General features: G+C 38.8%; 47 protein-coding genes, 2 pseudogenes and 1 riboswitch (2 of these 50 only partly in view). Of the genes and pseudogenes, 13 read left to right on the top strand and 36 right to left on the bottom strand.

What is annotated here, in order from left to right; genetic code table 11:
* A protein-coding gene (locus IGJ95_RS03645) for a ribonuclease J (RefSeq protein ID WP_010736115.1) crosses the window boundary here: on the bottom strand, positions 1 to 895 show its 5' portion. It extends 785 nt beyond the left edge of the window; 895 of the gene's 1680 nt are visible here — the first part of the coding sequence; it begins with the start codon at positions 893 to 895; its stop codon lies beyond the left edge, outside the window.
* A 473-nt stretch (positions 896 to 1368) separates the two neighbouring features.
* Between IGJ95_RS03645 and IGJ95_RS03640 the strand changes: the two genes are divergently transcribed.
* Positions 1369 to 2877: an ABC transporter permease gene (locus tag IGJ95_RS03640; protein ID WP_438761466.1), complete on the top strand. Its 1509-nt coding sequence runs from the start codon at positions 1369 to 1371 to the stop codon at positions 2875 to 2877.
* A gap of 12 nt (positions 2878 to 2889) precedes the next feature.
* Complete coding sequence (locus IGJ95_RS03635; RefSeq protein WP_010736117.1) at positions 2890 to 3555, top strand: ABC transporter ATP-binding protein; 666 nt, start codon at positions 2890 to 2892, stop codon at positions 3553 to 3555.
* Between the two features lie 62 nt (positions 3556 to 3617).
* On the opposite strand, the gene IGJ95_RS03630 is transcribed toward IGJ95_RS03635, so the two are convergent.
* The 8 genes from IGJ95_RS03630 to IGJ95_RS03595 form a co-directional block, all read right to left on the bottom strand.
* Positions 3618 to 3839, bottom strand: a complete 222-nt coding sequence (locus tag IGJ95_RS03630; protein ID WP_010736118.1) for a CsbD family protein — start codon at positions 3837 to 3839, stop codon at positions 3618 to 3620.
* 90 nt (positions 3840 to 3929) lie between these two features.
* On the bottom strand, positions 3930 to 5120 hold the full coding sequence (iadA, locus tag IGJ95_RS03625) for a beta-aspartyl-peptidase (RefSeq protein WP_153830496.1): 1191 nt from the start codon (positions 5118 to 5120) through the stop codon (positions 3930 to 3932).
* 203 nt (positions 5121 to 5323) lie between these two features.
* A complete protein-coding gene (gene yfcC / locus IGJ95_RS03620; RefSeq protein ID WP_153830495.1) occupies positions 5324 to 7063 on the bottom strand; it encodes a putative basic amino acid antiporter YfcC in 1740 nt (579 codons plus the stop codon).
* A 521-nt stretch (positions 7064 to 7584) separates the two neighbouring features.
* Positions 7585 to 8190, bottom strand: coding sequence for an SIS domain-containing protein (locus IGJ95_RS03615; RefSeq protein WP_010736121.1), 606 nt, complete (start codon positions 8188 to 8190; stop codon positions 7585 to 7587).
* Positions 8191 to 8699: 509 nt separating this feature from the next.
* Positions 8700 to 9074, bottom strand: coding sequence for a hypothetical protein (locus IGJ95_RS03610; RefSeq protein ID WP_010736122.1), 375 nt, complete (start codon positions 9072 to 9074; stop codon positions 8700 to 8702).
* 63 nt (positions 9075 to 9137) lie between these two features.
* Positions 9138 to 10019 (bottom strand): UTP--glucose-1-phosphate uridylyltransferase GalU, encoded by an 882-nt coding sequence (gene galU / locus IGJ95_RS03605; RefSeq protein ID WP_010736123.1) that lies wholly within the window; start codon positions 10017 to 10019, stop codon positions 9138 to 9140.
* Between the two features lie 30 nt (positions 10020 to 10049).
* Complete coding sequence (locus IGJ95_RS03600) at positions 10050 to 11063, bottom strand: NAD(P)H-dependent glycerol-3-phosphate dehydrogenase (protein ID WP_010736124.1); 1014 nt, start codon at positions 11061 to 11063, stop codon at positions 10050 to 10052.
* Between the two features lie 766 nt (positions 11064 to 11829).
* Positions 11830 to 13566 carry a fibronectin type III domain-containing protein gene (locus tag IGJ95_RS03595; protein WP_153830493.1) on the bottom strand — a complete coding sequence of 579 codons (1737 nt, stop codon included), beginning with the start codon at positions 13564 to 13566 and terminating at the stop codon, positions 11830 to 11832.
* A gap of 213 nt (positions 13567 to 13779) precedes the next feature.
* On the opposite strand from IGJ95_RS03595, the gene IGJ95_RS03590 reads away from it, so the two are divergent.
* The 4 genes from IGJ95_RS03590 (at position 13780) to IGJ95_RS03575 (ending at position 19874) form a co-directional block, all read left to right on the top strand.
* A complete protein-coding gene (locus IGJ95_RS03590; RefSeq protein ID WP_062805586.1) occupies positions 13780 to 14721 on the top strand; it encodes a helix-turn-helix domain-containing protein in 942 nt (313 codons plus the stop codon).
* 612 nt (positions 14722 to 15333) lie between these two features.
* Entirely contained in the window at positions 15334 to 15975 is a 642-nt protein-coding gene (locus IGJ95_RS03585) for a lytic polysaccharide monooxygenase auxiliary activity family 9 protein (RefSeq protein WP_023519228.1), read from the top strand.
* A gap of 406 nt (positions 15976 to 16381) precedes the next feature.
* Positions 16382 to 18097, top strand: a complete 1716-nt coding sequence (locus IGJ95_RS03580; RefSeq protein ID WP_153830491.1) for an ABC transporter ATP-binding protein — start codon at positions 16382 to 16384, stop codon at positions 18095 to 18097.
* A 1-nt stretch (position 18098) separates the two neighbouring features.
* The gene (locus tag IGJ95_RS03575) at positions 18099 to 19874 is read left to right on the top strand and encodes an ABC transporter ATP-binding protein (protein WP_153830490.1); all 1776 of its coding nucleotides are present in this window, start codon (positions 18099 to 18101) and stop codon (positions 19872 to 19874) included.
* A gap of 77 nt (positions 19875 to 19951) precedes the next feature.
* Here the strand turns inward: IGJ95_RS03575 and IGJ95_RS03570 are convergent, their stop codons facing one another.
* From IGJ95_RS03570 to IGJ95_RS03555, 4 genes are all read right to left on the bottom strand, one after another.
* Complete coding sequence (locus IGJ95_RS03570; RefSeq protein ID WP_010736130.1) at positions 19952 to 20485, bottom strand: folate family ECF transporter S component; 534 nt, start codon at positions 20483 to 20485, stop codon at positions 19952 to 19954.
* Positions 20486 to 20521: 36 nt separating this feature from the next.
* Positions 20522 to 20619, bottom strand: a riboswitch (THF riboswitch).
* A gap of 154 nt (positions 20620 to 20773) precedes the next feature.
* Positions 20774 to 21205: a methylglyoxal synthase gene (gene mgsA / locus IGJ95_RS03565; RefSeq protein ID WP_023519225.1), complete on the bottom strand. Its 432-nt coding sequence runs from the start codon at positions 21203 to 21205 to the stop codon at positions 20774 to 20776.
* A gap of 63 nt (positions 21206 to 21268) precedes the next feature.
* Positions 21269 to 21595, bottom strand: coding sequence for a type II toxin-antitoxin system PemK/MazF family toxin (locus IGJ95_RS03560; RefSeq protein ID WP_010736132.1), 327 nt, complete (start codon positions 21593 to 21595; stop codon positions 21269 to 21271).
* Positions 21596 to 21829: an AbrB/MazE/SpoVT family DNA-binding domain-containing protein gene (locus IGJ95_RS03555; protein ID WP_010736133.1), complete on the bottom strand. Its 234-nt coding sequence runs from the start codon at positions 21827 to 21829 to the stop codon at positions 21596 to 21598. It lies immediately after the preceding gene.
* A gap of 413 nt (positions 21830 to 22242) precedes the next feature.
* On the opposite strand from IGJ95_RS03555, the gene IGJ95_RS03550 reads away from it, so the two are divergent.
* Positions 22243 to 23352 carry an ABC transporter ATP-binding protein gene (locus IGJ95_RS03550; protein ID WP_010736134.1) on the top strand — a complete coding sequence of 370 codons (1110 nt, stop codon included), beginning with the start codon at positions 22243 to 22245 and terminating at the stop codon, positions 23350 to 23352.
* A 93-nt stretch (positions 23353 to 23445) separates the two neighbouring features.
* On the opposite strand, the gene IGJ95_RS03545 is transcribed toward IGJ95_RS03550, so the two are convergent.
* From IGJ95_RS03545 to IGJ95_RS03525, 5 genes are all read right to left on the bottom strand, one after another.
* The gene (locus tag IGJ95_RS03545; RefSeq protein WP_019722490.1) at positions 23446 to 24072 is read right to left on the bottom strand and encodes a hypothetical protein; all 627 of its coding nucleotides are present in this window, start codon (positions 24070 to 24072) and stop codon (positions 23446 to 23448) included.
* Positions 24073 to 24323: 251 nt separating this feature from the next.
* Positions 24324 to 25208 carry a 16S rRNA (adenine(1518)-N(6)/adenine(1519)-N(6))-dimethyltransferase RsmA gene (rsmA, locus tag IGJ95_RS03540; RefSeq protein ID WP_153830489.1) on the bottom strand — a complete coding sequence of 295 codons (885 nt, stop codon included), beginning with the start codon at positions 25206 to 25208 and terminating at the stop codon, positions 24324 to 24326.
* Positions 25201 to 25770 carry a ribonuclease M5 gene (gene rnmV, locus IGJ95_RS03535; protein ID WP_010736137.1) on the bottom strand — a complete coding sequence of 190 codons (570 nt, stop codon included), beginning with the start codon at positions 25768 to 25770 and terminating at the stop codon, positions 25201 to 25203. Before rnmV ends, rsmA begins: the two co-directional genes overlap by 8 nt.
* Positions 25763 to 26539, bottom strand: a complete 777-nt coding sequence (locus tag IGJ95_RS03530) for a TatD family hydrolase (protein WP_023519222.1) — start codon at positions 26537 to 26539, stop codon at positions 25763 to 25765. The genes rnmV and IGJ95_RS03530 overlap by 8 nt, the downstream gene beginning before the upstream one ends.
* A 136-nt stretch (positions 26540 to 26675) precedes the next feature.
* Positions 26676 to 27998 carry an APC family permease gene (locus IGJ95_RS03525; RefSeq protein WP_153830488.1) on the bottom strand — a complete coding sequence of 441 codons (1323 nt, stop codon included), beginning with the start codon at positions 27996 to 27998 and terminating at the stop codon, positions 26676 to 26678.
* Between the two features lie 168 nt (positions 27999 to 28166).
* Here IGJ95_RS03525 and IGJ95_RS03520 point away from each other — a divergent pair, with 168 nt between their 5' ends.
* Positions 28167 to 28760 (top strand): hypothetical protein, encoded by a 594-nt coding sequence (locus IGJ95_RS03520; RefSeq protein ID WP_153830487.1) that lies wholly within the window; start codon positions 28167 to 28169, stop codon positions 28758 to 28760.
* Between the two features lie 41 nt (positions 28761 to 28801).
* On the opposite strand, the gene IGJ95_RS03515 is transcribed toward IGJ95_RS03520, so the two are convergent.
* Complete coding sequence (locus IGJ95_RS03515) at positions 28802 to 29563, bottom strand: Fic family protein (RefSeq protein WP_153830486.1); 762 nt, start codon at positions 29561 to 29563, stop codon at positions 28802 to 28804.
* A 340-nt stretch (positions 29564 to 29903) separates the two neighbouring features.
* The gene (gene metG, locus IGJ95_RS03510; protein ID WP_153830485.1) at positions 29904 to 31913 is read right to left on the bottom strand and encodes a methionine--tRNA ligase; all 2010 of its coding nucleotides are present in this window, start codon (positions 31911 to 31913) and stop codon (positions 29904 to 29906) included.
* A 277-nt stretch (positions 31914 to 32190) separates the two neighbouring features.
* Between metG and IGJ95_RS03505 the strand changes: the two genes are divergently transcribed.
* Together IGJ95_RS03505 and IGJ95_RS03500 are read left to right on the top strand one after the other, a co-directional pair.
* The gene (locus IGJ95_RS03505; protein ID WP_010736143.1) at positions 32191 to 32469 is read left to right on the top strand and encodes a hypothetical protein; all 279 of its coding nucleotides are present in this window, start codon (positions 32191 to 32193) and stop codon (positions 32467 to 32469) included.
* Positions 32470 to 32560: 91 nt separating this feature from the next.
* Positions 32561 to 33382, top strand: a complete 822-nt coding sequence (locus IGJ95_RS03500) for an NUDIX domain-containing protein (RefSeq protein ID WP_010736144.1) — start codon at positions 32561 to 32563, stop codon at positions 33380 to 33382.
* A 124-nt stretch (positions 33383 to 33506) separates the two neighbouring features.
* Here the strand turns inward: IGJ95_RS03500 and tnpA are convergent.
* From tnpA to IGJ95_RS03480, 4 genes and pseudogenes are all read right to left on the bottom strand, one after another.
* Positions 33507 to 33959 (bottom strand): annotated as a pseudogene (gene tnpA, locus IGJ95_RS03495) (IS200/IS605 family transposase).
* A 548-nt stretch (positions 33960 to 34507) separates the two neighbouring features.
* Entirely contained in the window at positions 34508 to 34870 is a 363-nt protein-coding gene (locus IGJ95_RS03490; protein ID WP_438761461.1) for a hypothetical protein, read from the bottom strand.
* Positions 34871 to 39226 (bottom strand): coiled-coil domain-containing protein, encoded by a 4356-nt coding sequence (locus IGJ95_RS03485; protein WP_438761459.1) that lies wholly within the window; start codon positions 39224 to 39226, stop codon positions 34871 to 34873.
* Positions 39227 to 39340: 114 nt separating this feature from the next.
* On the bottom strand, positions 39341 to 40990 hold the full coding sequence (locus IGJ95_RS03480) for a hypothetical protein (RefSeq protein WP_438761457.1): 1650 nt from the start codon (positions 40988 to 40990) through the stop codon (positions 39341 to 39343).
* Positions 40991 to 41358: 368 nt separating this feature from the next.
* On the opposite strand from IGJ95_RS03480, the pseudogene IGJ95_RS03475 reads away from it, so the two are divergent.
* Positions 41359 to 41862: pseudogene (locus tag IGJ95_RS03475) on the top strand (transposase); the annotation flags it as partial.
* Between the two features lie 307 nt (positions 41863 to 42169).
* On the opposite strand, the gene IGJ95_RS03470 reads toward IGJ95_RS03475, so the two are convergent.
* Genes IGJ95_RS03470 through opp3b form a run of 5 tightly spaced genes read right to left on the bottom strand, consistent with a single transcriptional unit; the run spans position 42170 to position 47191 of the window.
* Positions 42170 to 43177, bottom strand: coding sequence for an RNA-guided endonuclease TnpB family protein (locus tag IGJ95_RS03470; RefSeq protein ID WP_153830483.1), 1008 nt, complete (start codon positions 43175 to 43177; stop codon positions 42170 to 42172).
* Between the two features lie 12 nt (positions 43178 to 43189).
* The gene (locus IGJ95_RS03465; RefSeq protein ID WP_438761455.1) at positions 43190 to 44143 is read right to left on the bottom strand and encodes an ABC transporter ATP-binding protein; all 954 of its coding nucleotides are present in this window, start codon (positions 44141 to 44143) and stop codon (positions 43190 to 43192) included.
* Positions 44118 to 45200: an ABC transporter ATP-binding protein gene (locus IGJ95_RS03460; protein WP_019722498.1), complete on the bottom strand. Its 1083-nt coding sequence runs from the start codon at positions 45198 to 45200 to the stop codon at positions 44118 to 44120. Before IGJ95_RS03460 ends, IGJ95_RS03465 begins: the two co-directional genes overlap by 26 nt.
* Before the next feature lie 5 nt (positions 45201 to 45205).
* Positions 45206 to 46249, bottom strand: coding sequence for an ABC transporter permease (locus tag IGJ95_RS03455; RefSeq protein WP_019722499.1), 1044 nt, complete (start codon positions 46247 to 46249; stop codon positions 45206 to 45208).
* On the bottom strand, positions 46250 to 47191 hold the full coding sequence (opp3b, locus tag IGJ95_RS03450; RefSeq protein WP_019722500.1) for an oligopeptide ABC transporter permease: 942 nt from the start codon (positions 47189 to 47191) through the stop codon (positions 46250 to 46252).
* Positions 47192 to 47271: 80 nt separating this feature from the next.
* On the opposite strand from opp3b, the gene IGJ95_RS03445 reads away from it, so the two are divergent.
* The gene (locus IGJ95_RS03445) at positions 47272 to 47616 is read left to right on the top strand and encodes a DUF3899 domain-containing protein (RefSeq protein ID WP_010736155.1); all 345 of its coding nucleotides are present in this window, start codon (positions 47272 to 47274) and stop codon (positions 47614 to 47616) included.
* Positions 47617 to 47708: 92 nt separating this feature from the next.
* On the opposite strand, the gene IGJ95_RS03440 is transcribed toward IGJ95_RS03445, so the two are convergent.
* From IGJ95_RS03440 to IGJ95_RS03415, 6 genes are all read right to left on the bottom strand, one after another.
* Positions 47709 to 49376 carry a peptide ABC transporter substrate-binding protein gene (locus IGJ95_RS03440; protein WP_010736156.1) on the bottom strand — a complete coding sequence of 556 codons (1668 nt, stop codon included), beginning with the start codon at positions 49374 to 49376 and terminating at the stop codon, positions 47709 to 47711.
* 332 nt (positions 49377 to 49708) lie between these two features.
* On the bottom strand, positions 49709 to 50251 hold the full coding sequence (gene aac(6'), locus IGJ95_RS03435) for an aminoglycoside N-acetyltransferase AAC(6')-Ii (protein WP_153830481.1): 543 nt from the start codon (positions 50249 to 50251) through the stop codon (positions 49709 to 49711).
* 85 nt (positions 50252 to 50336) lie between these two features.
* A complete protein-coding gene (rlmN, locus tag IGJ95_RS03430; RefSeq protein ID WP_010736158.1) occupies positions 50337 to 51410 on the bottom strand; it encodes a 23S rRNA (adenine(2503)-C(2))-methyltransferase RlmN in 1074 nt (357 codons plus the stop codon).
* Between the two features lie 120 nt (positions 51411 to 51530).
* Complete coding sequence (locus IGJ95_RS03425) at positions 51531 to 51944, bottom strand: hypothetical protein (protein ID WP_010736159.1); 414 nt, start codon at positions 51942 to 51944, stop codon at positions 51531 to 51533.
* A gap of 15 nt (positions 51945 to 51959) precedes the next feature.
* Positions 51960 to 52370, bottom strand: coding sequence for a hypothetical protein (locus IGJ95_RS03420; RefSeq protein ID WP_051377631.1), 411 nt, complete (start codon positions 52368 to 52370; stop codon positions 51960 to 51962).
* Positions 52371 to 52849: 479 nt separating this feature from the next.
* Complete coding sequence (locus IGJ95_RS03415) at positions 52850 to 55288, bottom strand: DNA translocase FtsK (protein ID WP_153830480.1); 2439 nt, start codon at positions 55286 to 55288, stop codon at positions 52850 to 52852.
* Positions 55289 to 55800: 512 nt separating this feature from the next.
* Here IGJ95_RS03415 and IGJ95_RS03410 point away from each other — a divergent pair.
* Entirely contained in the window at positions 55801 to 57255 is a 1455-nt protein-coding gene (locus tag IGJ95_RS03410; RefSeq protein ID WP_226076707.1) for a metallophosphoesterase, read from the top strand.
* A gap of 136 nt (positions 57256 to 57391) precedes the next feature.
* Here IGJ95_RS03410 and IGJ95_RS03405 read toward each other — a convergent pair whose 3' ends face one another.
* A protein-coding gene (locus tag IGJ95_RS03405) for a glycoside hydrolase family 1 protein (RefSeq protein WP_153830479.1) crosses the window boundary here: on the bottom strand, positions 57392 to 57671 show its end. The gene runs 1166 nt beyond the window's last position; only the last 280 of its 1446 coding nucleotides appear in the window; its start codon lies beyond the right edge, outside the window; its stop codon occupies positions 57392 to 57394.

Raw genomic sequence — 57671 nt, 5'->3', positions numbered from 1 at the left:
TCCGGCCTGTTTCCAAAATGATCAGTTCTTCAGGCTCATAGTTTTTCATATCTTTTAATGTGACCAATAGGTCTTCACTTGGTAATTGAAGTTTTTCTAAGCGCATAGCTGTTCGGATGATCCGTTCAAAGTCTTGCCCAGTCAACACAACCTTACGTCCTGCTTTAGCAGCGGCGTCTAAGATTTGTTGGACGCGTTGAAGATTACTTGCAACACAAGCAACGATGATCCGTCCTTCCCAATATTTGATCGTATCAAATACTTCATCAGCAATTTGGAACTCAGAAGCAACAGGGGTCGCGTTTTCTGCATTTGCTGACTCACTTAGTAAAGCTAACACGCCTTCTTTCCCAATCTCTGCTAAACGAGCGTAATCCGTTTGGTACATTGGGATCGCCATTTGGTCAAATTTGAAATCACCCGTATAAACGATATTTCCTTCTTGGGTTTTTAAATTGATCCCAACTGAATCTGGAATCGTATGGGTGGTGCGGAAGAAGCTAACGATCGTTTCACCGAAATCGATCTCTGTATGCTCATCTACCACATGAAAATCTTTGAATCCTTTTGCAGCATCATTGCGATTGACATTCAATTTTGCCAATTCGATCGTCAATTCGGTTCCGAACACAGGTACAGAAATCTTTGACAATAAATAAGGCAACGCCCCAATCGCATCTGCGTGACCATGTGTCAGAAAGACACCTGCTACACGATCGACATTATCTTCTAAATACGTAAAATCAGGAATCACAACGTCAATCCCTAATAATTCGTTTTCAGGATATTTCAGACCACAGTCTAAAACAAAAATAGCTTCCCCTACTTCTGCAATGTACAAATTTTTTCCGTTTTCGCGTACACCGCCTAAAGGGATAATCTTAATGGTACTCACAAATTTCACCTCTTCTTATGACATCTTCATTTTGACGATGTCGATTCTCTATTTTATTTAAAACGATCCAATTTCTGAGTGCCTCGTTTTCGGATGATTTCATTAGATAATCAAATCTATCTTAATCTTACAGGCGTTTAGGATCTTTTTTTGACACAAAAAAATCGGGATTGCTTCAGTTGCTCGATCAACTGCTCCACATCATTATACAACAAATCAAACAAATCGCTAGCATGTACGATTGTTTCTGTCTTCATGTTTTTCCCAGACCATTTTTTCTTCTTTTGTTTTAGAAGATACTTCGTCTATTTTAACATAAATTACTCAATAACTATAGAATGTTTTTCATTTCCTGCTCCATTTGATCTGTTTTTAGCTTTCAACTGTTTGTATTCGTGGCCGCTTTTTAAGGTAGTCTTAAGCTACTCCCTTTATTCTATTTTTTGTACTCATTTCGAAAGGAGATCGAACCAATGAATTTTTTCAAACGAGCATTAAAAAGTACAAAAGTAAAATGGGGGCGTTCTTTACTATTATTAGCAGTTTTTACAGCAATCCTTGTCTTCGTTCTTGCTGGACTAACCATACGTAGTGCGGCACAAGAAGCAGCAGAGCAAGCTCAAAAAGATGTCGGTGCGACGGTCACTTTAAGTGCAAATCGTGAAGCGGCTTTTCAAAAACAAACAGAGGCAACTGATACTGAATCCGGTGGACGACCAGATCCTGGAAGTTTCTCCCTCACACCTATTTCAGTCAGCGATGCAGAAAATATCGCAGCACTAGATAATGTAGCAAGTTTTTCCTTCGAAAGCTCTGCATCAGCTTTAGCCAATAGCGGGATCACTGCCATTTCAAGCTCTGATACCTCAGAAACATCCGAAGAAACTGATACTGCAACTGATGCTGCACCAAACGGTGAAAACATGGGTGGAGCTATGGGAGGTGGCAAACCCCAAATGATCCAAGCAGATTTTCAAATCAGCGGGGTATCCAATACAGCCCAAACCAGTGGCTTTACAGATGGCACAGCTAAAATCATCGAAGGAGAAGGAATCACTGATAGCGACAAAGATACGAACAATGTTGTGATCGACTCTACTTTAGCTAGTGCGAATGACTTATCCGTAGGAGATACTTTCATAATTACTAGCACGGAAGACGAAGAAACAACTTATGAAATGACGATCAAAGGAATCTATGAGTCAAGTGAAACAAGTAGTAGCATGGGAATGAATTTCAATTTCATGAATCCAGCGAACACTTTGTATACTTATTATACGTTTGCCAATACATTGAATGGCTCGACAGAAGATGACACAATCGATTCTGCGGTTTATACGCTGACCGATCCTAATAAAATGACAGACTTTATCAATGAAGCAGAAAACCTGATCGATACTTCAACGTTCAGTCTTCAATCAAACGATACCATGTTCCAAGCAATGCTTGAACCACTTAACAACGTGGCCAGTTTTTCACAAAATGTCGTTTTACTCGTTGCGGTTGCTGGAATCATTATTTTGACTTTGATCATCATGATCACGATTCGTGAGCGTCGCCATGAACTAGGGGTATTGCTTTCATTAGGTGAATCCAGAAGCAAAATCGTCCTTCAATTGTTTGCAGAAGTGGCCATATGTATGATCGTCGCGTTAGGTGTGGCTTCATTCAGTGGAAATGTCGTTGCAAATGCTGTCGGTCAACAGTTGCTTGATCAACAAACTGAAACGTCAACCGACTCACCTGCCGAGCAACAAGGAGAGCAGATGCCTGGTGGTGGCAATCGTGGACCTGGCGGACAACCAGGTGGAACTAGTAATCCATTTACCGTTTCGGAGCAAGTAAGCGACCTTGAAATCACTGTTCAACCAGCTCAACTTGGCCTACTAGCAGCTGTTGCATTTGGGATCAGCTTACTCTCAGTTTTTCTAGCCTCCATCGGCATACTACGATTAAATCCACGAAAAATTTTATTAAACTAAAGGAGGAATTGGATGTTACGTACAGAAAACTTGGGCTTCTGGTATCAGAATCCAACAGAAGCACTTTATAAAGATGTGAATCTATCCTTTGAAAAAGGAAAAATGTACGCCATATTAGGGGCTAGTGGTTCAGGAAAGACGACCTTTCTTTCGTTGATTTCAGGACTTGATACACCAAAAGAAGGGACTGTTTATTATGAAGAGCGAGCTTTAGCTAAAATAGGCCTACGGAATTATCGCAAAAATGATGTATCCATTATTTTTCAAGCGTACAACTTATTGCCTTACCTTTCCGCTCTTGATAACGTCATTACCGCCATGGAAATTTCAAATACTCCTCAAAAAGAGTATCGCCAAGTAGCACTTGATCGCTTGGCACGCGTTGGGATAAATGAAACACTTGCAAAACAACAAGTCACTAAATTATCTGGGGGACAACAACAACGCGTAGCGATCGTCCGAGCGATTTGTTGCGAACATCAGTTGATCATTGCGGATGAACCAACAGGAAACCTTGATGAAACGACTTCACAAGAAATCGTTCAACTCTTCCAAGAAATCGCCCATGAGCAAGATCGCTGTATCATCATTGTGACACACGAACTAGAAGTGGCTAAAAAATGTGATGAAGTTTTTGAATTAAAAAATAAAACATTCGCGTCCATTGCCATTGGATAACCGCTAAAAAAAAGCGTCCACCTTATTGGTAGGACGCTTTTTTTTAAGAATTTACAAGTAGACTATTTATGGTCTTTTTTTGAAAATTTTTCTTTTACATCTTCAAAGCCTTCTTTGATTTCATCGCCGATATTACGAGCTTTACTCTTGATATCCGCACCTACAGATTGGGCTTTACCTTCTGTTTCTTTACTTCTATCGCCTGTTGCTTTTCCATAGGCTTCTTTGCCTTCACCTGCAACTTTGTCTTTCAAATCTTTAGAGCGTCCTTCTAAATCTGCCATAATATTTCCTCCTCTAAAATTTGTCTTTGTAACTACTTTTAGAGTAACACCAATTATAAAAACAAACAAACAGAATGCTTATTGTGTTATTTAGTTGTTAAGAATTTGCTCAAATGTTCCCCAAACTTTCACTTGTTTTTCTTGGACCATGATGGTGCCATTAGCGATCACCGTATCGATTTCTAAGGTTTCTTTATCAAGTAGACAAAGATCTGCATCTTTACCAACAGCGATTCTTCCCTTTTGGTCCAGTTTAAGGACTCTTGCAGGATTGGACGTCACAGCTCGTAAGGCAATCTCTAAAGGAATGTCTTCTTTTTGAACGGCTTCTTTGATGCCCACCAGTAAGGATTTCGCACTACCGACGCCCATACCGATAAAATGGTTCTCTTGGTCAAAATATGGGAGACTACCTTGTCCATCGGAGGTCAAGGTGAAGTTATCAAGAGAGACTTGTGCTTCCAATAACTGCTTCAATGCTTTACTGAAACGAACTTCACCATCGGTCTTTTCCCAAAAATCAGGATCTTCACTTGCAGTGAAATCGATCGTTCCACCTTTTTTCGCAAATTCGATACATGCAGCTAATAATTCAGTTGTCCGATTCGCATGCGTCGGATAAAACTGAGTAATAGGGATTTCTGTTTCTTCAACCATACGATTCAATAGTTCCAATTTTCGACTTCCGCCACCTAAATGGACATTCACGATCCCTGCTTTACCTGATAACATGCCCCCAACACGAGCATCCGCCACTGACCGAGCAAACTCATCGAATGTTGGCTGAGAAGAGCGATGATCAGAGACAGCGATTTCTCCGATCCCAATGATCTTATCAATGGTAAGAAAATCTTTGATCAATGAATCAGTCACCGTTTTGACCGGCAACCGATAAGAACCAACATAAACATACGTAGTCAATCCTTCTGCCTCTAACCCTCTTGCTTTACTGATCAAAGCAGTCATATCTCGACCCTCGCCATCTGTCCCGATACAACCTACGACTGTTGTCACTCCTGCTGTCGTTAATTGACTAAGTGTGACTTCTGGCGTGCGATTATGATAGCCTCCTTCGCCGCCGCCACCTAAAATATGGAAATGGGCATCAATAAAACCTGGGGTCAAGAGTTTTCCTTCTCCTGAAATTTCTTCCACGATCAATTCTTCGTAACCGCCGGATAGTTGATCTTCCAAGGCAACAATCTTATTTCCTGCCACTAATACGTCCTTCTTACCAAGATATTCTGGTGCATAGACATCGATTTGTCGAATGAGTTTCATATCTGATCTTCTCCTTTATAAAATAGTCTTTACCTTTTAGAACACTCAAAAGGTTGTTTAATAAGCAATCCATCGCTCTTTCGGAAATAAGCGAGAAAATCCAAAAATATGAAGATACTTTCGGGTTTTCTCGCTTATTGTCTCAGAGTTACGTATCGGTTAGCATAACTTCTTTGATTGCTATAAATCAGTTCTTATTTGTTTTATTGAAGTCCGATCGCGATTGCAATCATAATGAAGATCGTTCCTAAAACAAAGAAGAATCCTTGCATTTTGATTTGGAATCGTGCCCATTTTGCCCATTCGATCCGTGCCACACCTAAGACACCAATCAAGCTAGCAGAAACCGGCGTGAACGCATCCATGAATCCTGAACCTAATTGATAAGCTAATACAGCCACTTGACGAGAGACACCTACTAAATCAGCCAACGGTGCCATGATTGGCATCGTCAATGCCGCTTGTCCAGAATTTGAAGTGACGACTAAGTTGAACAAACTTTGGAATACGTACATCGCCCATGCCCCGATAACTGCCGGCACACCAGTCAGTGCTGTTCCAATACCATGTAAGATCGTATTAAGCGCAGAAGGTACAGAAGCATCTGATCCACCTAATACAAGTAAGATTCCTTTTGCCATCCCAACAACGATCGCTGTTCCAGCTAGATCTGCTGCTCCAGATTGGAAAGAAGAGGCGATATCATTGACCGTTATACCGTCCAATTTGAATAAAACAGCAATGATCCCTGCAACGAGTCCCATAACAAAAAATTGAGAGGCGATTTCTGGGATATAATAGCCTTTTTGTGTGACTCCCCAAACGATCCAAACTAAAACGATCAACATTTCGCCTAAAATCAATTTATGGCCTAGTGTAAATGGTTTTTGTTCATCGGATGTTTTCTTCAAGTGGTTACGGAAGTATTCATCAGATTTATACGTTAATGAACTTTCCGGATTCTTCCGAACTTTTTCGCCATAGATCATTAAGTAACCAGCCGATAACGCAGTCACGACGACCCACATGATCAATCGGAAGGTGGCGCCTGATAAGACTGGAATACCTGCAATCCCTTGAGCAACGGCGACACTGAACGGACTCATCCATGACGTGGCATTCCCGACTTGTGACGCCACATAGGTGACTGTGACGGCGACGATTGAATCATAGCCTAAGGCAATCACAAAAGGTACCATGACCATTGAGAATGGAATGACTTCTTCAGCCATACCGAACGTTGCGCCTCCAAATGAAAAAGCAAAGAATAAGAGCGGTAAAGCTAAACGTTCTAGACCACGTGTCTTATTGATAAAAGCATAAATACCTGCATCGATGGCACCCGTTCGCATAATGATCCCGAATGCACCACCCACGACTAAAATAAGTGCAGCAATCCCGACTGCTGAACCATATTTATCACCTGATACTAGACCTTCAAAAACGAAGTTTAAAAAGCCGAAACCACCGAAATCATCGGTCCCCCATAGTTTTGCTGTTTTATGCAATTTCTTTGAGGTGTCATAGATGTCTTCACCATATTCATCGTATAAAACATCATCTGTCAGTGAGATTTCATCTAGTTTCTCCTGGGTCAAGTTTTTCTCACCAGCTGCCAAGACTTCTTCTAATCCTTCTTCAGGAACAGCTAGCTTTTCTCTTTCCTTTGGATCATTTTGTAATTCTTCCAGTTGATCAAATACAAAAGCCTTATCTAATTCATAAGCATAACGAAACGAATCTTGGCGTAATACTGTTCTGGTACTGGTTTCTCCATTTGCATCTTTGTATTCTATATCTTGCGTACTGAATCTCCCAGCTGGTACGATAAATGTTAATAACCAGGCAAGTACAACTACACCAAAAATAATGACATACGTATGCGGTGTCGTCATTTTGGTAAAGTCTCGTTTTTTCTTTACTGAAGAATTTTTTCTCTTCAAAACTCGTTCTTCCTTTCTTGCTACGTTTTTGTCAATAATGAATAAGCAAATAGATTATACAGTAAAATGTTCTATACCACATGAATAAACAATTAAAATAATCTATTGATTTTAGTTATCATCAAGACACATTTTAATAAAAACGCTGGTTTCAAAGCCATAGTACCTATAAAAATGGATTAAAATTCTTTTTTTATTTTTACAATGTCGCTATTTCCGACTATTTATTTTCATTTCTAATTACGTATAAACAAAGATTTTTTAGCGATTAACAAATATTTATACATTTTCTTCCTCGCTCCTTTCCTATTTGAATCGATGTTTTTGATTGAATTTCTGCCTCTCTCTTCCTCTCTTTTTATTTTCATTAGGTATCTTCATTGCAATATTCATAACAAATGTACTATAATTGGAGTGTAAAGAGTTTTGGGGAAGACTCTTTCATCAACGTGTATAAAGAGACAAGAAAGAATCTTCATGATTCTTTCTTGTCTCTTTTTCGGACTCTTAACCTTCTCGCTTTAGTGACTCTCCAACAAATAATACACTGAAAAATAAACGATCTGCTGTAATAGGATTAAGGTTGCTAAGGAAGCTGCACCACATATAGCTGGCTCAAATTTAGGAACCGTAAGGACGGCATCATCTATCGTTGCATAGTTATCTAATACTAGATCTGCATATTCATATAAGCGCAAACCACTACTATGTCTTGACTTGATACTTCGGGATAAGTCAAATCCGGTGATCACGATCAATAGATACCCTTGTTCTTTGACCCATTCCGCCAGTTCAATGATTGCAGGATTTCTACCTTCATTTGATAAGAAAAGAAAAATATCTTCGGGTTGCGCATTGATTTGTTCAATGATTGCTTGGCCAGTTCCTTCCAGCGACTCATAAATCCCCGCTGCGGGATGTTCAATCAACTGAGTTGGCAAGATTTTTGGACATTGTTGCCAAAATTCATAGGCAGTGCCTTGTAAGGTACGGCTAGCAAAAATATGTAAACATCCTCCTCGATGAATCTGTGTAGCGATCCAACGACCCGCTTGTTCCATCAAGGGTTCCTCGATCCTTAATTTTTGTTCAAGTTTTTGACAATAATCAAAATAGGGTAAGCTCATTCTTTTCTCCTCTTCTTCTGCTATTTCAGAATAGAGATAACTATCAAAAAGAAAAATACAAAAAGATGAGACGAAGCAATTGCTCAGTCTCATCTTTACCTTAACCACTTATTCATTACAATCAAGCAAAAGATCTGATGTAGCAGCATCTTGATGTTCTTCGGCTTCAGTGTAAAAGATAGGAACGATGTATCGCTAAAAGCAAGTCTTTAAAACGGATTAAACAAACTTCTCGCTTGAATATACATCTGTTTTGACATAGTAAATAAACTGCCCCGCTTCCTCCGCTTTTTAGATTCATAAGGTAGAAAATCTTCCTTAAATCAGGTACAATAAATGCGGTCGGTGCGCTGCATCGACTATGGCAAAATGATCGGTCAGGGTGTATACGTGTGACTGGTCATTCCTTGATAGTTAGTTGCCGCTAACTATCAAGGAGCCTTTTTTTTAGTTATTTCTATCTGCATCTATTGTAAGGAAAGTGCGAAACAAGTGCAAGTATCAAAATATCAGCGGTCAGATCTTGTCCGTCTTTCTGAGACATCCTTTGAGCGGTTCGGAGAAGCCGCATGTTTGCCTTTTTTGACGACATGAAATCTTTTGAGTAGATACGGGATATAGGCAAAAAGGTACAGCAAAAGAAAAGCTGCCGCAAAAAGAAATGCCTGTTGATCTCCCCACAAAAGAACGATGATCAAACTACCGATCGCCACTGTTGCTAAGTACCAAATAAAAATCAAAAAGGTTTCTTTTATTCTGACCATATAAAACATCGTAAACAAACTAATAAATAATACTGGCAGTAAAAACAGCCAATTATTTCCCTCCATCAACCATTTCAATCCATCAAGAAACGTTTGTGCAATGTTGATTAGAATCCCCATGTAAGCAATACACCTCATTTACTATTCTTTTCTCAAGATTTTATTTCTCTAATTGTTAAGTTTTTAGTCCAGAGAATGACTTAGATCAATGAGGTATTGTTTCAGCTGCTCGCTGATTTCAGGATGACCTAAACCGTATTCGATACTTGTTTTTAGATAACCAAATTTATCACCGACATCATATCTAGAGCCTTTGAATACTCTCGCATATACGGGTTGCTTTTTATTTAATTCATCAATTGCATCCGTCAATTGAACCTCATTTCCAGCTCCAGGTTTTTGTGTTTCTAATAATTCAAAAATTTCTGGTGTCAATAAGTAGCGTCCAATAATCGCTAAATCACTCGGAGCTTGTTCAGGTGTTGGTTTTTCGACGAATCGTTTCACTTCATACAAGCCTTCAGATTCTTTTGTTTCTGGATCGATGATCCCATATTTTGACGTGTCTTCATGAGGAACTTTCATGACTGCTACAGTCGAACCTTTTGTTTTCTCGTAATCTAAGATCAATTGTTTTGTCAGTGGAATCTCATCTTCCATCAAATCGTCCCCAAGCATAACGATGAATGGTTCATCTCCAACAAAAGTTTTCGCTTGTAATACCGCATGACCTAGTCCTAAAGGATGGGACTGACGGATAAAGTGGAGATTGACATTCGTTGTTTCTTCGACTAATTTTAGCAAGTCGATTTTATTTTTTTCTTGTAGATTCAATTCTAATTCGATATTCGAATCAAAATGGTCTTCAATCGGTCGTTTTTCTTTTCCGGTAACGATCAAAATATCTTCGATCCCCGAAGCTAAAGCTTCCTCTACGATAAATTGGATCGTTGGTTTATCAACGATCGGCAACATTTCTTTTGCCATTGCCTTTGTAGCAGGTAAAAAACGTGTACCTAGACCTGCTGCAGGAATGACTGCTTTTCTTACGATTTTATTCTCCATATGCGTATTTATATACTCCATTCTGTTGATTTACTGAAATTCGTTTTCCATCTTGCCATCACGCAACATGATTTCTTTTGCTGCTTGTTTGATATCCTTCCCTTGATAAAGGACCTGATAGATTGTTTGAGTGATGGGCATTTCTACACCTAGTTGATCAGCAAGTTCAACCGCCGCTTTTGTTGTCGATACACCCTCCACGATCATTCCCATATTCTCTAGGATTTGGTCTAATTTCTGTCCTTCACCTAACATATGACCCGCGCGCCAATTTCGTGAATGGACACTGGTACAAGTGACGATCAGATCACCAACACCGCTCAATCCAATAAAGGTCAAAGGGTTCGCGCCCATTGCTACACCGAGACGACTGATTTCAGCTAATCCTCTTGTCATGATCGCCGCTTTCGCATTGTCACCAAAACCAAGACCGTGGATCGCGCCGGCACCGATTGCAATGATATTCTTCAATGCTGCACCTGTTTCCACACCGATCACATCATTATTTGTATAGATTCGGAAATAATCATTCATAAATAATTCTTGCACATAAGTAGCTGCTTTTTGATCAACACTTGCAGCAGTAATCGTTGTGATATCGTGGACTGCCACTTCCTCTGCATGACTAGGTCCCGACAAAACAACGATGGATTGACGTTTTTCTTCTGGGATTTCTTCAGCAATCACTTCTGAGATCCGCTTATGCGTGTCTTGTTCTAATCCTTTACTTGCATGGATGATCACTGGTTTTGTCGTTAAATGTTGTAGCAATTCTTGTGCTACAGCACGGATTGCTTTCGTCGGTACGACAAATAATACTGCATCTACCTCTTTGACAGCTTCAGCCAATTCTGTGTAACCGATGATTGATTCTGGTAAATGTAACTCAGGTAAATAGTGTTTATTCGTATGATACGTATTGATTTCTGTGATTTGTTCTGGAACATTCCCCCAGATACGGACGTCATGTCCATTTTCTGCTAAGGTTTGAGCTAAAGCAGTTCCCCAAGAGCCAGGGCCTAATACTGCAATTTTTTGTTTCATGGAAATTCCTCCAAAATTCATAGTTAGTTTCTATTATAGTATAGATTAACAAAATACTGGACTTATTTTCATTGTTTTTAGCTTTTGTTTAAGAAGAGGTCGAGATATAAGTGTTTCGAAGTGGCTACTTTTTAGATGGTGTGAGAGGTCAAATGCCCCAGAAACATTTTATTCAGCCATTTTATTTCTTGATCTACCTTAAATAGAAATTATAATGTTGCAATACCATACAAGATGTTTTTTGGTCTATTCCAATGATATAGTCTATTTATCAACAGTCGAACTAAAGGAGGTGCATCTTATGTGGTCAGTTACTCCACCAATGTAAGTGCAAGTTTCAAGAATAGACAAAATCCTCAAGAATAAAAAACGAAAATCGTCGTTTAACAAGCGATTTTCGTTTTTTTATTTATTTTTCTAAAAATCAGCTGTCTCTATCCATCTCTTCTATTTATCGTAATTCTTTCTCGATGATTTTTTTATACATAGCAATATCATAACCAAACAATTATGTTTCTTAAAAAATAAAAAAAGCCCTCTAAAAAGAGGACTTGGAATTTTTATAATAGTTGTTATAATATATGTTTTTTTCATGTTCTGTTATACAAACATAAATAAATAATTGAATTTTTATCATACGTTTGCCCAATTGCTAAGATTCTCGTTATACATGCACGAAAATCTTAACAATACTGAGCAAATCACTTATTCGTTGATTGATTCAGCATCAACGATTGCTTCATTAATAAAAACGGGTATGGATCGATTAGCCAATCAATTCCCAAGGTCCCCATTGTTCAGTTCCAGGCTCATTGCCTCGTGTCCACCATTTTGCACGATATGTGTTTCCTTTGTGTGTCACGATATCACCTAAATCATAAATTGTATCTGCATCCCATGCTTCTGCTGATGGTGCATCCGCCGTTGTCACAACTAATGCTTTGCTTTCTTCTGAAATGTTGCCCGCTTCGTCAAATGCTTTTACTGTATAAGAATACTCCGTATTAGCTGTTAATCCTGCGTCACTAAATGTATTTGTTTCTGTTTCTCCTACTTGCTCACCATCACGGTAAACATAGTAACCTACTACACCCACGTTATCTGTTGATTGTGTCCATGATAAAGAAACACTCTTGTCACTAATTGATGAAGCCGTAATGTTCAATGGTACTGATGGAGCTTCTAAGTCTGCTGGTGGCTCTTCTAATGTAGAGATCACTAATGCTTTACTTTCTTCTGAAACGTTACCAGCTGCATCAAATGCTTTCACTGTATAAGTGTATTCTGTGCTGGCAGTCAATTTTGTGTCTGTATAAGCATTGTTTGTTGCTCTACCAATTTGTTCGCCATCACGATAAATGTAATAACCTGCTACGCCACGATCATCTGTTGATTTTGTCCATGATAAAGCAACAGTTGAATGTGTTGCTGTGCCTGCTAGATTTGTTGGTTGTGATGGTTTTTCTGTATCAGGTGTTTTTTCTTGGAATAGATCCTGATAAGACTTCGCAAATGATTCATTGTACTCGACACCAGCTGAGTTTCTTCCTTCATCCCAGTTGATACTCCAAGTCATCAAACCTTTTAATGGTGTTTGATCTTTTTCCATTTGTTCGAATACATCGTAAACTTTTGATGGTTCTTTTACAAAACCATTTGCTGCTGCATCTACGTTTGCTGGAATACCTAAAGCTAAGCGATTCGCTGGGATTTGGATAAACCCACCGCTTCCTTCGTTGAAAGCTTTTGAAATTCCATATAAGAATTCAAATTTTTTGCTGTCATTATTTTGAGCGATCCATTCAGTTCCAACACTTATACCGTCACCTGCTTGGTTGTATAACTGTGGTGCAATAAAATCATATTCTTGTTCTAAAGCAGTAATGTATGGTACATATTTACCTTGTGTTCTTAAATATGGAAACTCTGGCGCCATGGAGATAATGAAATGTTTTTGTTCTTTCTCAAAATGCGCACGGACAATCTTCAAAGCATCTGGAATTACTGTTTTATTGTCGCCTGCATCTACTGCGGTTTGTTCTAAATCGATATCTAAGCCATCAAATCCATAAACTTCAACCAAACGGATGATTTCATCGGCAAAGGCTTGTTCTTCCCCTTTATGTAATTCAATATGTGAATCTGCACCACCAAGTGAAATAATGACCACACGATTTTCAGCATTCAAAGTGGCTACTTTTTGTCTAAATTCAGTATCTGACATATTGTAAGGTTTGAATGTTGGGATACCTTCTCCTTTCATGAATGACACAGCAATCACATTATAAAAAGGATTTACTTTTGCCAAATCAGTATCTGCCGGACGGCCACCTTGGTAACCAGCACCTTGTTCAGGCACCCAATTATGATAATAACCTACTGAAACTTGGCGATTTGAGATATCTGGCATCGTATCTGCTGCATCTGCTGCAAACACATCTGTTCCGCCTCCAAACAAACAACCTAAAAGACCAACTGAGAATAATAAACTTTTCTTATTCATTTTTTTCCCTCCTAAATTTGTATTACAGAAGAGATTAAAACATATTTTATCCTTCAAAATTTTTTTTGTTTGGTATTGCAACAAAATAACTTTCCAAACAAAAAAATCGCACTTTTTTAACAAAAGGGCGCACATATGAAAACATAACATCCACATAACTATATTATGCTATTATAACCATGTACAAAAAAACAGCTTCTGGAGGAAATGAACATGACAGAACATGCTGCTCTAATTCGAAAATTAAGAAAAGATCGTGGATTGACACAAGAACAACTAACTTCAGGTATCTCACAAAGAGGAACCTTAGCAGCTTTTGAATCACGTGGAACAAAAATCGGCTTTGAACTAATAGTAAACTACCTTGATCGGATGAATATCACACTTGAAGAATATCAATTTTTATTGAATAGTAATTCGTTGTCTAATAAACAAAAATTAACGAATTATTTAATCACTTCAAAAACCATTACATCTGCTCAAGAACAAGAATTGCTCAACGAATTTGAAAAAACAGGAAACATTTATTATCGTTTGATCTACGCCCAAAGAAAATTGATTTCAAATTATCTGTATAGTAGCTCTTTTACCGCATCAATGAAAGAAGAAATCAGTGTTATAAAGAAGTATCTTGAAAAGATTGATACATGGGGGCACTTTGAATTGACTATTTTTTCGAATTGTTTATTTATTTTTGATGATGAATACATTGCCTATTCGTTCCAAAATAGTGTCACAAAGATGAAAGCCTACATAGATAATACCTATTATTCGGAGCTTCTTTCTAACTTTATTTTGAACGGCATACGTCTTTCTTTTAACCGTGAATCAACCACATTACGCAAATTATTTCTAGCCCAATTAAAAAAAATCGCGACGACACACAAACAAACACTCGATCTTGCACATTACAAAGTGTTTACTGCTTTAGATAAACTAGCTGATGGACAAAAAACAGCTTTAAAAGAAGTGGAAACGGGTATTGCGTTTTTTGAATGGTTAGATCTTTCTACGAGTAAAGACTACATGATCAATCTAAAAGAAAAATTTTGCGCTGAAGTATGTGATTTTCCGAACAATGATCATCACACAAAAGTCGTTGTCAAAAGTACGTGCGATCGCCTCTCTCCACAACGCCAAGTGAATACTGCCTAAAATAACCGCGTATCTCCTCACTCCCAATGAGAAGATACACGGTTTTTAAGTCTCTCTGTTTATTCTCGATTGATTCGATAGGTTCCACTGGAATGGCGTGCTTGATACGAGAGTTTCTAAACAGTTCATTGCACATTTCGTAGTCAGACGATTATCGATCAAAGAACTATCAGAAATGCAACGCATTGAAGAAATGCGTCTTCGTGTATTCCTTTCAGGGGCACCGATTACTAAAGTCAACAAATCCTGGCCAGTCATATGGACCACCTACAAGGGCGCACCAGCCTACTGCCTGTGTAGGTGCATAACGTTGCTTCCTTCATTTTCTGATTCGTTCTCTACATTTCCTCTCAATAAATTCTTTTGTTACTTGTTTTATCCCCATGTCTCCCCTTTCTATACTGTGCAAACGCGACTCCTTCAGTGGCAGTTCTTTCTCCAGCGAACATTTGCGTTTCACCTAAAAAATGACTAAATAGTATAATTTCTAATAACACTCGCGATGAACGAAATTTTTTTGTTGCAATAACATACATAATTTTCAGATTAAAAATATATCAGTTATGATAACAATCGTACATTACATAAAGTAAAAATATCGGAGGAATTATTATGAAAAAGAGTACATTAATTGGTTTAGGATTCATTTTGGCAGGTATCGGAGCAAGCACGCTTACTTCTGTTGATGTTGCTGCTCATGGTTATGTTTCTGAACCAGCAAGTCGTGGCTACCAAGGAAGCCTTGACAAAAATACAAACTGGAATGCTGCATTCAAAAAATACGGAGCTGTTATCAATGAGCCACAATCCCTTGAAGCACCAAAAGGATTCCCAGCTGCAGGACCTGAAGATGGTCAAATCGCTTCTGCAAATGGTACGGTAGGTGATTTCTTATTGGATCAACAAACAGCCTCATTGTGGACAAAACAACAACTGACAGCTGGTGCAAATGATTTTACTTGGACATTCACTGCCAACCATGCAACAACGAAATGGCATTACTACATGACGAAAGCCGGTTGGGATCAAAATGATGCGTTGACAAGAGACGACTTGGAATTCATTGGTGAAGTAGGCAATGATGGACAACTAGCTTCTACTAATCCGACACATTCGATCAACATTCCCAATGACCGATTAGGTTATCATGTGATCTTAGCTGTTTGGGATGTCGCTGATACTAAAAATGGGTTCTATAATGTCATTGATGTCGATGTTAAAGGTGAAACAGTTTTAGCTGACTTACAAAAATAAAAAATTATTAATGACCGAAAGAGACCGAGGCAGGAATCTTTAGCCACGGAAATAAGTCACCATCTACGAGAGTTGTTCGTCAATTTTTTGTAGATGGTGCTTTTTTGTAATTATTTTTTTCTATGGTTTATTCAATTATAGGCGTTGCAAGAGCGACAACGCGTTAAGCGTTATGGTGTGATTTCTTAAGTTTTACTAAAATGTGCGGATTATGAAAAGGCTTGTTCTCTTTTCATTCTAAATTTCATAAGCTACAATATGAGAGTACCTAGTTATATCATCGTTAGATTTCTCGCTGCAAGATATTTTTGTTGCTTTAAGGATATCTATTTATCATAAATCGGTTGTTTTTTGCCGATAGACGTTCGAACAATATTGGGTAACTTGTTTTTAGGAGGAAATTTTTATGATTCAGTTATTGCGCTATGCGAAAGACTATCGAAAACAAATCATCCTAGGTCCTGTATTTAAATTTTTAGAAGCAGTCTTTGAATTGATTTTACCTTTACTGATGGCTTCGCTGATCGATAATGGGCTAAAAATGAACAATCGTGAAGTGATCATCAATATGGGTATCTGGATGATCGCGATGTCGGTGATCGGATTGATCTGTGCCATTATTTGTCAATATTATTCATCCATTGCCTCTCAAGGGTTTGGAACAGAACTTAGAAATCAACTCATCAAAAAAATCAACTCTTTCTCCCATAGTGAATTAAATCATTTTGGGACGGATACATTGATCACGCGGATGACCAATGATATCAATCAGCTACAACTTGCACTCGCAATGGTTATCCGTTTATTGATCCGAGCACCTTTTTTAAGTATTGGATCAGTAGTGATGGCGTTTGTGATCGACTGGCAAGTCGGGCTATTCTTCTTAGCTTTATTACCAATTTTTTCAATCATTTTATACTTTATTATCCGTAAGACGATCCCCCTCTATCAAAAAGTCCAAGAAAAGTTGGATGGTCTAAACGAGACTGTTAGCCAAAACTTAAGCGGGGTTCGTGTGATCCGAGCATTTTCACGTACCAATAAAGAAATCGAAACATTTGATGAAAACACAGATGTCTTAGCAAAAAATTATTTACGTGTTTCCAATATCTCCGCTTTGCTCTCTCCGGCAACGACATTGATCATGAATGTCGGAATCATTTGTCTATTGACTGTCGGCGGGGTCAAGGTAAATATCGGTTCCTTACAACAAGGACAAGTTTTAGCATTGATCAATTACATGAACCAAATGTTATTAGCCTTGATCGTCGTTTCCAATCTTGTCGTGATTTTTACTCGTGCAGAAGCTTCTGCTCAGCGGGTCAAAGAAGTCTTAGATACCGAAAATACCATTGCAGATGCTGAGACTCCTAGTGAACCAGTCATGGATTCTGAAACAATTCTACAATTTAAAAACGTAGATTTTCGTTATACGCCAGAATCTGGTCTGTCATTACAAGGAATCAATTTCACTTTGAAACGCCAAACTGTCTTAGGGATCATTGGTCCGACCGGAAGTGGGAAGACGACATTGACACAATTGATCCCACGTTTTTATGATGTTAGCGAAGGCTCTGTGCTATTTGATGAACAAGACGTTCGTGACTGGCCCTTAGATACATTACGAAGTCAGATTTCGCAAGTACCACAAACGGCTGTCTTATTCACCGGTACCATTCGGGAAAATCTTCAGTGGGGAAAACCTGACGCGACAGACGCAGAGTGTTGGGAAGCTTTGGCAATTGCCCAAGCGGAGGATTTTGTTCGCCAATTACCCAAAGGTTTAGACACAAGAGTCATGGAGAATGGGAAAAACTTTTCCGGAGGACAAAAACAACGGTTGACGATTGCTCGTGCATTGATCGCCAAACCCGCCTTATTGATCTTAGATGACTCCTTGAGTGCCCTTGATTATCAAACGGATCTAAACTTACGCCAAGCACTACAAACTTCCCTCAACACAACGGTCATCATTATTTCTCAACGCATCCGTTCGATTCAACAAGCAGAGCATATCCTCGTCATGGATCAAGGAAAAATCGTGGCCCAGGGTACGCACGATACATTGCTTAGTCAATCTTCTGAGTATCGTGAAATCGTGGCATCACAGGAGGAGGAATAAAATGAAAACAAAAAAACTATCTTGGCAAACGCTCAAACGTTTTGTTCCTTATCTGACGGCCCATCCACGTGAAATTTGGTTAGCTGTCTTGTTGGGAATCGTCAATGGTGTTGCTACCGTCGTAATGACCTTACAAATCGGTCAAAGTATCGATCAAATGGTTGGTGTGGGACAAGTCAACTTTACTCGATTAGTCCAACTTCTGGTGATGTTTGGCGGGATCGTTTTACTTAATGTCATCAGTCAATGGCTGATCCAAGTATTAAGTAACCGATTGGCTTACCTCTCCGTTGCGAATCTACGAAAAGATGCCTTTGCTCGTTTGAATCTTTTACCTTTAAGATACTATGATCAAAATTCACATGGGAATATCGTCAGCCGTTTCACAAATGACATGGACAATATCTCCATCGCGATATCAGCGGCGTTCAATCAATTATTTTCTGGGGTAGCGATCATTATCCTCTCACTGATCTTCATGCTCAACTTGAGTCCGTTATTGACACTTGTCGTCATTTGTTCGACACCAATCATTTTCTTAGTCAGCTGGTTAGTCGCACGGGCTTCTCAAAATGATTTTGATAACCAACAAAAAATCATTGGGAACATTTCAGGATTCGTTACGGAACGTATCGGTAATCAAAAAATCATCAAAGCGTTCCAACAAGAAGAAGTCAATCAACAGCAATTCAGCGCATTGAATGCTGACTTATATGAGAAAGGGCAGCGCGCGCAATTCTCTTCTTCATTAACGAACCCATCTTCTCGTTTTGTCGATCACTTAGCCTATCTCTCCATTGGTTTGATTGGTGGTTTACTTGCCTTACGAAGTGATTCAACGATTACTGTCGGGATCATTTCAAGCTTTACGATCTATTCAAGTCAGTTTTCAAAACCTTTTATTGAATTATCAGGGATCACGACACAGATCCAAACAGCATTTTCTGGTTTAGAACGAGCATTTGAATTGATCGACCAACCGGAAGAAACGCCAGATGAACCTTTTGCGTATCAACTTGAGCCTCAAACGATCAAAGGCGAGGTCGCTTTTAAACATGTTTCTTTCTCTTATGAGCCACAACAACGGTTGATCGAGAATTTCAGCTTTGTTGCCAAACCAGGTCAAACAGTGGCAATCGTTGGTAAAACAGGAGCTGGTAAATCCACATTAGTGAATTTATTGATGCGGTTTTACGATGTCAATTCTGGGACGATTACGATCGACGATTATGATATTACCCAAATCGCCCGTGATTCCTTACGTAAAAGCTTTGGGATGGTTTTACAAGATACTTGGTTATTCGACAGTACGCTACGAGAAAACTTACGTTACGGGAAGCCAGATGCCAGTGATGAAGAAATCAATGAGGCCCTAAAATCAGCCTATATGTATGAATTTGTCCAACGCTTGCCACAAAAACTAGATACACGCATTGGTGGACAGGGATTAAAAATCTCCGATGGGCAGCGTCAATTACTGACGATCGCTCGTACGATGATCAGTAATCCACCCATGTTGATACTTGATGAAGCAACAAGTTCAGTGGATACATTGACAGAGAAGAAAATCCAAAATGCCTTCCTAAAAATGATGGAAGGAAAAACTAGTTTTGTGATTGCCCATCGCTTGTCCACGATCAAAAATGCCGATCAGATCCTCGTGATGGATCAAGGGGCAATCGTTGAGATGGGAACACATGATGAATTATTGAAAATCGAAGATGGTAGCTATCGTCAACTTTATCAAGCGCAATTTACTGGATCGGTTGAAAAATAGTGAACATCGAATCAGATGATTTTTCTGATCTATGCAAAAAACAAGCAGTCTTCTGGGATGGGAAGACTGCTTGTTTTTTATTTTGTATGCGTCGTTAAACTCCGCAAAATTCTTTTATATGGCATGGCGCGCCCAATCACGTAGATCATCGTCGATTGGATCGGCAACCAGATAATGGCTTTTAATAAACGTGGTCCCCAGAATACCCAGTTCATCGGTACTTGATACATGATGACCAACCATAATGGTGTCAGGATCAAGCTAACGAACACTGTCACACTGAGCGTGGCTAAGATTGCATTTTTCCAAGTGATCTCTTTGCGATAGAAAAAGAACCCATAAATCGCTCCTTCAATAAAAGCATTCAACGTGAAGCCAATGAAAAAGACAGATTTAGGAAATAATGCCATACCCACCACATCAGCTAACACAGAACCGACCCCTGTCCAAAATGGGCCAAATAAAATACCCATGATTACTTGGGGAATGAACGTTACACTGATTTTGAGTAATGGTGTTTCAAATGAAACTAAGCGAGACAACGTGACCATCAATGCGATCAGCAGTCCCATGATCGTAATCATACGAGCATCTAAACGATTTTTCTTCATTTCTAGCATCTCCTTTAAGAGCTGCTACATGTTTCATGCAGCGAATGCGAAAATAAAACCGCGAACTTACGTCCTTCGTCCTAGAGGCAACATCCCATCCTCTAAGCACTTAACGCTTTATTTTCTACTCTGTTAATAGTGGGAACTTATCCCAGACAAACTATAGCATAGAAAAGGAAGAACTGTAAATAAAAAAACCTAATGTTCTAAACGAAAACGATTCCTAAGTTCGTAACATGGCAGACATTCGCCTTGATCAACTGTCTCTATCCTCATAAAATCCGAATTTTAAATCTTATTAGGAAAAGGGATCTTACTTCCTTCTTCATGGATCACTTGTCGGAACTCCAAAAATCCGGCTTCAAGCCCTCGTAATAAAACTTCTGCGGTACCGATATTCGTTGCTAAAGGAATATCATATACATCAGCCAAGCGGATCAACGCAGTGACATCAGGTTCATGAGGTTGAGCTGCTAAAGGATCACGCAGGAAAATCACTAGATCCAATTCATCTTCTGAGATCATCGCGCCAATTTGTTGGTCACCGCCTAAAGGTCCTGAATTGAACCGATGGACCAATAATCCTGTGGCTTCTGCAATCTTTTGTCCGGTCGTCCCTGTCGCGAATAGTTCATGTTGTTCCAGTATCGTTTTGTAAGCAGTGGTAAATTTTATCATCAATTCTTTTTTGCGATCATGTGCAATCAATGCTATCTTCATCCGTCCTCACTCCTTTTTTACCAGTGTACCAAATTTCTTTGTGGTTTGATATTTTTCAAATTTCTATAAAAACATATCAAGGACTTCTAGTACATCCACCCATGTGAGAATATCACATTGTTCAATTTTTATTATGTTTCTAGCGGTGTAGTCAATTGAACGCAATTGATGTGTAACAACTTGTCCAGAAATGATTTGTGGTTCTTTGATCTTAATATATGTATCAAATTTTCTTTCAGTTGATGTGATTGGGCAAATCAAACAAAAACCAGTGTATTGGTTGAAGTTATTCTTACTTACTACCAAACCTGGTCTTCGCTTCTTTATTTCCTTTCCTCTAGCTGGATCAAAATCCAGCCATACAATATCTTTTTGCTTTGGATAATCCATTTATAGTTCCTCCCCCTCAAGGTTCATCTCATCCCACTCTTTATCTTCTTGGGTGATTGAATCTCTAAAGCCTGCCCATGCCTCTGGAGTCTTAAAAATATCTTCTTTTTTGGGCTTTAATACATATGTTTCACCTATTTTAATAATCGTATATATTTTTCCAACTTCTGGAGAAATATCTTTGGGAAAAATCGCTCCTACAGAATTTCCAATCTTTCTAACAGTCGTTTCCATTATTATCATCTCCCAGCTTATGTTAAATCGAGTTTAACTTAATTTAACATGAAAATCAAATTTTGTTTTCTTGGTTGCCTCCTTTTTTATATCTCTTAATATCTACAAAGTATTATACGCTCTAAGATAGTGAATACACGGTAAATCTTTGATAACTCGAGCAGTAAAAACAAAAAAATAAATTGCCATATTGCTGGAGTTTGCTCTCATTGTTGAAGGATCTGTTTCATGAACATCATTTATTCTATTTTATAGGTGGCAGATTTAGTAATCTCACGCACTTTCCAATTATTTTGTACACATTGACGAAAGTTCCTACGAATTCTTGTTCATTGTGACATTGAATATAGATAGCGCTTTCAACTATACTAAACACATAAAATAAAAGAAAAAAAGAAAGCGTGGTTTGTACGATGGTAGAAATGGCTCTGAAAAATGTATACAAGAAATATGATAATGCAGAAAACTATTCTGTTACTGACTTTAACTTGGCAATCAAAGATCGCGAATTTATCGTATTCGTTGGTCCTTCCGGTTGTGGGAAATCAACAACTCTACGAATGATCGCTGGTCTTGAAGATATTTCCGAAGGAGAATTGAATATCGGAGGCAAAGTAATGAACGATGTTGCTCCTAAAGACCGTGATATCGCGATGGTATTCCAAAACTATGCCTTATACCCTCACATGACGGTATTTGACAACATGGCGTTTGGTTTGAAATTGCGTAAATACGATAAAGCAGACATCCAACAACGTGTAGAAAATGCTGCAGAGATCCTTGGTTTGACTGAATACTTAAAACGTAAACCTGCTGCTCTTTCTGGGGGGCAACGTCAGCGTGTGGCTTTAGGTCGTGCCATCGTACGTGATGCGAAAGTCTTCTTGATGGATGAGCCATTGTCAAACTTGGATGCCAAACTACGTGTAGCCATGCGTGCCGAGATTGCGAAGTTGCATCAACGCTTAGAAACAACAACCATTTACGTTACCCACGACCAAACAGAAGCGATGACGATGGCAGACCGTATCGTCATCATGAAAGATGGATTTATCCAACAAATCGGTTCACCGAAAGAAGTTTATGACACACCAGTCAACATGTTCGTTGCTGGTTTCATTGGTTCACCTGCCATGAACTTTTTCAACGTAAAATTAAGCCAAGGCGTTATCTCAGATGGTCATGGACTAAAATTGAGAATCCCTGAAGGTAAAAATAAAGTACTAGTTGAAAAAGGTTATGAAGGCAAAGAACTTGTCTTTGGTATTCGTCCTGAAGATATCCACAGTGAACAAGTTGTCTTGGATGCATCACCAGAAACTGTTGTCAATTCAGAAGTCGTTGTTTCAGAATTACTAGGCGCAGAAACCATGCTTTATACTCGCACTGGAACAACTGAGTTCATTTCAAAAGTTGACGCGCGTGACTTCCATAAACCAGGAGAAATGATCGACCTTGCCTTCAATATCAATAAAGGCCATTTCTTTGATAAAGATACAGAAGATGTCATCACGATCCCATAAACGAAACAGAACTTGATGATACGTAAAAGACCCAACGATCGTTCGATCTTGGGTCTTTTTTTGGTTATTTTTCAGTCTTTATCTGTGGCATTGCTAAACGACTTTTTTGATCGTTCCTTGCACGATCTCTTTCTTTTGCTGTTTCTTGGCAGCAGTGAAAACTGGGACATCAAAGAATTTACTCAATGTTCCGGCAATGAAGTAAGCGATATTGTAATCCACCAAACTATGGATCAAGCCACCGATCCCCATTAAGATGAATACGGTATAGAAGTAGCCTTCTGCATAGTATGTTTCCGGCATATTCCCAATGAAGAAGAACACACTCACCACTAGCATTTCGATGATCGAGTGGATCACGCCAATCAATAAGTTAAACCCTTGAAAACGCCAGTTCATTAATGTGAATTGCCCGTCTTTTAAGACGATCCCTGGTTTTTTTTGTAAATACCATGCACCGATTAGAGCGAATACCAAATGAGACAATGCACGAAGCGCAATAATCACAGGTGTCGTCAAGAAGAAACCAAATGTTGTACCTAGCGCCACTGCCACAGCTACACCGGGTGAAAAAAACATTGCGATAAATAATGGCACATGTGAAGCTAGTGTAAATGAAGCAGGCGGAATTACGATCTTAGGCATGATCATCGGAATAAGAACGCCCATCCCGATCAATAAAGCGGAAATTGTCAATTTTCTTACAGAATTTGTTTTCATTTTTTTACTCCCTTGATGTGTCTTGACACATTTGTTTTGACCTATTGTACCGCTAACTTTCTAATGTGTCAAGACACATCAAGAGGAACAAGGCGCCTGAAATACCACCCTCTTTAAAATCCAAGAATTTGATTTGGGATCTTGTTTCCTAAAATAGTCAGGCATCACTTGAAGAATACCCAAAATGGTTTTCTCAAGTGATGCCTTCAGACTTAGAGCGAAAAGACTTTTTCAGCCTTCTATTCCTCATTTTATTTTTTTAGATGTTCCATAGCATTGCTCAAAGTAGCAAATTCTTCTAAAGAAAGTGTTTCTCCTCGTCTTTTCGGATCGATTCCTGCCTCTGTTAGACTTGCGGTTAACCAACTTTTAGTTTCTTCGTCTTTCCCATAGGCATGTTGCAAATTATTCCATAAAGTTTTTCTACGCTGTTGAAACGCAGCCTTTGTCAGACGGAAAAAGGCTTTTTCATCCGTTACGGAAACTGCTGGTATTGCGCGTCTTGTCAATTTCAAGATTGCTGAATCCACGTTTGGTTGTGGCACAAATACTGTTTTTGGCACAATAAACGCCAAACTTGCTTCCATATAGTATTGCACAGCGATCGATAAAGAACCATATGCTTTTGTTCCCGGTTTTGCTGAGATGCGATCAGCGACTTCTTTTTGCATCATTACGATCATTTCGTCAACCACTACGTCTGATTCAAGAAAGTGCATCATGATCGGTGTCGTAATATAATAAGGCAAATTAGCCACCACTTTCAATGGTAACCGCTCATTGAATTGAGTATTGACTGCCTCTGCTAAATCAGTTTTCAAAATATCTTGGTGGATGACTGTGACATTCGGATAAGGTGAAAGGGTATCTGCCAAGACAGGAATCAATCGATCGTCGATTTCAAATGCGACTACTTGTTTGGCATGACGCGCGATTTGCTCTGTTAATGCACCAATTCCTGGCCCTACTTCGATCACATTAGTCTGCTGATCGATTTGACCAGTTTCAATGATTTTCCGAAGGATATTCGGCTCTGTCAAAAAGTTTTGTCCTAAGCTCTTCTTAAAAGAGAAGCCGTGCTTCAATAAAATTTCTTTTGTTCTAGTGGGTGTTGCAATATCCCGATATTCACTCATAATGATCCTCCACTTTTTTCATTGCCTGCTTAAACTCAGTTAACGTAATTCGGAACATGTTCAATCGTTTTTCCAATTGTTTTCCGTTCGTATAGCCGATGCGTAATTCATCACCTAGCATCTCACGTTTTTCTTTTGCATGTGCTCCGGCAATCAATCCATATGCAACCAGCATTTGTCTAGTGATCTCCGGTACTTGGGTCTCATCATCGACTGGCGTAACGACCTTTTTCAACGCTTCTAATATCGCTTCATCACTCGCATGTTCGACCCCTAAGCTTCCCTTTTTTTTCGGTACGGCTTGGTTCCTTGGCAAAAATGCATGTTTTGCTTGTGGTACCACTTCCATGATCGTTTTACGGATCTTCTCACCTGAGAAATCTGGGTCCGTAAAAATAATGATTCCCCTAGTTTCCTGTGCATGTTCGATCTGCATCAAGATTTCTTCATTGATCGCTGAACCAATCGTTTCTATCGTATCGGCTTCAACCACTTCTTGTAGCCTTCTCGTATCGTCTTTCCCTTCGACAACAATGATTTCTTGGATCTTTAACTTAGTCATGCTCTGATAATCCAAATAAATGATGGGCGTTTTTCCATGTTTGTGCCGCAACTTCTTCCATTGGTAGTTGACGAAGTTCAGCGATCTTTTCGACTGTGTAACGAGTATACCCTGGTTCATTTCTTTTTCCTCGATAGGGCACTGGCGCTAAATAAGGAGCATCCGTTTCCACTAATAGACGATCCATTGGGACGTTTGTCGCTGCTTCTTGCACATCTAACGCCTTTTTGAATGTCACGACACCACTAAAAGAAATGTGCATCCCTAAATCAAGGAAACGTTGTGCCCATTCATAATCACCACTAAAGCTATGCATGATTCCGCCAATATCACGAATGTCTTCTTCTTTTAACACCTTATAAGTGTCTTCCAAGGCATCTCTCGTATGGATACTGATCGGTAGACGCATTTCTTTTGCGATGGCGATCTGTCTTCTAAAGATTTTATCTTGGACTTCTTTGGGATCTTCCATCCAATAATAATCCAGTCCGATTTCACCTAAAGCAACCACTTTTGGTAAAGTCAGTTGTTCTTGTAGTTTGTTTTCGATTTCTTTCGTATAGCTACCAGCTTCTGTAGGATGCCAGCCGATGATGCTATAAATGTTTGGGTAATCTTGACTAAGCATCAAGGACTTTTCGATCGTTGGTGTATCAAAGCCTACAACGGCCATTTTAGTCACACCTAGTTCTTCTGCACGCTGGATCGTTTCAGGAATATCATCATTGAATTGTTCCGCGTTCAAATGAGTATGAGAATCAAATATCATCTTTATCTCTCCTTTTCATTCATTACTTTAGCATATAAGCAGGCGTTAAAGAAGTCTCAAAGACTAAAAAACATGAGATATCGTACAAAGAAAGACAAGAAATGACTTGATTCACTTCTTGTCTTTTCATTATCAGTTAGTTACTTTCAGTTTGTCTTTTTTTGTAGTAAAACACAGGTACACCTAACAATGTGACTAAGATTCCGATCAATGCCAAATTCGTTTGTGTGATCAGTGTCATCCCTAAAATAAAGATGGCTCCTAAAATCGCAATGATCGGTATCACTGGATAAAGGGGTACTTTGTATGGACGAGGCATCTCTGGGGCTTTCTTTCTTAAAATAAATACGCCAATAAAAATCAATAAGCTAAATAGCCACATGACAAAAATCAACATATCTGTCAGAAAATCAAATGAACCCAAGCTCATCATGATACATGCAATCGCTAGTTGGAACAACGCAGGGACATAAGGAACGGTGAATTTTTTTGAGAGCTTTGTCAACTGGTTACTGAACGGCAACTCATTTTCTAATGCCATTGCATATGGAACACGAATCCCAGTCAACGTATAACCATTCAGTGCGCCGTAGACAGAGATCAAAATACCGATCGTAACGATTTTTCCTCCTAGTTCACCGAAGATGACCGCTGACGCATCAGATGAAGCATTCAAGTTTCCAGCAATTTGATCAATCGGTAATGTTTTTAAAAAGACGAAGTTGATCAATAGATAAACGAATGTCACAAAACTCAATCCTAAAATAATCGCTTTTGGTAGATCCTTTTCTGGACGTTTCATTTCTCCAGCCATGGCTCCGACACCTAACCAGCCATCGTAAGCGAATAGTGTCGCCAACAAAGCACCACTAAGTCCTTCTGCCCATGAAACACCTTGTCCGGCTTCTACTGGAAATAATTGAACAGTACCCTGTCCGGGTGTCAGAAGCCCCCAAATAATGATCACTGCAATTGGGATCAACTTGACTACCAATGTAATCGATTGAACGTACGCACCAACTTTGGTCCCTAACAGATTCAATCCAGTGATAGAAAGTGCTGTAATAATAGCAATCACTAATAAATAATCAGGAGATAGCTGTAAGAGATTGATCAGCTGTGTTGCAAAGATGATCGATAATGCCGCAATGTTGGCTGGAAAGTAAATCAAACTTTGTGCCCAGCCTAACAAAAAACTTGGTAACTTACCGTAAGCTGCTTCAATATACTTGACAGCTCCACCTGTTTCAGGAATGGCAGTGGCTAATTCAGCAACTGTTAGCCCCGCACTGATCGTTAAGAATCCCCCTAACAACCACGCGAGTAACGTCAAACTTGTTGATTGTGTACTTGCCACTACCGCAGCTGTTTTAAAAAAGACGCCGGCGCCGATCACAGTTCCCATTACTGTGGATAATGCACCAAACAAATTGATCTCGCGTTTTAATTTCCCCTTCATCCTCTTCCTCATTTCGTATTTCTTTTTTATTTTTTTCAGTATAACCGAGAACTTTTCATTTTACCATTCTTTTCAGAAATTTGTAGTGAAAATATCCCTCTAAAGACGGATGTATTCTTGTCTTACTTCTTATAGAATGAAGCTACTTGAAATGTCAGGAGGTACCCGATGGATTTTCAATCGATCGATCCAAAACTAGCATCTTATCTAAAAGATAAAGGTACTACTTTCTTTCCACAAAAAGAACAAAAACAATCCAAGCTACATTGGTTATTGTTGATTTTATTTGGCTGGCTAACAATTGCGACATTGACACAGCAATTGCTATTGATGGCTGGTTTTCTTCTCATTGCCGCCTTGATCAAAGGGCCTGGGATGTTGTTGTGGGGAATCGTCTATTCCTTTCTCGTCGGCTTGTTTCCGCCCATTGCTTTTTTACTATCGGTCATCTTTTTACTATTGAATGTTCAAACGATCGTCAAAAATTGGCGCGTCACGATGGTCGGGATTTTTTTCTACGGCTATCCTTTAGCCATGAACGCCTTGCGCCACTTGACTGATTGGGATACAAGATGGTTCTTTGCGATCAGCTTGCTCCTAGGGCTGGTGATCCTTCACTCGCTATTGACCAAGATTTATGCACGTTACGGCAATAGCCGCCTGATTGCTTGGTATATTCTATGTATTCCATTTTCAATCGTCGCAGCATTATTGCCAACGAAAATCAAACAACGGCTAAAACTAAAAAAAGTCGGACGATGATTATCATCGCTCGACTTTTTTCAATTATCTATAAAGCTATTTTATTGATGAACCGATCCTGTGAATTTCATTTTTTTTAAAAACTGTTCATACATATCTTGACTCATACCTAAAGTATCAAGTAAATAACCATTCTCGGTTCCCCAATTACTTAAACCTCTGTAGTAGAACTCACGATGGACATCTTTGATCACGAAAGGCATGATATTGTGCTTCAAGCATTCTTTGAACATGATCAAACGTCCCGTACGTCCGTTGCCATCTGCAAATGGGTGGATGCGTTCATATTTCACATGAAAATCTGCAATTTCAACTAAGCTTTGTTTTTTTGAGTTCTCATAGTGAGCAAGTAATTCCGTCATTTTTTCAGTTACTTCCTCGGGTGCTATGGTTTCAACCTCATCATAACCAAAACCAATCATATTTTGAACAAGTTTAAATTCTCCGACAGGTGTTAGCGGATTGTTTTCATCAGTTGTTCCTCGTTTCAAAATTCGATGTAGTTCTTTGATAAAATCATTCGATAACGGTTCTTCGATATGATCGATCACGTAATCGAAACCTTTGAAATGATTTTCTGTTTCTTTGATATCATCTAGTTTCGTTGCCTCGCCACTTTCAGCAGGAGGGAGAATATTATTTTCAAATATTAAGGCGGTTTGCTTCTCAGAAATTCTCGACCCTTCGATTCGATTGGAGTTATACGCCATTTCTACTTGAGTCAAATGGTAAATTCCGCCATGCAGATTTGCTTTTTTTTCCAGTACAAATCGGGTAACTAAATCTAACTCAGCCACATTCATCTTTCGTCTCCTTCCAATAGATAGCATAGTTATCCTATTTCTTATCAAGCGCTAACTAAGCCAATGACCTGCTCATTCGGCTTGGATCGTTTACTTACTCACTTTTCTTTCTTATTGTAACATGAATGAATGGTTTAATACTGCAGTTCCAAAAAATTTGTCACTCAATCAAAGTTATAAAAAAGCCGAGGAGATTCGTCCTTTCGTACCCCCTAAAAACAAATAAACGGTGTTCGCACAACCTCGTTAGTTTTATTTTTATAGAGCCATGAAAAGTAAGGTTATCAAAAAAGAACTATTCTAAGCTTATTTGCTTAGAATAGTTCTTAACAGTCATTGATTAGCCAACTTCAGAACCGTTTGGAATACCTTTTGGTGCTTCGATCACTTGTAATGAACCATCAGCTGCTTCTGCTGAAAGAATCATTCCTTGACTGATCAGCCCGCGCATTTTGCGTGGTTTCAAGTTAGCAACGATCACTAATTTTTTGCCGATCAATTCACTTGGATCAGGATAAAATTCGGCAATACCGGATAAGATTTGACGGTCTTGGTCATCTCCTGCATCTAGACGGAATTGCAATAATTTATCTGCCCCTTCGACTTTTTGGCAATTGATGACTTCTGCTACTTTTAATTCGACTTTTTCAAATACATCGAATTTGATTTGTTTTTCTTTAGTCGAAACAAGCTCTGTTTCTTCTGGGTCCCATTTGACAGAGTCCTCATTTGTTTGAGTACCTTCTGACATTTTTGCTTGGATATACGCAATTTCTTCTTCCAGCTCTAAGCGTGGGAAAATCGGTGTACCTTTTGCAACGACTTTTGTCCCAGATGGGAATTCACCGAAGTGTAATCCTTCAAGGTTCATCGTCTCGGCATCCAACCCTAATTGATTGAAGATTTTAGTTGGTGTTTCTGTCATGATCGGTTGTAAGAGGATCGCAGTGATACGTAACGATTCAGCTAAGTGGATCATCACGCTCTCTAACTCTTTTTTCTTCTCTTCGTCTTTTGCTAAGACCCAAGGTTCTGTTTCATCGATATATTTGTTGGCACGAGAAATCAATACCCAGATTTCGGCTAAAGCAGTGTTGAATTCCATTTTTTCCATTGCGTCATGATAACGACCAACCACATTCGCAGCAGTTGTTGATAACTCACTGTCAAACGGTGTCACTAATGACGCATAGTCAGGAACCATGCCATCACAATATTTATTGATCATTGCAATCGTTCGATTCAAAAGATTCCCTAAGTCATTCGCCAAATCGTAGTTCACACGTGACACAAAGTCTTCTGGTGTAAATACGCCATCTGAACCAAATGGTACTGCACGCAATAAGTAATAACGCAAAGCATCTAAGCCATAGCGTTCTACGAGCATTTCTGGATAAACGACATTGCCTTTCGATTTAGACATCTTGCCGTCTTTCATCAACAACCAGCCATGTCCAAAGACTTTCTTTGGCAATGGGATATCTAATGCCATCAACATGATCGGCCAATAGATCGTATGGAACCGAACGATTTCTTTTCCAACCATATGGACATCTGCGGGCCAATATTTCTGGAATAATTGATCGTCTTCTGAACCGTAGCCCAGTGCGGTGATGTAGTTCGACAACGCATCGATCCAGACATACACTACATGTTTCGGATCATTTTTAACATTGATTCCCCAGCTGAATGTCGTCCGTGAAACTGCTAGATCTTCTAAACCTGGTTTGATGAAGTTATTGATCATCTCATTTTTACGTGATTCAGGTTGGATAAACTCTGGGTGTTCTTCGTAGTACTCTAACAAGCGATCTGCATACTTACTCATACGGAAGAAATAAGACTCTTCCTTGACTAGCTCAACTTCATGACCACTTGGCGCTTTCCCGCCGATCACTTTGCCGTCTTCATCTTTGTATACTTCTGCAAGTTGAGTTTCTGTAAAGAATTCCTCATCAGAGACAGAATACCAACCTTCATATTCACCTAAGTAAATATCGCCTTGTTCAAGCAAACGATCAAAGATTTTTTGAACTGCTGCTTTATGATAATCATCAGTTGTGCGAATGAATTTATCGTAGCTGATATCTAATGTCTTCCATAGTTTTTTGACATCTGCAGCCATTTTGTCTACATATTCCTGTGGCTCTACGCCTAATTCTTCTGCTTTTTTCTCGATTTTCTGTCCGTGTTCATCTACCCCAGTTAGATAAAACACATCAAAGCCCATCAAACGTTTATAACGTGCAACAGCATCACATGCAATCGTTGTATAAGAATTGCCAATGTGCAGTTTGCCACTTGGATAATAGATGGGCGTAGTGATATAAAAAGTTTCCTTTTCTGCCATGGGGTACTTCCTCCTTTATCGCATGGTGCGAATTCGTTTCCTTGCTAGTATACCATAAAATGAATACGCTGTTAGCTTTTTTTGATAACTCCCGAAATGTAAAGATGTCCTTTCCCTTCAAGAAAACATCTATAAAGAACCTACGTTATCGTGATGAACCACTTCCTTCTCTATCCACACTCTCACTCCTTTTTCTTCAGGATCGTCTACTCTCTCATTTTTACTTTACAAACATGCTATAATAAGCAATATCATATAAGAAAAGGTTTTGAGACTAATGACAAAAAAACACAAACGAATGATTATCAGCATTGCTTTACTTTCTCTCATCCATCTATTATTTAGTTTTTACTATTTACATCTGTATGGTTATTTCAATCTACATGGGCAATTAAATACTTTTCTTTTGCTCACTTTGATCCTTCGAGTGATCCTAGCAGGGTATATCGTCCTCTGTGGCTTTTTCGCCATTCGAGAAGAAAAACAGAAGCTTCTCCCTTTTTATTTGCTTTTCTTCCTATTTAATCTACTCTTACCGTTTCTTTTTCAACTCTGAGTTGGATTTATTTGTCTAGAAATCTTTGGTTTTCAGAGAGATTCTGCTACAATAAAGTAAAAAGTACCTTAACATAATAGGAGGTGAGAAAGTGGAACATTTTCATTCAAAAGAAGAAGAAAAAACATATTATGAACAAGAGGCCTCTGAAACTGATTTCTTATCTTGGTACCAAGACCAAGAACGTCCTGAATATGAAAAACCTTCCTTGACCGTCGATATCGTTTTACTCTGCTACAACAAAGAAGAAGATCAATTAAAAGTTTTACTTATCCAACGTAAAAGCCATCCTTACCGAAATTCTTGGGCACTTCCCGGAGGATTCGTCCAAAAAAATGAATCGACTGGTGCCAGCGTATTGCGAGAAACAAAAGAAGAAACAGGCGTCATCATATCCGAAGAAAATATTGAACAACTGCATACCTTCAGTACACCGAATCGTGATCCTCGTGGCTGGGTCGTGACAGTCAGCTATCTCGCCTTTATCGGTGAAGAACCTTTGATCGCTGGAGACGATGCCAAAGAAGTGCAGTGGTTTTCACTTGAACGCAATGCAAACAAACTGCATTTATCGAGTGGGGATGTAGCAATCACTCTAGACTTGACGACGAGCGAGTCTTCTGGCAAAGACACATTAGCTTTTGACCATAGCGAGATCATTGTCAAAGCCTTCAACCGTGTCGTCAACAAAATGGAACATGAACCCCAAGTGCTTCAAGTGCTAGGAAAAGACTTCACGATCACTGAAGCACGCAAAGTATTCGCTAAATTCTTAGGGATCGATTTTAAAATGATCGATCATTCCAATTTCAAAAAAGCTATGTTACAATACTTCGATGAAATCGGTGAACGTCCTGTCGGTATCGGACGTCCCTCAAAGATCTATCAATTAAAACCTGGACATACAGAGTAAATATCCACCCGTGAAAACGGGTGGCTTTTTAACAGCTCTAGAAGGGCTCACCACTCGCTAGCCCCTTAAAAGGGGCTTTTTAAATAACCACCAACCGCTCGCTCACAGCTCTATCTCTCTTTAACTATTTAAATGGATCTACATACTCTTGTTTACTTATACTATCTCTAATTCGATCATCTGCTTCTTGTTCTCGAATATATTTTTCAATTGTTTTTTGATTTAACCCAACCGTACTCACGTAGTATCCTTTGAACCAAAAGCTTTTATTCCCATACTTATATTTCAAATTCGCATGTTTTTCATGGATTAAAGTTGCACTTCATCCATTTAAGTAGCCCATAAAACTAGAAATACTAATCTTTGGTAGTATTCTTACTAACATATGAATATGGTCAGGCATTGCATGTGCTCCAATGATTTCAACATCTTTCATCTCACACAATTTTCTTAATATCTGACCAATACTTACTCTTAACTTTCCATAAATCACTTTTCGTCTATACTTCGGGATGAATACTATGTGATACTTACAATTCCATCTTGTATGTGCTAAACTTTTATCATCGTTAGACATAAAAAAACTCCTTTCAATCTGATATGCGGTTGGTAGCCACTATTAGTATATCGAAAGGAGTTTTTTATCGCTAAAGCTATTTCGTCCACGCATAGAAACGCGCGGTTTTTTTGTTTCGTACGCTACGCGAACGAAACTGACTAAAGTCAATAACAAAAAAACTGTAGAACAAAGAAATTTTTTCTTTGTCTACAGTCTGATTATGTTTGGTTCCTATTTGTGGGAGTTGCTTTTCATTACTCGAGCCTTTTTCATTTAAATATGAAGGGGGAACTGGCAAGACTTTTATGAACAAAAAGGTAAGTTAATTTTGTGAGGATGGACTTCCAATTTTTTGAAACAGTTTGGACAGGTAGTCCTTCATCCAGGATGAATAAAACCGCTTATCGTTTGAATTCTTGTGTAAATGGTCCATGTTTCATAGTAATTCCCCCCACAAACTCTCTTAACTTGGTATCTACTTTAATATAACTCGTCCATCACTCCTCCTTAATTTTTTGTTTAGTTTATTATACCAAGCCCATATATTTTTGAATGACCTACTTGAATTAATATTGTGGAGTTACTTCTTGCAGATGGTTTGTTCGTCTCTTCGAGACATTTTGTCGAAGTTTATTACTTTTTTCAATACTACTAGTTACAAGGTTCGAGAAACTTAAAGTCAATGAAGGGTGTGTTGGGCTCATTACTCCTTGTTCTTTTATAATATATTCAGTTGTACTGTTATTACTTTTTATCATACTAGTCGTTAGAAGGTCTGAGACTTCCTTTTTCAACATATCTTTTGCTTTATATTTTAGTATTTTTAAAGATTCCGTGTGTACAGGCATTCTTGTTTCTTTCGGCATTTCTTTACTTGGGATATCTGTACTTACATTATCCATTACTTTTGTTGTGGTCTGTTCTTTCATTTAGTTTAACTGATGATTTACCTCTAAATTTGAATTTCTAGACAGATAAGCCATTGCCGTATAGAGGAACAGAAATTTTAGTTTCATTTTTTTATTATCTGTACTTCTTGGGACACGAACGATTTCATCCATCTCTCTTCCTTCGATAATGTCCCTTAAAATCATTGTAAAGAATTCTGCATCTGTCAATAAAAAATTATAAAGCAACACATCATCTTCACACATTCTCCTTATAACCTCAGACTTGGATAAGGTAGGTAAATTCAATTCTTTCGCTAAATGATCCACAAAAACACCGAAAGGTTTAGAATCTACATTTACTATGTTTTTTAATTCCTCGTAAAACCGGTTTATTGCTTGTGCTGTAGTCAATTCCGTCCCTCTTAGAGAATAATATTGAACTGCCAGATCGTTTGTATTTGAAACAAGATGTGATCCTTCATGAAAGAGCACTGAAGAAGGTCTTGCTGTTAGCTCATATTCTGGATATTTTTGAGGATCCAAATGAAAACTATCTGCATAAATAATGACCCGACATTCTCCATCAACTGGAAAAACCTCTGCTTTCGGAATATTTATATCAGCTGTTGATACATAAACATCTAATCCTTCTTTCTTGGTGAATGAATCACTCCAAACGAGCAAAATATTTTCATAGTCCCATTCCTTTGATTGCTTATAGAAGTCTTTGATTTTTTTCAACCTATTCAACAGTCTTTTAATCGTTTCTGTTATGATGAGTTCTTGGCTAGGAATCTCACCTATTGAAAATAATTTTATTAAATATTTCCCTTCCTTAGATTGTGAAAGAGTTTGATCAAACTTAACTAGTTCAATCGCTTTGTCAAGTTCAAATTGTGCCTGCTCTGCTTGTGCAATAGCTTTGTCAAGCGGAGATTCTGCAAGCTGAACTTTTGCCACAGCATCGTTAACTACAGCTTTTGCCACAGCGTTTTCAACCTCAGCGTTTGCCACGGCTTTATTAAGCTCAACTTTTTCAGTAGTTTTGTCAAGCAATAATTTTTCAAATATGGCTATTCCAGAATCTGCAAAATCCATTAATTGTTCAAGACCATATTCCATATCTTGAACAAACGGTTTGAGAAAGTCTGGCACTTTATCAGAAGTAACTCCTGCCACTGTTTTAAAAGTAGAATTGGGCGGCAAGTTCACTTTAATTGTTTTCAAAATACTCTGTCTTATTTCCTCGTCACTAAAATGATATTTATTAGGCAAATCTGAAACAAATTCAGTTAACGGTGCAAGTCGAACATTAGGATCTTCTATTCTTGGAATTACACCTTTAGAAAGCTCTGCTTCTCTAAGTTTACTCCATAAATCATATTTTCCCGCGGATTTGGGAATATCATTATTTTCCACTTGACCAACCAATGTGCCCATTTTAACCCTTTTATCGTGAGAACTTGTGCTTGAAGTACCTGAGGTGCCCGGTGTCTCTCCTTGCGACACTCTTGATTCACCTGAAGTGGTTTTTCTTTTATGCTGTAAAGCCTCTAACTTATGAGGTTTTTCTTTCTTACTTGTTTGTTCAATTGCTTCTACCTTCGCTCTTTCCGAATCTGTCTCAAAACGAAACTTGCCTTTTTTTTCATCAAATATCAAAATCGTCATCGGTTCATTGTATTCCTTTTTCACTAAATAATACCGATTGCTATTTTTATCCAATGCGATCAACGGAATGTAATGATTATTGATCTTGATGTAGGATCTGCCTGATTCATTCCACATCATCCACTTTCCATACGGAGCAGAAAGTCCACTTGGATCTTTTAGTGTTTCAAACTTATCTAACATCCCAGCGATTTTTTCCTCTACGGATTTTGATATGAAAGTAGACGTTGCTTCTTCAAAATACCATTCCATCCCGTTAAAATTCACTGGTAACATTTTTCCTTCATGACGATCATAAACATCTAATCGGATTCCATGCTCTTTGATGACTGTCATGGTCACTTCAATCAATTTCCCCTTCATTTCAATACAACGCTTCGTTTCTTCACCTTCTTTTACTACAGTTGTGATCTTCCCTGTACCATAGGCTTGAGGATTTAAATTATCTTCCACGACAAAGATCTGATTTTCATCTAACTTCACCTCCAAGAGGTTAATCAAGTTGAGTTGTTCATTCGTAAATGTAGCGGGTCTATAGGGTTCTAAGCGATCCCCCTTTTTCATAAGCAAGCCGCCAAACACCTCTGCAGTTTCTAGATTCGTCACGCGCATATACAAATGAGCATTCACTTTTCTCACTGGTACTTCCAGACCATTTAACTGAACGATCTCGATTGATTTCTCCCACGCTTTTTGCGTCTTCTCCCACGCTTCGACTCTTTCTAACATTTCTCTCGTCTTTTTACCCACACGAAGTTCATTTTTGAACTGCACTACTTTTCTAATGATCCATCGTCCTCCACCTACAATGGTCTCAAATCCTGGATCAATCGTTTGTGCAAGAGTTAACGCAAGTCTTCTGGTCTCGGCCGCTGTTGGTAGGAAACTTTTACCACTTCTGATGGCGTTGCGAATTCCTCTACTGGCAAACGCTCGAGCCACACCTAATGTAAATTTCATATTGAGGGAAGTGACTTGACCGAGTACCGGAATCATGAGTAAGGCATCAATCGTACAAGAAACAATTGCTCCTTCTGTGTCTTGATTAATGCTCCCTGTCACACAATCATAAAAAGGAATAAAATGCTTGACGACCTCCAAAGCTTTTTCGAGATCCGCTTTGTCGTCTCCCGAATCATACAATTGTTGATACAGTTGATCACTATGTTTACGACTAAGTGCTTCAATGAATGGAGTTGTCTCAACTCCATGGGATAATTTTTTACTCCAATTCATACGAGTAGAAAATGTAAAAAGTTTATCCCCGATCCGAATCTCATTTCCTTCTTTCTTATACCCATTTTTCCAAAGGTTTTTCTGATCAAATAACCCAAATTTGAGGTATAATAGAGGATCTTGATCAACACGATAAAAACGATAACCTCCTTCGCCAGCCAACTGCTTCAGGGCATACCAACGTTTTTCCTTTTCGTTGTCCGCTACAAACAGATCGGTTTTGTCTAGATTTAGAATCGTTCTCTGTTTCTTCTTCATAGAAAGCAACTGATACATCTTCAGAGCCACACTTACGACTGGCACTTCAGCCATATAGTCACTTTCATTTGTTAACTCGGCATTTGCCTCATATAGCTGAGTTCCTTCTGAAAAAATAAACGCTCTTTCCTCTTTGTCGAAGGCGAGTAATGCAAACTCTATCAGTTTTTTATTCAGTGGCAAATACGTATCTGCTACATTTTTCGTCAATTTAACATAACTAGTTTCTAATTTCTCTGGAATCCAGTCAATATCTGGACAAGGATCTTCTGAACCTATAAGATAATTTTGTTTGATCACATGAAATGAAATGAGGGAACCTTTGTCGCGACAAGTCTGTGCCACAGTTATAGCCAATGCTTTTTTTCGACGCCATTGAAGAAAGACTTTTTGATAAGCTTTATACAATTGACTGAGGAGTTCTTGATTTTCGACTAGCTTATAATAACCTTCTTGTTGATATCCAATAAAGGTACTGATTGCCACTTCTTTGTAGGTGTCCGTAGCCAATGCCTCTCGTAATAGATTTGGTTCTAGTTGGGCGACCGCAAGCAAAGAAGGCATTAGAAGTTGACGGAATTCTTCATAGCTGGTCACGCCTTTTTCAAGGATCGTTTCCCAGAAATGTTGCCCCATCAACCAACTATCTTCTTGACTGAATGCCTGTGGGTACCCACTCTCATTTAAAATTTGTGCTCCTGTCAGCTGCATCAATGATTGATAATCAGAAATCAATAAGTGATCCGCTAAACCACTGCTATCTAGAAAATAATTTGGTAGCTCTTTATGAAGTAACAAATTCCATAATTTGTTAAAGACTCTTTTCTGTTCTTGAGAAAGGGTAGGCGTATCTAACTGAATTAATCCCTCTTTTTCTAAGTTTCTGACAGTGAATAAATCTCTCAATCGACCTATGGTAAATTGCTCTACATCAGGAGCCGACACCAAGGTTTTGACTATATAAGCTTCAATCGAACTTCCTAATATCGTTTCAAAGGCCCATTTCATGACAGTTAATTCGGCATCTTTGTTTGAAATCTTTTCCTTTCCTTTTATATCATAAAGCTTCAATCCTTTTATAATCACTTTTGCTACTGCTTGAATTCTTTTATAATTGAAGACGAATTTGTTATTTTCTTCTTTGATGATCCATTTTCCTAAGGCGATCAATATTTGTTCTTTGGTTGGCTGATTTGGTAATAATTCCTTTTCTTGAAAAAATGCTTCCATTTGTTTTCGCACATTAGGGTCAAGCCATTGAATTCCATCAGTTTCGCTGTTATTTTTTTGGTTTTCTGTCCTTGTGGGGTGGGGCGTACTGGTTCCTTCTGGTTGTTTAGTCGTTTACACAACAAGATTTAAAGCCACAGATTGGTTGTCCTTCACTGTTTCACAGATCCATGTCCCGACCGTTAGACCGGCTTGTTCCTCTGAAATCACTGTCTCTTCGCTCATTTCCAAGATCAGTTTTGCAATTTGTTTAACTTTCACCATATCCAACGTTGGTGGCGCTGCACCTTCAAGAAGTACCCACTCACCGACTGTCTCCATTAATTCCTCAGCATTTTCTTGACAAGCAATTCCTTTTTCCGTGAAAAAATGAGTCAGCTTTTTATTTATGTCCTCTTTTTGTTCCTTATTCCACATTGGAAGAGGTGTTTCCTGTTCTTCTTGAATTATTTCCTTTGCTGGGTCAGCTCTATTTTCACGCAAAAATGCTTGGATTTTTTCATTGATCTCTTGCTCTTGGGTGGTGTCAAATTCTCCAGCTGTTGTCACATTTAATCCAAGTACTTCCGTAGGAATAGCTGTCGCATTCACCGAACTGTCTTCGAGAGTTGTTTCAGTGCTAACAGGAAGGGGCATTGCTTCCACCCCAAATGTTGGGAAAATATCAAAGCTCCCTACTTTTTCACAAAAATCTTCTACTAGATCCCAAAGTTGCGTGAAGAAACTCACTTTTTCAGGAGATAGTACAGATTCACCTTCTGGTGGTGTGCCTGTCACTTCCTCTGAAGCTGTTTCCTGAGGATCCTGCGCCTGTTTTTCCTCCCTTGATTTTTTTGGTGAAATCTTGGATGGATGCGAGTCTTTCGTGGAGTACACATTCATCGGTATCTGTTGATCCTTTTCTAAATGGAAATCACTAGATAGCTCTTCCTCATAATCTATCGAAAAAGTACGCAACAATAAATTCACAAACTGCGACAGCACTGACCCACCACTTGTGTCTTTTTGTTCTTGGGTGTAGCTCGTATTCTCGTATTGGTGAAAGATCTGGTAAAATCGCTCCGTTAATCCCTTCCAAAACGTGGCTGGGATTGGTCTATGTACATTCGTTGGGGCATATGTTGTGCTATTATATTTGGTTTCAAAGGTGGTTCGGATGGCTTCACTTAGTTTTTGAGCCGACTCTTGTGCAGAAAAATAAGGAAAATCTTGAGTTTTTGAATCATTCTTATGGTGAGAAGAGTGTGTAGAATTCTCCCTCTCTTGTTTCTTTTGCTCATTTTGCGCATTCGATCGAGTAATCGCTTCTTGGCAAATAGTGGTCAATCTCGTTTGTTCCACACTTGTTCCTGTGACGATCCATGTGTTTACCTGATCTGTCCTTCTCGTGGTGGTACAATTGATCAGTTGATGAATCTTATGCCTCCGTCGGTACAAAGAAAGACTTCGTTCATGCACCATCTTCGCGAGATCAACGTACGGTGATAGATCCATGGATGTCGTATTAGCAAACGTCTGATTGTCATAAGAAAGTTTGTCTGTATCCGAATGGGATATCGCATGGTTTGGATTCAAGGAATGGATTCGAGCACGATTGATGGTGGAGGTGGAAACAAAGGAGTGAATCCTTGCCTGATTCCCCTCTCTTCTCACGTCAACTCGTGTAGTGACTTCAAATGCTGGCGAGTCTTTTTTTATAACCGGATGTTGTTCGGGAGGATCTACTGGCCGAAAATTTTGAAAAATAGTGGCTAGATAAACCAATCCAGTAAATGTCCATATACCATTGCGTATCAGCGTTTGCCCCCTGTGATTGGCTAGATAGGTTAAAATCTTTTGGTCCGTTCCTGGCGGATGTTCATCATTCCGTTTGTTGTAATTATTTCCAATTTTTTCTCTATGAGCATCTTCTGGTACTTTGGCATCTCTTTCACTCCTCGTTAATTAATAAGATAGATAGTTTATTTATATGTAGTCAACAAAAAGCACCTCCTAATCACTCTTTTTTGTATCATATAATACAAACTTCAAAAAATACACTAAAAAAGAAAACTCAGACTACAGTTTTTTTATTACAATTAAAAAAAAACGTTCGCTTTTTGAGGAGGAATGTATAATGCTGTCCAAACAATCAAATGAATGAGCAACGTAAAGTAGAACAGAAAAGCCATGCAGAAAAACTGAAAAAGAACTGGCGCTTTCTGCTAAAAAATCGTGCAAACATTAACCACTATGAATATAAAACATGGAAAAGTTTCCGAGCACCTAAATATCCATTTCTTACTGAAGCAATGATGATTGATCGATTGCTTAGCTTTTCCACGCCCCTAAAGGAGGCGTATCCCGTTTTCCATGAATTAGTTGAAGCTTTTCGAGACAAAGATCCTGACTTGCTTTTCTCCTTATTGGCAGAACTTCCCGAAACATTAGATGAAGGATTTCGTGAGAAACTTCAAAACCTTCTGATCTACGAAGAAGGCATCGGCAATGCGATGATTTATCCTTACTCCAATGGAAAAATAGAAGCAAAGAATACCCACATAAAAACAATGAAACGAGTATCCTACGGATTTAAATCATTTGAGAATATGAAAATTAGAATCTTTTTGACCAATCAATTAATCAAAGTTAGATAACACAAAATCTGAATCAGAATGAGGTTTGTTCTGACCCAGATTTAGTTTTTCGCAATTCATCAGTCCTTATTGACAAAGAGCCCATATCTTTTATTATACAAAAATAGACAAAAGTATTAGTCTACACTCTTAGTAAAGAGGAAACTGATGCTTTTGTCTACAGTCTGAAAGGAGAAGAGCATTCATGCTCTTCTCCTCTTTTTTGGTTTGTCATAATTAGTGAGCTTCTCTGAAAGAAATTCCTAGAAACAAAAACAATAGATGTTTTTTATTAGCAAGGCGAACCCTGGCGCCCCTACCAGTTTTTTTATTCAAAAAGGACTTGCTTCCCGATTTCAACTAATTCCAGACTCTTTTTATTTGTGGAAGGATTTGTTTGTTCTTTCATATCGATCAATACTAACTTTTTGCTATACCATTGCGATTTATATTGGAGCTTTGCTAATAGCTTATGCCAGTCTTGGATAGAAAAATCACCTTTCGGACAATCTGCTGAAATCGATTCGACAAACAAATAATCATAATGATGGATCACTGTTCCTGAAATTTGTTCTAAATAGTCTTCTCGTTGAAATTTTTGTTTTAAATAAAGGTCTTTGATTTTCCTTTTTTGCTTTTGATAATTTTTTACTCTTTCAACGTGTGTTCGTCGATGCTGTGCTGATCGTCCTTTGATCACAAGCTTTCTCTTTGCCCGTAGGAGTTGTTGATCAACTTGTTTGAATTTAGGAATCGTGATGTCAAGCGGTGTAGACATCTCCACTAGACGATCTGGATCATAGGCAATCCCGATCCATTTATTTGACGCTCTCATCGTCTTTTGGGGAACTTCACAGAGCAAGGAGACATAAAAGATCTCGTTGTATCGAGATGAGATCGTTGCTGAACGAATCGTTCCTTCAATCGGGCGATGGGCATGGATGCGAATTTTCTCTTTTAGCTTTGGCAATTTGAGGTATGTTTCTTCTAAATAGATTGTTCCTTTTTGATTATTCGTCGTATACGACTGCCAAATACTTTTTTTATTTTTTAGTTTGGGGAAGCTTGCGCGTCCTTTAAAATAATTACGAAATGCACGATCCAAGTTTAATTGGGCATTCGCTAAGGCTAAACTATCGACTTCCTTTAAAAACGGATATTGCTTTTTTAAAGAAGCTGGTGTCAGCGTATAATCGATCGCTTGTGTTTCTAAATAATACGCCTGTCTGGCTTTTAATAAATGATTGTAAGTAAAACGCACACAACCAAATGTTTGGATCAACCACTGTTTTTGTGAATCAGTGGGATAGATTCGAAATTTAAAGGCTTTTAGCATCGGCTTCTCCCCCTAGTTTGCGACTAGCAAGGCTTCTTTCTGCCGTTTTAATTTTTTCGCATAATAAGCAACTTCTTGTTCTGTTGCATATACAAAATGTTCAGGAGCAATTTCTCTTAACGTGCGGATTTGTCCATCATCTGGTTCAGGTTGATACTTGATCCGGCGACGTTGGCGTTCATGATCAGGGTCAGGCAATGGGATCGCTGATAGTAAGCTTTCCGTATATGGGTGCACTCCATGATTATAGATTTCTTCACTGGTTCCCATCTCAAGCAACAAGCCATTGTGCATCACACCAATACGGTCACTGATATGTTTCACCATGGATAGATCGTGCGCGATAAACAAGTAAGTCAATCCTTGCTCTTTTTGTAAATCTTGTAAAAGATTGACCACTTGGGCTTGGATCGATACGTCTAAAGCAGAGATTGGTTCATCACAAATGATAAACTTCGGATTGACTGCTAATGCTCGTGCAATCCCGATCCGTTGGCGTTGTCCCCCTGAAAATTCATGAGGATAGCGTGTGCCATGGCTGGGATTTAAGCCAACTGTTTTTAGTAACTCGTTGACTTTTTCTGCACGTTCTTCGGGTGATTTAGCTAGTCCGTTGACATCGATTCCTTCTGCAATGATATCTCGTACTTTCATTCTTGGATTTAATGAAGCATATGGATCTTGGAAAATCATTTGGACTTCATGACGAAACTTTGTCATGGCTTGTTTGCCTTTTAATTTCGTCACATCTTGCCCATCAAATAAGATCTCGCCACCCGTTGGTTCATTCAAACGGATGATCGTTCGACCTGTGGTTGACTTTCCACTACCAGATTCGCCAACTAAGCCGAATGTTTCTCCTTCATAGATGTGAAAACTGATATCATTCACCGCATGGACTTCATTTTTCTTTCCTACATTAAAATACTGTCTTAAGCATTTAACCTCGAGCAGTTTTTTGTTCATTGTTCAATCCCCCTTGGCCATGTGCTTTTTGCTTTTCTTGAAAAATCGCCCAGCGCCGTTGAATCTCTTCTGGCGGTGTCACTTTTGGAGCTTGTGGGGCTAATAGCCAAGTAGCTGCTTGGTGTGTTGGTGATAGTTCGAAAAACGGTGGTGCTTGTTCCGCATCGATTTTCAATGCAAATTCATTTCGTGGATAGAAGGCATCACCTTTTGGCGGATTCAATAAATCCGGTGGAGAACCTGGGATTGCATATAAGCGGTCATTGCCACTTTCCAATGTAGGCATAGAGCCAAGTAAGCCCCATGTATACGGATGCTGTGGATTGTAAAAAATCTCTTCAGATGTCCCCACTTCAATGATTTTTCCACCGTACATCACTGCTACTCGATCAGCGACATTCGCTACGACACCAAGATCATGGGTGATAAAAATGATCGACGTGTCGATTTTTGATTGGATTTTTTTCAACAACTCTAAAATCTGTGCTTGGATCGTCACATCTAAGGCTGTCGTTGGTTCATCTGCAATCAAGATTTCTGGGTAACAAATCAACGCGATCGCGATCACGATCCGTTGCCGTTGTCCCCCTGAAAATTGATGAGGATAGCTATGGATGCGTTTCTCAGCTTCCGGGATTCCTACAAGATTCAATAATTCTAAAGCGGCTTTTTGCCCCTCTTTTTTCGATACTTTATTATGCTTACGTAAAGATTCTGCTACTTGTTTACCAATCGTCATCGTTGGATCTAATGAAGTCATCGGATCTTGGAAGATCATCGCAATTTCTTTCCCACGAATCTTTTGCATTTCTTTTTCTGTTTTATCAACAATGTTTTGTCCTTTGAATAAAATCTCACCAGAATCGATCGATGCGTTACTTGACAGTAAACGCATGATACTTCTAGTCGTTACAGATTTCCCACTACCGGATTCGCCAACGATTGCCAATGTTTCACCTTTGTTCAAATGAAAATCGACGCCTCGGATTGCTTGGACTTTTCCAGCATAGGTATCAAAGGAGATTTGTAAGTTCTTCACTTCAAGAATTTTCGTCATCGTACTCACTCTTTCATTTTAGGATCAAAGGCATCACGTAAGCCATCTGCTAATAAGTTGAAACCAATCATGATCACCGATAAAGTTGCTGCCGGTATCCATAATAGGTACGGCAAGTATAAGAATGTTTTGTATCCATCACTCAACATCGTTCCCAATGAAGCAGAAGGTGGTGTCAAGCCTAGGCCGATGAAACTTAAGAAAGCTTCGAAGAAAATCGCTGATGGGATACTGAACATCATTTGGATGATGATCACACTCGAAATATTTGGCAAGATATGCTTGAAGGCGATCTTCCATTTGGATTCACCTAATGTCATTCCTGCTAACACATACTCTTGGTCTTTTAATTTCAATGTTTGCGCCCTGACGATCCGAGCCATCGGAATCCAGTTCGTGATCGCCATCGCTGCCACGATCGAGAAGATCCCTGGTTCAAAGACGACTAACATCAAAATCATCACGACTAAGTTAGGAATACCAGATAAGACCTCTAAGAAACGTTGCATCGCATTGTCCACACGACCACCTAACAAACCAGAGATCAAACCATAGGCAACACCGATCGTTACATCTAGTAACGCAGCAATGAAGGCAATCAGTAGAGAGATACGTGTTCCCATGAACAAACGACTTAACACATCACGACCTAGACCATCTGTTCCTAAAAAGTAGTTCACGTCTGCGGGAACATTTGCTTGCGCATATTTATCGACTAACTCACCAGCAACCATTGCTTTTCCGTTTAGTCCGTCGATATTGATACCAGGAATACGTGGTGGTAAGTTGATGTAATCGACATTTTGAGCGGTTGGATCATGGGGTGAAACGAAAATCGTGATGATCGAGATAAAGATGATCACGATCAGTAATCCCATAGAAATAACTGCCGCTTTGTTTTTCTTCAATCGACGCCAAGAATCCTGGATAAAATTCAGTGAAGGAGCTTCGATTTTTTCACGTTCTTCTTCTGTGTTTTTTTGTAACGGTAAAAATTCATCTGCAGGAATTTCTGCAATTGTTTCGTAGCGTTTTGGTATCAGTTCCATCTAGCTTCGACTCCCTTCAGAAACTCGGATTCTCGGATCAACTAGTCCGTACAATAGATCCACGACTAAAATAACTAAGATCAACATAAATGAATACAAGATCGTGACAGCCATGATCGTTGGATAGTCATTTGTTGTGATCGACTTAACGAATTGCTCACCGATCCCCGGAATAGCAAAGATATTTTCAACAACTAATGAACCAGTCATCAAAGCGACTGCTAATGGGCCTAACAAGGTCATCAACGGGATCAAACTATTACGTAGACCATGTTTGAAGGCAATTTCCCAACGACTCAAGCCTTTTGCTCGAGCCAATTCAACATAATCACTATGCAAGACTTCGACCATTTCTGTTCGGATGAATCTGGCAGAGTCGGCTAATGGCGACATGGCTAGTGCAATCGTTGGTAAGATCGTATACATGAACCCATCCCATTTTGCGATCGGTAATACACGAAATTGGATGGCAAAAATGTATTGTAACAATACAGCAAAAACAAAGTTAGGGATAGAACGTCCTAAGATCGCGACTAATGTAGAAGACGTATCGACCCATGTATTTTGTTTCATTGCTGAGATTGTTCCTAGGATCGTTCCAAAGAAAGTTCCGAAAATGATTGCTTGTAGACCAAGCTGTAATGAAGGTCCTACTCGTCCTGCTAATAAGTTAGCAACTGGTTGGTTTTTGAATTGGAAAGAGATACCAAAATCTCCTTGGATCAAATTAGAAAGATAGATCCCATATTGAACGATGACTGGTTTATCCAAACCAACTTGTTTGTTCAACATCTCAATTGTTTCAGGACTTAAACGTTCCTGGTTTGTGTAAGGTGTACCAGGCAATAATTGCATCAAAAAGAATGTGATGGTTGCAATCAACCAAAGTGTGATGACCATAAAGAAGACACGTTTTAATACATATTTTATATAACTATTCACGAATGTTTCCCCCTAGCTTTTGACTTCTGATCAATGTTTCGCTACATTATTTAATGAACCAATGATAAAGGAGCAAAAAAATGAAAAAAAAATATCGTCCTTATTTGTTTGCCGGTTTAGTGATCGTCCTCGTGTTACTTAAAAATGCTTTGACTGATCAGTTGACCCTTCTTCAATTATCCAATGATTTATTTTTATGTGCGTTGCCGTTTTTGATTATCGGCGGATTTTTATGGGTGTTCTCCTCAGGTTTCTTTGATCACTTTCAACGTTCGTTTCACTTAGCACGAACGAGAAACCGGAAGGAAAAACCAGAATTTACTTCCCTATCTTCGGTCAGCTACGGTATGTATACCTTTTGGCTGATCATCGCTGGAATTTTGCTTGTGTTTTCGATTGTCTTTGCGCTCATCTCACTTGTCTAAATGAACGGCCAAAAGAATAACTAGGATCAGAAAATTGAGAGGTCTGGGATTTGTAATACATCCCAGACACTCTTTTTTCTTTTTAGGACAGTTTATTCTTCAATATATGTCCATTTGTAATCCCATGATGCGCCAGCAGCATGATGAACGATACCTTTGACTTTTGGATTAACTAAATGACCTTCAGCTTTTTGATAAACTGGTGCGACACCCATATCTTCAGCGATGATTTTATTCGCTTCTTGTAAGTCAGCCCAACGCGCTTGTTCGTCACCAGCATCTTTAGAAGCAGATGCTTCAACGGCTTTGTCATAGTCCGCATTTGACCATTGTCCACGGTTGTAAGAATTGCCTGTTACAAATAAGTCAGTAAAGCTACTTGGGTCAGCATAGTCTGCGCCCCAGCCACCTAATACTGTATCGAAATCACCAGATGATGAACGATCCAAACGAACAGAGAATGGTACTGGTGTAGGTTTTACTTTCACACCGTCAAGGTTTTCTTGGATAGAGTTTTGGATATATTCGATCACTTTTTTCGTTGAGTCATCATCTGATGCCATCAATTCAAATTCTAATGAGTCGATTCCTAATTCACTCTTCGCTTTTTCCCAATATTCTTTTGCTTTGTCTTGATCATATGATACTAATTCGCCGGCTTCTGCTGCAAAATCTTCATTTGTTTCAGGATTCTTAGTCATGTCAGCAGGAATCAAGCCTGTTGAAACAACTGAACCATCACCCATGACTTGTTTCACTAATGCTTCACGGTTGATTGAATAAGAAATGGCTTTTCTTAAGTTCACATTTTTGAATGGTGAATCATCTTCTCTTTGATTGAACTCGATATAACTTGTACGTGCTTCTTTAACTGACGTATAAGCTGGATCATTCGCATTTTGTTGTGCTAACTCACCTGATAAGATGACATCATCTGCTTGTCCATCTTTGAATAGATTCAATGCAGTAGAAGATTCTTTTACAACACTGACTTTTATTTCTGATAATTTAACTGCATCTTTATCCCAGTACTCTTCGTTTTTCTTGTACGTCCATTCTGTATCAGTACCTGGTCCATCAAAATCAGCTAAAGTAAATGGTCCGTTGTATACTGCGTTGTCACTTGATGATGCGTACGCATCTCCATGTTCTTCAACCACTGCTTGACTTTGTGGGAAGAATGAAGGGAAAGCAAGTAAGTATTGGAAGTATGGTGTTTGTTTGGCTAATTTGATTTCCAATTCATAATCGCCAACTGCTTTGATGCCTAATTCTGATTTGTCTTTGTCGCCTGCTGTGATTGCTTCAGCATTTTCAACTGGTGCAAAAAGATACGCATATTCTGATGCCGTCGCTGGATCTACCGTACGTTGCCAACCGTAAACATAATCAGCTGCAGTGACAGGCTCCCCATTTGACCATTTTGCGTCTTCACGCAATTTGACTTTATAAGTCAATCCATCTTCACTAACTTCAGCCAATTCACTTGCACCGGCTGGTTGAGGTTTACTATCTTCATCTAAACGATAGATTCCTTCATACACATTATTTAGTGCAGTAAAACTGATTGTATCTGTTGCAACCGATAGGTCGGCTGACGGCATTTCTTGAGGTACTACTAAGTTGAAGACGCCTCCTCCATCTGCTGATCCACTGCTTGAAGAACCACTACCACTTGTATCTGCACTGCTGCCACCATAACAACCAGCAAGTACAAGCCCACATAAGGCCACAACACCAAAAGTTAAATTCTTTTTCATCTTCCGTACCCCTTTATCGAAATTTTCAGAATAATTAGTATTTTCTGAGTTGTTTATGAGTTTAATGAATAATTATTAAAATTGCAACAGTTTTTTTCGCTTTTTCTAAAAAATAATGACTTTTCCATGAACGTTTTATTATTTTTTTCTGAAAAAATGAGATAAATCAAGGATTTTTATCTAATCCTCTTTCGAATAAAATAATCATAAAAAAATGGTCGTTATAAGAACGTTTGATATGAATGTTCGGTTTTTGCTACAAAAAAGAGCCTCCACACTAGGGGAGGCTCGCATGTTTTATTCGATTTTAAAAAATCATTTTGGTGCTTCATTCATTGATTTATTTCTCCAAGTCGTTTTGCCAGAATGATATCTGGTTGATTGAGCCCATTTGCATCAGGAATCGCTCCAACGACTTGATAGCCCATTTTTTCATAAAATGTATAAGGATGCTTGTTGAAAGTTTCGATTGATTTCATTTTATCTAACGGATGATCAAAAAGATCCGTATGACTAAGACTCGTGTCCCCATCCGTATCATCTGTTCCTAAATAAACCATCACACCACCTTTAGAAGCGATTTCTTTCTCCACATAAGCAACTAAGCGGCTACCGATATACTGCTTTCGATAAGAAGTTTCTACTACTAGAGGGTGAATTTCCCAACCAGTCATTCCATACTGCGGAATCGCACCGATAAAACCAACCAAACGATCTTGTTCCACCGCTGAGACAGCGATTCGATCCATCGCCAGCAGTTGCTCGACTTCTTTCATTGGTTGTTCACCGTAATCCTTCGGCCAAGTCAATCGCAAAAGGTCAGCTAGCTGATCCTTCAAACCGATATTTCTACGATCAAATTCACTGATGATCATCCTATTCCCCTCCATTCCAATTTCAGCCTATTCTATCAGCCAAACGGGAAAAAGAGAAGGAAAGAAAACTTAACTTTAAGAATATTTATTTTGCTACAGTTTTTTCTTTTTTCATTTGTTTGCTACGCAATTGCCCACAAGCTGCATCAATATCTGTCCCATGCTCTTTGCGAATCACACAATTGATGCCGTTCTTTTTCAACACATCATAAAATTTCAATACATCCGCTTTTGGACTTCTTGAATATTGATCATGTTCACTTACTGGGTTGTAAGGAATCAAATTGACATAAGTTAATTTTTTCTTGTCTTTCAACAGATCAGCAAGTTGTTGCGCATGTTCTGGCCGATCATTTACTTGATTCAGCATGATGTACTCAAACGTGATCCGGCGATTAGTTTTCTCCAAGTACTCATCCACTGCTTCCATCAATTTTTCGATTGGAAAACGGCGATTAATGCGCATCATGGACGTACGGACTTCATTATTTGGTGCATGTAATGAAATTGCTAAGTTGACTTGTAATCCATTTTCAGCAAACTCTTTGATTTTATTTGCCAACCCACTAGTTGACACTGTGATGTGACGAGCACCGATTGCTAAACCTTTGGCATCATTGATGATATGCAAGAAATCCATGACATTGTCATAATTGTCGAACGGTTCACCGATCCCCATCACCACGACATGGGATACTCGTTCCCCCAGTTGACGTTCATCAAAGTAATGTTGGACCATCATGATCTGAGCCACGATCTCACCCGCAGTTAAGTCTCGGTTTTTCGTTAATAAACCACTGGCACAAAAAGTACAGCCAATATTACATCCGACTTGTGTAGTTACACACACAGATAAGCCATATTCTTGTCTCATCAACACCGTTTCGATCATATTTTTATCTGGCAACTCAAACAAGTATTTGACTGTCCCATCACTTGCCTCTTGCACGATCACTTGTTTCAATGGATTGATCTCAAAATTTTCTGATAGTTTTTCAATCAAACTTTTTGAAAGATTCGTCATTTCTTCAAAGCTTGTGACACGCTTTTGATAGAGCCATTCCCATACTTGTGAGGCACGGAATTTCTTTTCACCATGTTCTAAAAACCAAGCAGTCAATTCTTTATTTGTTAAACCATAAATGGATTGTTTTTCCACGATTATTCCCTCTTTTTTTCAAAGTATCGCTACATACTATAACTGATTCCCTTTATTAATGCAATAGTTCACAAAAGAAACTAAATAATCGTTAAAAACTTGTACTAAATCTTATTTAGGTCATGCATGGGTATCATGCCACTCATCGTATTCTTCTACTGATTTTTCTGGATCTATAATCATCCATTTAATAAAGATAAGCCCTAAAATCAACAAGGTTGCTGGAATGATCAAGAAAAAACTGAATAGTAGTGGGGAACCATAACCAATAGCAGAAATGATCAACCCGACTGTTTTTTTAGAATCTACTGCTTTTGAAAGCAATAAATATAAGCTCAAAGTGAAGCCGATCACGCAAATCATACTTAGGATCGACCAAAAAATAATTCCATAAAAATTCCCCCATAGACGTGTCACATAGACGAGAGGAACCAGACCTGACTGCTCTGCTACTCGGTTAAAGAAACCAAAAAGATAAATCACTGTTTGAACGATATTCAATATAAAAATAGTTTTGATCATTTTTTGATGCATATTGTTTTCTCCTTTCTAGTAGTAATAACCATCATAAATGTAAGGATCATAGTTATAAGAATCCCGGATAAAAGAATCACGAATATACCATAAGCTAGAAAGAATGAATACGACGAAAACAAGATATAAGAGGATAATCACAATTTGAATAATAAACATCGCTATGCCAGCTCTACTCCAAGTTTTTTGGACTTGTTTGAATGTTTCAACATCCGTATAGTTTCCATCTCTCCATGCCCCTTCATTGCCTTTGAATCCGCAAATAAACACCCAAACAAAATTGAATAGTGGAATCAGACACAGTAATGGAAGATACGTTTTGTTCCCAATTCCCCAGATGATGTTAAGAGAGAAGGCGCCCCAATTCCATTTTTTGATTTCTTCCGGTACTTCCTGATTGCCCCTTTGAAACTCAGAATTTGCCAAGCCGACTCGGGGTTCATCACGCGTTGCTTTTTTTGTGTGACTCGTTGGTTGTATCGGTTCTTCGATCGGTTCTTCGATCGGTTTTTCGATTGGTTCTTCGGTTGCATCTACACCGGCATCCGCATCCAGTTCTTTGACTGGTTCTTCGATTGGTTCTTTGGCTCGTTCTTTAGGTTGTTCGTTGACTGGTTTTCCAGTCGCTTCATCCCTTGTTTCTGTTAATTGTTCATTCGTGATTTTTTCGGAAACTTCATTCGTTACTTGATCAATCTTTTTCATTGTCTCATCGTTCATTCAGTGAATCTCCTTTCATCTAAAAAAACTATTGTGACTTTACGCCTATCATTTTTTAACATGAATGATTTTATAATAGTCGTGTTGTTACTACCTGTTTTTTTTCACAAAAAATATTTTTATGGACTAAACGCAAAATAAAAGCAAAAAATCAATTCGATAAGAAAAGATTTCTTGCTTTCATTTTATATGTCCTGATTTTCAGATAATGGTTGCTCCATTGACTCTTCCACTTGTTCAATAAAAACTTTTCGAGGCTTACTGCCTTCTGAAGGGCCTACGACGCCGTGAGCTTCTAATTCATCGACTAAACGAGCTGCCCGATTGTAGCCGATTCTAAAACGACGTTGCAACAGAGAAATACTAGCGGTTTGCATTTCGATAACTAATGCTTTTGCCTCTTCAAATAGTTCATCTTGAGGTTGTTCAGCTGAACCAGCTGATTCAACTTCATCCGTTGGCATCATTTTTTCTTCGTAATTGGCTTCTTGTTGATCGGTGACAAAGTTAACCACACGTTCCACTTCATGGTCTGAAATGAAGGCGCCTTGAACACGGATCGGTTTGTTCTCTCCCATTGGTAAGAAGAGCATGTCCCCTCGTCCTAAGAGCTTTTCCGCCCCATTAGAATCAATGATCGTTCGTGAGTCTGTTCCGCTGGAAACAGCAAACGCCATTCGTGAAGGTACATTGGCTTTGATGATCCCGGTGATAACATCCACACTTGGGCGTTGTGTCGCTAAGATCATATGGATACCTGCGGCACGAGCCATTTGCGCTAAACGGATGATCGCATCTTCGACTTCGTTGCTTGCAACCATCATCAGATCCGCTAATTCATCAACAATGACAACGATAAATGGTAAGGTCGGATGTTTGGTTCCATTTTCTAGATTTTTTTGTTGGACAAATTCATTGTACCCAGAGATATTTCTCACACCAGTTGCAGCAAACTTCTCATAACGTTCTTCCATTTCCTGAACGACTTTTTGCAATGCTTGTGCTGCTTTTCTAGGATTGGTCACAACTGGCGTCAACAAATGCGGGATACCATTATACATATTCAACTCAACCATTTTCGGGTCGATCATCATCAGTTTGACTTCATGAGGTTTTGCTCGCATCAAGATACTTGTGATGATGCCGTTGATCGCTACTGACTTCCCACTACCAGTCGATCCGGCAACGAGCAAGTGAGGCATTTTCGATAAATCGGCCGTTTGGACACGACCCGAAACATCTCGTCCTAGAGGTACTTCCAATAGCTTGTCTGGATGATCCGGTTGGGCTTCGATGATCTCTCTAAACGAAACCATACTGATCTTGCTATTCGGCACTTCGATCCCAATCAGTGATTTCCCAGGGATCGGTGCTTCCATACGAACATCTTTTGCGGCTAAAGCTAAGGCAATATCATCAGTCAAACTAACGATTTTACTTACTTTTACTCCGACAGCTGGTTGGATCTCAAACTTCGTCACAGATGGGCCTAAACTTGCTTTGACGACTTTCGCATCGACACCAAAACTTTGGAAAGTTTGTTCTAACACGCCAATGTTCTTTTCAATTTTCTTGTACTCATCACTTTGATCCACGGTTTGCGCTGAGTCTAATAAATCGATTGAAGGTAGCTCGTATGCTTGATTTTCTTCTTCTGCTTCGATCTCAAATTCTAATGCAGTGCCATCATCTTCAAATAACTCATCTTCGGAAGACTCTTGTACTTGGCTCATCTCATCCTGTTTAGGACGTTCCATAACAGGAGGTTGGACATTTCCTTGGAAACTGTCAATCGGCACAAAACTTAATTGTTCAGGTTCACTTTCTTCATAAATAGGAGAAGTTTCCTTTTGTACCTGATTCTTTTGACGAGTGGCTCGCTTTTGTTCTATTTCCGCAGCTTCAGCTTCGGCTGCTTCTTTCGCAGCAAGACGTTTTGCTTCCTTCGCTTCTGCTCGTTGTTTTTGCCGCTCTTCTTTCGCAGCTTGTTTACGTGCCTGCTTTTCTGGATCGCCTTCTAACAGTTCTTGGAATCTATCTCCCATGACTTGTAAGGCATTCAATAATTGATGACCCTCAACATTACTGAATAATACTGCTCCGCCAATAATCAATAAAACAGCTACGAAATAACTTCCCGGTTGAGCAATCAAAAAGAATGTCAGATTATAAATAAATGCACCTAACATACCGCCACCGACATTCGTGGTGATTTGGCTTTGACGAATATCTCCCGATAGTAGATCCCAAGTCGTTCCAATGATATTGGGTTCTCCGCTGTTCAATTTTCCAAAAAGATTGGCATGTAAAAAGAGTAAGATACCTAAATAAAACAGACCGACTCCCAGCCAACGACGACTCTTACCCATCGTGAATTCTCTATTTTTGACCATGATCCAAAATCCTAAAACTGCTAATAATACACAGAGGATCTGATACGTATTTCCAGCGACTATGCGAAAGCCATTCGCCACTAAAATGCCTAAAAAGCCTAATTTCAAAAACCCAAAGACGGCAAATAGTATAAAAGCAAAGCCAACACCGATCGCAATCATTTGCTCCTGCTGCTGTTTTTGTTTTTTAGTTTTTCTCTTCTTCTTAGCAGGACGTTTTTTCTTTGCCATGATATATCCCTCTTTTCATCAAGTTCCATTATACAAAAAAAAGCAAGCGAACAAAAGTTTTGTTTGCCCGATTGCTGATTTTCTTTTTATCTGATTCTTCAAAACTCTTCCTACGATCCTCGCCACCCCTTTTGCCTCCATGGTCTTCGCTCTTTCGTTGAGGTGAGGATAGAAATTCTTTTATGTCTTTGTAAGAAGAATTATTTGTTGCAACACCACACACTATGAACAGTACCTATTATAGGAAGATATACTTTTTTTAAAACAATCAACTTTAAAGGAGGTTACGAAAATATAGGAAATCACACCACTTTTTGTTTTGTCATAACACTCACAAGAATCAAAAAAGCCTTCGAGTGTAGAATTTCAAAATAAAAGTGAAACAAACTTTAAAAAATAAATTAATATAAGAGAATGGAGTAGAAATGAAATTTGAAAAGCGTACTAAAATATTAATAAATAAAATGATCAAAAGCATTACTTTGAGTGCGAGTATTCTAGTAGGTACAATTATGGTTGGCACTACGGCATTCGCAGACATCGACTATTCGTTTGTAGTTACCTCTGATCCTCAATTTCCATGGACAGCAAAAACAGATGATGGTATTTATCAATCAGATAGCGATCTCAGAGCGGAGTCCGCTGCGTTAATTTTAAATCAGTATGACAGTATCAATGATTATTCAACAAGCATCGGCAATAAAGTAATACATACCTATGTCAATGGGGATGTCACTGCTTACGGTCAAGGCTCTCAGTGGAGTCGTATGGATCAATTATTCAGTAGACTAAAAATGCCTTATTCTTATGGCCTAGGAAACCACGATATTGAAAATAATTTCGAGGATACTTTCCTCAACCAAGCTTGGCGGATAACCTTTAACAGAATGCATACCTATAGACCTCATAATTGGATTTCAAAAGATACTTGGAAAGAAGATTACTTTTTTGAATCTAAGCATGTTGGTAGCCTAAACTATTCACAAAAAATTGGGGATTTTAGAATGATCACAGCCAACAATTATCCCACGATGCATCTTTCTTGCTCTGAAGGGCCTGGTCCTACTTATTGGTTAACACCTGGGATGGACTATATCGAGAGACAGTTAGAAGAAGCAAGAAGTGCAAACCAACCGGCTATTCTTTATATACATAAACCAAATGATTGGAAATTGGGAAGTGATCCCCAAGGAAGATTCAAGGCAATGGTAGAAAAATATTATGATAATGGAACGTTGCGAGCCGTTTTTGCAGGGCATTATCACAAAACAATCGGTAAGGTTTCTTACCCACAGTATTTTGGCAAAGTCCCAGTTTATTCTTCTGGCAGTGCTTCTCAAAAAACTTACTTAACTGCAGAAGTCGATCATTCAAAAAATGAGATGAAAATCTATCGAGTGATTGGGAATGTTTGGGAAAAGAAACAACTCATTGATACAATTGCTATAAATTCGAAAGGACTCACTGCTGTGAATGATGACAGAGACTACCAACAGCAAAAAGAATTGGCTAATAGGGTAGGTAATTCTTATCACATCATTAATTCTCTTAATAATAGTAGAGCGTTAGATGATTCAGCAAGTAGTGATGATGTCATCTATTTTAATGAACATAGGAATACGAACCAACAATGGAGATTTGTATTCTATGAGGCTAACAATTCCTTTGTCATCCATAATCGAGCAAATAATTTTTCAATGTATGAATCAGATAGTAAATGGAATGGCTTCTCTATTGTACGCACTGGGGTTTTAAATGCTTCAGATAAACGGGCACAATGGCGAGTAGTAAGCGCAGGAAATGCCTATGGAACCATTCCTTTGTACAAGTTCAGAAACGTTCGAAGCGGAAAACTACTCACACTAAATTCGTATAGTGGGAAATTGACGGATGCCGCAATCGGCGCAACATTATTGACTGCACCTGATTTTGGTGTAACGGTGCTTCAACAATTTATGTTAGACTAGTGATCAACAGAAATTCTAGGTGATGTAAAAGCTAAAAGACAAACAAAAAAAGGAACAAAAGATGAGCAGTACCTCCTCTTTTGTTCCTTTTTTTAAATTGTGCCATCCACTTTAGTACGTATTATTCGTGCAATATTTATTGGTTCCCAATATTCGCGCCATTCTCACGAATTACTTGTTGGTACCAGTAATAGCTATCTTTTTTGTAGCGATCAAGTGATCCTTCTTGTGTTTCATCCTGATCTACATAAACGAAGCCATAGCGTTTTTGGTAGCCATTTAACCAGCTCAGCAAGTCTGTGTAAGACCATGTGCAATAGCCCAAGACTTCTGCACCATCTGAAATAGCTTCTTTGATGGCTTTGACATGACTTTTCAAGTAGTTGATACGGTAGTCATCATGGATTTTTTTATCT

Origin of the sequence: Enterococcus sp. AZ156 (assembly GCF_051714165.1) — a bacterium.
GTDB lineage: Bacteria > Bacillota > Bacilli > Lactobacillales > Enterococcaceae > Enterococcus_B > Enterococcus_B pernyi.
The sequence above is the reverse complement of the archived record's forward strand: the minus strand, read 5'-3'. Positions and strand labels throughout refer to the sequence as shown.

What these genes read in the sequence shown, in the direction of transcription:
- IGJ95_RS03640 (WP_438761466.1), top strand. Translation starts at nt 1,369, where the DNA reads ATGAATTTTTTCAAACGAGCATTAAAAAGTACAAAAGTAAAATGGGGG.
- IGJ95_RS03635 (WP_010736117.1), top strand. Translation starts at nt 2,890, where the DNA reads ATGTTACGTACAGAAAACTTGGGCTTCTGGTATCAGAATCCAACAGAA.
- IGJ95_RS03630 (WP_010736118.1), bottom strand. Translation starts at nt 3,839, where the DNA reads ATGGCAGATTTAGAAGGACGCTCTAAAGATTTGAAAGACAAAGTTGCA.
- iadA (WP_153830496.1), bottom strand. Translation starts at nt 5,120, where the DNA reads ATGAAACTCATTCGACAAATCGATGTCTATGCACCAGAATATCTTGGT.
- IGJ95_RS03615 (WP_010736121.1), bottom strand. Translation starts at nt 8,190, where the DNA reads ATGAGCTTACCCTATTTTGATTATTGTCAAAAACTTGAACAAAAATTA.
- IGJ95_RS03610 (WP_010736122.1), bottom strand. Translation starts at nt 9,074, where the DNA reads ATGGGGATTCTAATCAACATTGCACAAACGTTTCTTGATGGATTGAAA.
- galU (WP_010736123.1), bottom strand. Translation starts at nt 10,019, where the DNA reads ATGGAGAATAAAATCGTAAGAAAAGCAGTCATTCCTGCAGCAGGTCTA.
- IGJ95_RS03600 (WP_010736124.1), bottom strand. Translation starts at nt 11,063, where the DNA reads ATGAAACAAAAAATTGCAGTATTAGGCCCTGGCTCTTGGGGAACTGCT.
- IGJ95_RS03595 (WP_153830493.1), bottom strand. Translation starts at nt 13,566, where the DNA reads ATGAATAAGAAAAGTTTATTATTCTCAGTTGGTCTTTTAGGTTGTTTG.
- IGJ95_RS03590 (WP_062805586.1), top strand. Translation starts at nt 13,780, where the DNA reads ATGACAGAACATGCTGCTCTAATTCGAAAATTAAGAAAAGATCGTGGA.
- IGJ95_RS03585 (WP_023519228.1), top strand. Translation starts at nt 15,334, where the DNA reads ATGAAAAAGAGTACATTAATTGGTTTAGGATTCATTTTGGCAGGTATC.
- IGJ95_RS03580 (WP_153830491.1), top strand. Translation starts at nt 16,382, where the DNA reads ATGATTCAGTTATTGCGCTATGCGAAAGACTATCGAAAACAAATCATC.
- IGJ95_RS03575 (WP_153830490.1), top strand. Translation starts at nt 18,099, where the DNA reads ATGAAAACAAAAAAACTATCTTGGCAAACGCTCAAACGTTTTGTTCCT.
- IGJ95_RS03570 (WP_010736130.1), bottom strand. Translation starts at nt 20,485, where the DNA reads ATGAAGAAAAATCGTTTAGATGCTCGTATGATTACGATCATGGGACTG.
- mgsA (WP_023519225.1), bottom strand. Translation starts at nt 21,205, where the DNA reads ATGAAGATAGCATTGATTGCACATGATCGCAAAAAAGAATTGATGATA.
- IGJ95_RS03560 (WP_010736132.1), bottom strand. Translation starts at nt 21,595, where the DNA reads ATGGATTATCCAAAGCAAAAAGATATTGTATGGCTGGATTTTGATCCA.
- IGJ95_RS03555 (WP_010736133.1), bottom strand. Translation starts at nt 21,829, where the DNA reads ATGGAAACGACTGTTAGAAAGATTGGAAATTCTGTAGGAGCGATTTTT.
- IGJ95_RS03550 (WP_010736134.1), top strand. Translation starts at nt 22,243, where the DNA reads ATGGTAGAAATGGCTCTGAAAAATGTATACAAGAAATATGATAATGCA.
- IGJ95_RS03545 (WP_019722490.1), bottom strand. Translation starts at nt 24,072, where the DNA reads ATGAAAACAAATTCTGTAAGAAAATTGACAATTTCCGCTTTATTGATC.
- rsmA (WP_153830489.1), bottom strand. Translation starts at nt 25,208, where the DNA reads ATGAGTGAATATCGGGATATTGCAACACCCACTAGAACAAAAGAAATT.
- rnmV (WP_010736137.1), bottom strand. Translation starts at nt 25,770, where the DNA reads ATGACTAAGTTAAAGATCCAAGAAATCATTGTTGTCGAAGGGAAAGAC.
- IGJ95_RS03530 (WP_023519222.1), bottom strand. Translation starts at nt 26,539, where the DNA reads ATGATATTTGATTCTCATACTCATTTGAACGCGGAACAATTCAATGAT.
- IGJ95_RS03525 (WP_153830488.1), bottom strand. Translation starts at nt 27,998, where the DNA reads ATGAAGGGGAAATTAAAACGCGAGATCAATTTGTTTGGTGCATTATCC.
- IGJ95_RS03520 (WP_153830487.1), top strand. Translation starts at nt 28,167, where the DNA reads ATGGATTTTCAATCGATCGATCCAAAACTAGCATCTTATCTAAAAGAT.
- IGJ95_RS03515 (WP_153830486.1), bottom strand. Translation starts at nt 29,563, where the DNA reads ATGAATGTGGCTGAGTTAGATTTAGTTACCCGATTTGTACTGGAAAAA.
- metG (WP_153830485.1), bottom strand. Translation starts at nt 31,913, where the DNA reads ATGGCAGAAAAGGAAACTTTTTATATCACTACGCCCATCTATTATCCA.
- IGJ95_RS03505 (WP_010736143.1), top strand. Translation starts at nt 32,191, where the DNA reads ATGACAAAAAAACACAAACGAATGATTATCAGCATTGCTTTACTTTCT.
- IGJ95_RS03490 (WP_438761461.1), bottom strand. Translation starts at nt 34,870, where the DNA reads ATGAAAGAACAGACCACAACAAAAGTAATGGATAATGTAAGTACAGAT.
- IGJ95_RS03485 (WP_438761459.1), bottom strand. Translation starts at nt 39,226, where the DNA reads ATGGAAGCATTTTTTCAAGAAAAGGAATTATTACCAAATCAGCCAACC.
- IGJ95_RS03470 (WP_153830483.1), bottom strand. Translation starts at nt 43,177, where the DNA reads ATGCTAAAAGCCTTTAAATTTCGAATCTATCCCACTGATTCACAAAAA.
- IGJ95_RS03465 (WP_438761455.1), bottom strand. Translation starts at nt 44,143, where the DNA reads ATGAACAAAAAACTGCTCGAGGTTAAATGCTTAAGACAGTATTTTAAT.
- IGJ95_RS03460 (WP_019722498.1), bottom strand. Translation starts at nt 45,200, where the DNA reads ATGACGAAAATTCTTGAAGTGAAGAACTTACAAATCTCCTTTGATACC.
- IGJ95_RS03455 (WP_019722499.1), bottom strand. Translation starts at nt 46,249, where the DNA reads ATGGAACTGATACCAAAACGCTACGAAACAATTGCAGAAATTCCTGCA.
- IGJ95_RS03445 (WP_010736155.1), top strand. Translation starts at nt 47,272, where the DNA reads ATGAAAAAAAAATATCGTCCTTATTTGTTTGCCGGTTTAGTGATCGTC.
- IGJ95_RS03440 (WP_010736156.1), bottom strand. Translation starts at nt 49,376, where the DNA reads ATGAAAAAGAATTTAACTTTTGGTGTTGTGGCCTTATGTGGGCTTGTA.
- IGJ95_RS03425 (WP_010736159.1), bottom strand. Translation starts at nt 51,944, where the DNA reads ATGCATCAAAAAATGATCAAAACTATTTTTATATTGAATATCGTTCAA.
- IGJ95_RS03415 (WP_153830480.1), bottom strand. Translation starts at nt 55,288, where the DNA reads ATGGCAAAGAAAAAACGTCCTGCTAAGAAGAAGAGAAAAACTAAAAAA.
- IGJ95_RS03410 (WP_226076707.1), top strand. Translation starts at nt 55,801, where the DNA reads ATGGTTGGCACTACGGCATTCGCAGACATCGACTATTCGTTTGTAGTT.